The sequence below is a fragment of the Cryptosporangium arvum DSM 44712 genome (assembly GCF_000585375.1).
GTDB lineage: Bacteria > Actinomycetota > Actinomycetes > Mycobacteriales > Cryptosporangiaceae > Cryptosporangium > Cryptosporangium arvum.
Genome location: NZ_KK073874.1, coordinates 1,491,816 through 1,547,828 on the forward strand (window position 1 = coordinate 1,491,816; position 56,013 = coordinate 1,547,828).

The 56,013-nt window shown below is 71.1% G+C and carries 56 protein-coding genes and 2 tRNA genes (2 of these 58 running past the window's edge); 38 read left to right on the forward strand and 20 right to left on the reverse strand.

Annotated elements, in window-relative coordinates; translation table 11 throughout:
• The 3 genes in view from ettA to CRYAR_RS06860 are tightly spaced (at most 1 nt apart) and all read left to right on the forward strand, a layout consistent with a single transcriptional unit that may run on beyond the window.
• Window positions 1–1,006 carry the 3' portion of an energy-dependent translational throttle protein EttA gene (gene ettA, locus CRYAR_RS06850; RefSeq protein ID WP_035849165.1) on the forward strand. 665 nt of this gene lie to the left of the window's left edge, so 1,006 of the gene's 1,671 nt are visible here — the last part of the coding sequence; the start codon falls outside the window, past its left edge; it ends in the stop codon at window positions 1,004–1,006.
• A gap of 1 nt (window position 1,007) precedes the next feature.
• The gene (locus CRYAR_RS06855) at window positions 1,008–1,415 is read left to right on the forward strand and encodes an acyl-CoA thioesterase (protein ID WP_035849168.1); all 408 of its coding nucleotides are present in this window, start codon (window positions 1,008–1,010) and stop codon (window positions 1,413–1,415) included.
• Entirely contained in the window at window positions 1,412–1,999 is a 588-nt protein-coding gene (locus CRYAR_RS06860) for a DUF8185 domain-containing protein (protein ID WP_084700174.1), read from the forward strand. The genes CRYAR_RS06855 and CRYAR_RS06860 overlap by 4 nt, the downstream gene beginning before the upstream one ends.
• On the opposite strand, the gene CRYAR_RS06865 is transcribed toward CRYAR_RS06860, so the two are convergent.
• The 4 genes from CRYAR_RS06865 to CRYAR_RS06880 form a co-directional block, all read right to left on the reverse strand.
• A complete protein-coding gene (locus CRYAR_RS06865) occupies window positions 1,983–3,029 on the reverse strand; it encodes a hypothetical protein (protein WP_157017443.1) in 1,047 nt (348 codons plus the stop codon). The genes CRYAR_RS06860 and CRYAR_RS06865 overlap by 17 nt on opposite strands.
• 76 nt (window positions 3,030–3,105) lie before the next feature.
• Window positions 3,106–4,665, reverse strand: a complete 1,560-nt coding sequence (locus CRYAR_RS06870; RefSeq protein WP_245620409.1) for a glycoside hydrolase family 13 protein — start codon at window positions 4,663–4,665, stop codon at window positions 3,106–3,108.
• An 89-nt stretch (window positions 4,666–4,754) separates the two neighbouring features.
• A complete protein-coding gene (locus CRYAR_RS06875; protein ID WP_035849174.1) occupies window positions 4,755–5,171 on the reverse strand; it encodes a globin in 417 nt (138 codons plus the stop codon).
• A gap of 65 nt (window positions 5,172–5,236) precedes the next feature.
• Complete coding sequence (locus CRYAR_RS06880) at window positions 5,237–6,301, reverse strand: mechanosensitive ion channel family protein (RefSeq protein ID WP_211247305.1); 1,065 nt, start codon at window positions 6,299–6,301, stop codon at window positions 5,237–5,239.
• 171 nt (window positions 6,302–6,472) lie between these two features.
• Between CRYAR_RS06880 and CRYAR_RS06885 the strand changes: the two genes are divergently transcribed.
• The 4 genes from CRYAR_RS06885 (at window position 6,473) to CRYAR_RS06900 (ending at window position 10,013) form a co-directional block, all read left to right on the forward strand.
• Window positions 6,473–6,991: an HNH endonuclease gene (locus CRYAR_RS06885; protein WP_035849176.1), complete on the forward strand. Its 519-nt coding sequence runs from the start codon at window positions 6,473–6,475 to the stop codon at window positions 6,989–6,991.
• A 105-nt stretch (window positions 6,992–7,096) separates the two neighbouring features.
• Complete coding sequence (locus CRYAR_RS06890; protein WP_035849178.1) at window positions 7,097–9,109, forward strand: protein kinase domain-containing protein; 2,013 nt, start codon at window positions 7,097–7,099, stop codon at window positions 9,107–9,109.
• Between the two features lie 150 nt (window positions 9,110–9,259).
• The gene (ctaJ, locus tag CRYAR_RS06895; RefSeq protein WP_035849180.1) at window positions 9,260–9,571 is read left to right on the forward strand and encodes an aa3-type cytochrome oxidase subunit CtaJ; all 312 of its coding nucleotides are present in this window, start codon (window positions 9,260–9,262) and stop codon (window positions 9,569–9,571) included.
• Between the two features lie 49 nt (window positions 9,572–9,620).
• Complete coding sequence (locus CRYAR_RS06900) at window positions 9,621–10,013, forward strand: DUF5130 family protein (protein WP_035861091.1); 393 nt, start codon at window positions 9,621–9,623, stop codon at window positions 10,011–10,013.
• A gap of 224 nt (window positions 10,014–10,237) precedes the next feature.
• Here the strand turns inward: CRYAR_RS06900 and pepN are convergent, their stop codons facing one another.
• Complete coding sequence (pepN, locus tag CRYAR_RS06905) at window positions 10,238–12,781, reverse strand: aminopeptidase N (protein WP_035849182.1); 2,544 nt, start codon at window positions 12,779–12,781, stop codon at window positions 10,238–10,240.
• Window positions 12,782–13,005: 224 nt separating this feature from the next.
• Between pepN and CRYAR_RS06910 the strand changes: the two genes are divergently transcribed.
• Complete coding sequence (locus CRYAR_RS06910) at window positions 13,006–13,632, forward strand: mycothiol-dependent nitroreductase Rv2466c family protein (protein ID WP_035849184.1); 627 nt, start codon at window positions 13,006–13,008, stop codon at window positions 13,630–13,632.
• Here CRYAR_RS06910 and CRYAR_RS06915 read toward each other — a convergent pair.
• Complete coding sequence (locus tag CRYAR_RS06915; protein ID WP_051569855.1) at window positions 13,629–14,261, reverse strand: hypothetical protein; 633 nt, start codon at window positions 14,259–14,261, stop codon at window positions 13,629–13,631. The two genes, CRYAR_RS06910 and CRYAR_RS06915, sit on opposite strands and share 4 nt — an antisense overlap.
• Window positions 14,262–14,378: 117 nt before the next feature.
• On the opposite strand from CRYAR_RS06915, the gene CRYAR_RS06920 reads away from it, so the two are divergent.
• Genes CRYAR_RS06920 through CRYAR_RS06930 form a run of 3 tightly spaced genes read left to right on the forward strand, consistent with a single transcriptional unit; the run spans window position 14,379 to window position 16,979 of the window.
• Window positions 14,379–15,548 (forward strand): DUF1015 family protein, encoded by a 1,170-nt coding sequence (locus CRYAR_RS06920; RefSeq protein WP_035849187.1) that lies wholly within the window; start codon window positions 14,379–14,381, stop codon window positions 15,546–15,548.
• On the forward strand, window positions 15,545–16,498 hold the full coding sequence (locus tag CRYAR_RS06925) for an alpha/beta hydrolase (RefSeq protein ID WP_051569856.1): 954 nt from the start codon (window positions 15,545–15,547) through the stop codon (window positions 16,496–16,498). Before CRYAR_RS06920 ends, CRYAR_RS06925 begins: the two co-directional genes overlap by 4 nt.
• Window positions 16,499–16,511: 13 nt before the next feature.
• Window positions 16,512–16,979, forward strand: coding sequence for a ribose-5-phosphate isomerase (locus tag CRYAR_RS06930; RefSeq protein ID WP_035861100.1), 468 nt, complete (start codon window positions 16,512–16,514; stop codon window positions 16,977–16,979).
• Here CRYAR_RS06930 and CRYAR_RS06935 read toward each other — a convergent pair.
• Entirely contained in the window at window positions 16,976–17,200 is a 225-nt protein-coding gene (locus CRYAR_RS06935; RefSeq protein ID WP_051569857.1) for a hypothetical protein, read from the reverse strand. The genes CRYAR_RS06930 and CRYAR_RS06935 overlap by 4 nt on opposite strands.
• A gap of 78 nt (window positions 17,201–17,278) precedes the next feature.
• On the opposite strand from CRYAR_RS06935, the gene CRYAR_RS06940 reads away from it, so the two are divergent.
• Complete coding sequence (locus CRYAR_RS06940) at window positions 17,279–18,073, forward strand: Fpg/Nei family DNA glycosylase (RefSeq protein WP_035849189.1); 795 nt, start codon at window positions 17,279–17,281, stop codon at window positions 18,071–18,073.
• On the opposite strand, the gene CRYAR_RS06945 is transcribed toward CRYAR_RS06940, so the two are convergent.
• Window positions 18,059–18,457: an ATP-binding protein gene (locus CRYAR_RS06945; protein ID WP_084700178.1), complete on the reverse strand. Its 399-nt coding sequence runs from the start codon at window positions 18,455–18,457 to the stop codon at window positions 18,059–18,061. The two genes, CRYAR_RS06940 and CRYAR_RS06945, sit on opposite strands and share 15 nt — an antisense overlap.
• Window positions 18,458–18,724: 267 nt before the next feature.
• On the opposite strand from CRYAR_RS06945, the gene CRYAR_RS06950 reads away from it, so the two are divergent.
• From CRYAR_RS06950 to CRYAR_RS06965, 4 genes are all read left to right on the forward strand, one after another.
• On the forward strand, window positions 18,725–19,102 hold the full coding sequence (locus CRYAR_RS06950) for a hypothetical protein (RefSeq protein ID WP_035849192.1): 378 nt from the start codon (window positions 18,725–18,727) through the stop codon (window positions 19,100–19,102).
• Window positions 19,103–19,177: 75 nt separating this feature from the next.
• Complete coding sequence (locus CRYAR_RS06955) at window positions 19,178–19,462, forward strand: hypothetical protein (RefSeq protein WP_035849194.1); 285 nt, start codon at window positions 19,178–19,180, stop codon at window positions 19,460–19,462.
• Window positions 19,463–19,533: 71 nt separating this feature from the next.
• A complete protein-coding gene (locus tag CRYAR_RS06960) occupies window positions 19,534–20,670 on the forward strand; it encodes a cupin domain-containing protein (protein ID WP_211247308.1) in 1,137 nt (378 codons plus the stop codon).
• Complete coding sequence (locus CRYAR_RS06965; RefSeq protein ID WP_051569859.1) at window positions 20,670–21,500, forward strand: ferredoxin family protein; 831 nt, start codon at window positions 20,670–20,672, stop codon at window positions 21,498–21,500. Before CRYAR_RS06960 ends, CRYAR_RS06965 begins: the two co-directional genes overlap by 1 nt.
• On the opposite strand, the gene CRYAR_RS06970 is transcribed toward CRYAR_RS06965, so the two are convergent.
• Together CRYAR_RS06970 and CRYAR_RS06975 are read right to left on the reverse strand one after the other, a co-directional pair.
• Window positions 21,494–21,871 carry a YkvA family protein gene (locus CRYAR_RS06970; RefSeq protein WP_051569860.1) on the reverse strand — a complete coding sequence of 126 codons (378 nt, stop codon included), beginning with the start codon at window positions 21,869–21,871 and terminating at the stop codon, window positions 21,494–21,496. The two genes, CRYAR_RS06965 and CRYAR_RS06970, sit on opposite strands and share 7 nt — an antisense overlap.
• An 80-nt stretch (window positions 21,872–21,951) precedes the next feature.
• Entirely contained in the window at window positions 21,952–22,608 is a 657-nt protein-coding gene (locus tag CRYAR_RS06975; RefSeq protein ID WP_051569861.1) for a helix-turn-helix domain-containing protein, read from the reverse strand.
• Between the two features lie 88 nt (window positions 22,609–22,696).
• Between CRYAR_RS06975 and CRYAR_RS06980 the strand changes: the two genes are divergently transcribed.
• Window positions 22,697–23,443 (forward strand): NAD(P)H-binding protein, encoded by a 747-nt coding sequence (locus tag CRYAR_RS06980; RefSeq protein ID WP_035849196.1) that lies wholly within the window; start codon window positions 22,697–22,699, stop codon window positions 23,441–23,443.
• Window positions 23,440–23,652, forward strand: coding sequence for a DUF4440 domain-containing protein (locus CRYAR_RS06985; protein WP_035849199.1), 213 nt, complete (start codon window positions 23,440–23,442; stop codon window positions 23,650–23,652). Before CRYAR_RS06980 ends, CRYAR_RS06985 begins: the two co-directional genes overlap by 4 nt.
• Here CRYAR_RS06985 and CRYAR_RS06990 read toward each other — a convergent pair.
• From CRYAR_RS06990 to CRYAR_RS07000, 3 genes are all read right to left on the reverse strand, one after another.
• Window positions 23,642–25,318: an alkaline phosphatase family protein gene (locus CRYAR_RS06990; RefSeq protein ID WP_211247309.1), complete on the reverse strand. Its 1,677-nt coding sequence runs from the start codon at window positions 25,316–25,318 to the stop codon at window positions 23,642–23,644. The genes CRYAR_RS06985 and CRYAR_RS06990 overlap by 11 nt on opposite strands.
• Window positions 25,224–26,405 (reverse strand): hypothetical protein, encoded by a 1,182-nt coding sequence (locus tag CRYAR_RS06995; protein WP_035849202.1) that lies wholly within the window; start codon window positions 26,403–26,405, stop codon window positions 25,224–25,226. Before CRYAR_RS06995 ends, CRYAR_RS06990 begins: the two co-directional genes overlap by 95 nt.
• A gap of 497 nt (window positions 26,406–26,902) precedes the next feature.
• Window positions 26,903–26,973 (reverse strand) — tRNA-Gly (locus CRYAR_RS07000).
• A gap of 121 nt (window positions 26,974–27,094) precedes the next feature.
• On the opposite strand from CRYAR_RS07000, the gene CRYAR_RS07005 reads away from it, so the two are divergent.
• From CRYAR_RS07005 to CRYAR_RS07030, 5 genes are all read left to right on the forward strand, one after another.
• Window positions 27,095–27,168 (forward strand) — tRNA-Pro (locus tag CRYAR_RS07005).
• 136 nt (window positions 27,169–27,304) lie between these two features.
• Complete coding sequence (locus tag CRYAR_RS07010) at window positions 27,305–27,796, forward strand: nuclear transport factor 2 family protein (RefSeq protein ID WP_035849204.1); 492 nt, start codon at window positions 27,305–27,307, stop codon at window positions 27,794–27,796.
• Window positions 27,797–27,937: 141 nt separating this feature from the next.
• Window positions 27,938–30,637, forward strand: a complete 2,700-nt coding sequence (locus CRYAR_RS07015; RefSeq protein WP_035849207.1) for an ATP-binding protein — start codon at window positions 27,938–27,940, stop codon at window positions 30,635–30,637.
• A 49-nt stretch (window positions 30,638–30,686) separates the two neighbouring features.
• On the forward strand, window positions 30,687–31,655 hold the full coding sequence (locus CRYAR_RS42830) for a nuclear transport factor 2 family protein (RefSeq protein WP_051569862.1): 969 nt from the start codon (window positions 30,687–30,689) through the stop codon (window positions 31,653–31,655).
• 64 nt (window positions 31,656–31,719) lie between these two features.
• On the forward strand, window positions 31,720–32,403 hold the full coding sequence (locus CRYAR_RS07030) for a GNAT family N-acetyltransferase (protein ID WP_051569863.1): 684 nt from the start codon (window positions 31,720–31,722) through the stop codon (window positions 32,401–32,403).
• On the opposite strand, the gene CRYAR_RS48490 is transcribed toward CRYAR_RS07030, so the two are convergent.
• A complete protein-coding gene (locus CRYAR_RS48490; protein ID WP_211247310.1) occupies window positions 32,355–33,920 on the reverse strand; it encodes a M12 family metallopeptidase in 1,566 nt (521 codons plus the stop codon). The two genes, CRYAR_RS07030 and CRYAR_RS48490, sit on opposite strands and share 49 nt — an antisense overlap.
• Before the next feature lie 7 nt (window positions 33,921–33,927).
• Window positions 33,928–34,683: an SDR family NAD(P)-dependent oxidoreductase gene (locus CRYAR_RS07040; RefSeq protein WP_035849209.1), complete on the reverse strand. Its 756-nt coding sequence runs from the start codon at window positions 34,681–34,683 to the stop codon at window positions 33,928–33,930.
• A 118-nt stretch (window positions 34,684–34,801) separates the two neighbouring features.
• On the opposite strand from CRYAR_RS07040, the gene CRYAR_RS07045 reads away from it, so the two are divergent.
• The 5 genes from CRYAR_RS07045 to clpX all read left to right on the forward strand — a co-directional run bounded on the left by CRYAR_RS07045 (window position 34,802) and on the right by clpX (window position 40,659).
• Window positions 34,802–36,160 carry an MFS transporter gene (locus CRYAR_RS07045; protein WP_169745007.1) on the forward strand — a complete coding sequence of 453 codons (1,359 nt, stop codon included), beginning with the start codon at window positions 34,802–34,804 and terminating at the stop codon, window positions 36,158–36,160.
• A gap of 203 nt (window positions 36,161–36,363) precedes the next feature.
• Window positions 36,364–37,734 carry a trigger factor gene (tig, locus tag CRYAR_RS07050; RefSeq protein ID WP_035849211.1) on the forward strand — a complete coding sequence of 457 codons (1,371 nt, stop codon included), beginning with the start codon at window positions 36,364–36,366 and terminating at the stop codon, window positions 37,732–37,734.
• A 243-nt stretch (window positions 37,735–37,977) separates the two neighbouring features.
• Window positions 37,978–38,550 carry an ATP-dependent Clp protease proteolytic subunit gene (locus tag CRYAR_RS07055; protein ID WP_051569866.1) on the forward strand — a complete coding sequence of 191 codons (573 nt, stop codon included), beginning with the start codon at window positions 37,978–37,980 and terminating at the stop codon, window positions 38,548–38,550.
• Between the two features lie 45 nt (window positions 38,551–38,595).
• Window positions 38,596–39,261 carry an ATP-dependent Clp protease proteolytic subunit gene (locus CRYAR_RS07060; protein ID WP_035849216.1) on the forward strand — a complete coding sequence of 222 codons (666 nt, stop codon included), beginning with the start codon at window positions 38,596–38,598 and terminating at the stop codon, window positions 39,259–39,261.
• A gap of 114 nt (window positions 39,262–39,375) precedes the next feature.
• Entirely contained in the window at window positions 39,376–40,659 is a 1,284-nt protein-coding gene (clpX, locus tag CRYAR_RS07065) for an ATP-dependent Clp protease ATP-binding subunit ClpX (RefSeq protein ID WP_035849219.1), read from the forward strand.
• Window positions 40,660–40,716: 57 nt separating this feature from the next.
• Here clpX and CRYAR_RS07070 read toward each other — a convergent pair whose 3' ends face one another.
• On the reverse strand, window positions 40,717–41,442 hold the full coding sequence (locus CRYAR_RS07070; RefSeq protein WP_035849222.1) for a hypothetical protein: 726 nt from the start codon (window positions 41,440–41,442) through the stop codon (window positions 40,717–40,719).
• The gene (locus CRYAR_RS07075; RefSeq protein WP_035849225.1) at window positions 41,429–41,938 is read right to left on the reverse strand and encodes an RNA polymerase sigma factor; all 510 of its coding nucleotides are present in this window, start codon (window positions 41,936–41,938) and stop codon (window positions 41,429–41,431) included. The genes CRYAR_RS07070 and CRYAR_RS07075 overlap by 14 nt, the downstream gene beginning before the upstream one ends.
• Window positions 41,939–42,076: 138 nt before the next feature.
• Between CRYAR_RS07075 and CRYAR_RS07080 the strand changes: the two genes are divergently transcribed.
• Window positions 42,077–42,928, forward strand: a complete 852-nt coding sequence (locus tag CRYAR_RS07080; RefSeq protein ID WP_035849226.1) for a YndJ family protein — start codon at window positions 42,077–42,079, stop codon at window positions 42,926–42,928.
• On the opposite strand, the gene CRYAR_RS07085 is transcribed toward CRYAR_RS07080, so the two are convergent.
• Window positions 42,885–43,493: a helix-turn-helix domain-containing protein gene (locus CRYAR_RS07085; protein WP_211247311.1), complete on the reverse strand. Its 609-nt coding sequence runs from the start codon at window positions 43,491–43,493 to the stop codon at window positions 42,885–42,887. The genes CRYAR_RS07080 and CRYAR_RS07085 overlap by 44 nt on opposite strands.
• A 71-nt stretch (window positions 43,494–43,564) precedes the next feature.
• On the opposite strand from CRYAR_RS07085, the gene CRYAR_RS07090 reads away from it, so the two are divergent.
• Window positions 43,565–44,407 carry an EamA family transporter gene (locus tag CRYAR_RS07090; protein WP_035861130.1) on the forward strand — a complete coding sequence of 281 codons (843 nt, stop codon included), beginning with the start codon at window positions 43,565–43,567 and terminating at the stop codon, window positions 44,405–44,407.
• Window positions 44,408–44,417: 10 nt separating this feature from the next.
• Window positions 44,418–45,263: a carbon-nitrogen hydrolase family protein gene (locus CRYAR_RS07095; protein ID WP_051569868.1), complete on the forward strand. Its 846-nt coding sequence runs from the start codon at window positions 44,418–44,420 to the stop codon at window positions 45,261–45,263.
• On the opposite strand, the gene CRYAR_RS48495 is transcribed toward CRYAR_RS07095, so the two are convergent.
• Together CRYAR_RS48495 and CRYAR_RS07105 are read right to left on the reverse strand one after the other, a co-directional pair.
• Window positions 45,215–46,087 (reverse strand): GNAT family N-acetyltransferase, encoded by an 873-nt coding sequence (locus CRYAR_RS48495; protein WP_051569869.1) that lies wholly within the window; start codon window positions 46,085–46,087, stop codon window positions 45,215–45,217. The two genes, CRYAR_RS07095 and CRYAR_RS48495, sit on opposite strands and share 49 nt — an antisense overlap.
• A gap of 11 nt (window positions 46,088–46,098) precedes the next feature.
• Entirely contained in the window at window positions 46,099–46,323 is a 225-nt protein-coding gene (locus CRYAR_RS07105; RefSeq protein WP_035849228.1) for a hypothetical protein, read from the reverse strand.
• A 68-nt stretch (window positions 46,324–46,391) separates the two neighbouring features.
• On the opposite strand from CRYAR_RS07105, the gene CRYAR_RS07110 reads away from it, so the two are divergent.
• The 7 genes from CRYAR_RS07110 to CRYAR_RS07140 all read left to right on the forward strand — a co-directional run.
• Entirely contained in the window at window positions 46,392–49,022 is a 2,631-nt protein-coding gene (locus tag CRYAR_RS07110) for a valine--tRNA ligase (RefSeq protein WP_035849230.1), read from the forward strand.
• A complete protein-coding gene (locus tag CRYAR_RS07115; protein WP_035849232.1) occupies window positions 49,019–50,380 on the forward strand; it encodes a bifunctional folylpolyglutamate synthase/dihydrofolate synthase in 1,362 nt (453 codons plus the stop codon). Before CRYAR_RS07110 ends, CRYAR_RS07115 begins: the two co-directional genes overlap by 4 nt.
• On the forward strand, window positions 50,377–50,757 hold the full coding sequence (locus CRYAR_RS07120) for a DUF4233 domain-containing protein (RefSeq protein ID WP_035849234.1): 381 nt from the start codon (window positions 50,377–50,379) through the stop codon (window positions 50,755–50,757). The genes CRYAR_RS07115 and CRYAR_RS07120 overlap by 4 nt, the downstream gene beginning before the upstream one ends.
• Window positions 50,758–51,270: 513 nt before the next feature.
• Window positions 51,271–52,083 carry a hypothetical protein gene (locus tag CRYAR_RS07125; protein ID WP_157017447.1) on the forward strand — a complete coding sequence of 271 codons (813 nt, stop codon included), beginning with the start codon at window positions 51,271–51,273 and terminating at the stop codon, window positions 52,081–52,083.
• A gap of 5 nt (window positions 52,084–52,088) precedes the next feature.
• On the forward strand, window positions 52,089–54,470 hold the full coding sequence (locus CRYAR_RS07130) for a bifunctional polysaccharide deacetylase/glycosyltransferase family 2 protein (protein WP_211247313.1): 2,382 nt from the start codon (window positions 52,089–52,091) through the stop codon (window positions 54,468–54,470).
• Window positions 54,471–54,540: 70 nt separating this feature from the next.
• Entirely contained in the window at window positions 54,541–55,227 is a 687-nt protein-coding gene (locus CRYAR_RS07135; protein WP_035861156.1) for a winged helix-turn-helix domain-containing protein, read from the forward strand.
• A gap of 2 nt (window positions 55,228–55,229) precedes the next feature.
• Window positions 55,230–56,013 carry the 5' portion of a sensor histidine kinase gene (locus CRYAR_RS07140; RefSeq protein WP_084700186.1) on the forward strand. It continues 581 nt past the right edge of the window, so only the first 784 of its 1,365 coding nucleotides appear in the window; it begins with the start codon at window positions 55,230–55,232; the stop codon falls past the right edge of the window.

Here is a 56,013-nt window from a genome sequence, read left to right on the forward strand (position 1 = left end):
CAACGTCGCCGAGTGGATCCTCGAGATCGACCGCGGCCGCACCTACCCGTACGAGGGCAACTACTCCACTTACCTGGAGAAGAAGGCCGAGCGGATGAAGGTCGAGGGCCAGAAGGACGCCAAGCGCGCCAAGCGGCTCAAGGAAGAGCTCGAGTGGGTGCGGTCGAACGCGAAGGCGCGTCAGGCCAAGAGCAAGTCGCGTCTGGCCCGGTACGAGGAGATGGCGGCCGAGGCCGACCGGCACCGCAAGCTCGACTTCGAGGAGATCCAGATCCCGCCGGGCCCGCGCCTGGGCAACGTGGTGATCGAGACCGACAAGCTCACCAAGGGCTTCGGTGAGCGGGTGCTCATCGACAACCTGAGCTTCACGCTGCCGCGCAACGGCATCGTCGGCATCATCGGCCCGAACGGCGCCGGTAAGACGACGCTGTTCCGCACGCTGATGGGCGAGGAGAAGCCCGACAGCGGCGCGGTGAAGATCGGCGAGACCGTGCAGATCTCCTACGTCGACCAGGGCCGTGGCGGTATCGACCCGAAGAAGACGCTGTGGGAGGTCGTCTCCGACGGCCTGGACTACATCCAGGTGGGCAAGGTCGAGATGCCCTCGCGTGCGTACGTCAGCGCGTTCGGCTTCAAGGGCCCCGACCAGCAGAAGCCGGCCGGCGTGCTCTCCGGCGGTGAGCGCAACCGGCTCAACCTGGCGTTGACGCTCAAGCAGGGCGGCAACCTGCTGCTCCTGGACGAGCCGACGAACGACCTCGACGTCGAGACCCTGTCGTCGCTGGAGAACGCGCTGCTGGAGTTCCCGGGCTGCGCCGTGGTCATCACCCACGACCGGTGGTTCCTCGACCGCGTCGCCACGCACATCCTCGCGTACGAGGGTGACTCGCAGTGGTACTGGTTCGAGGGCAACTTCGAGTCGTACGAGAAGAACAAGGTCGACCGGCTCGGCGCCGAGGCGGCTCGTCCGCACCGCGTGACCTACCGGAAGCTGACCCGCGACTGACATGCCGCGGCACACGGAATGGTGTCAGGTCCGCTGGTCGGACATGGACGCGTTCGGGCACGTCAACAACGCCCGGTTCCTGACGCTGTTCGAAGAGGCCCGGACGGCGCTGATCCTCGACGGGGGAGAGGCGCTGTCCGGGATGCTCGACGGCTGCGTGGTCATCCGGCACGAGATCGACTACGTCCGGCCGGTGAGGTACGGGCGCGGTCCGATCCGGGTCGACTGCTGGGTCACCGAGGTGCGGGCCGCCAGCTACGGCGTCGGCTACGAGCTGTTCAACCACGCGGAGGAGTCGGCGGCGCGCGGCCTCACGAAGCTGGTGCCGGTTTCGCTGCCGGCCGGGCGTCCGCGTCGACTGCGTCCCGAGGAGCGTGAGTTCCTCGAGGCCTGGCGGGAGGAATCGTGACGGTTCCGGTGGTCGAGCGACGTGACCTGGGCGTTTTCCTGGGGCGGGTGGTCCGGCTCGACGCGGGTGCGCTGGTGCGGATCCGGCCGTCCGGCCCCGACCACCTGACGCTCTGGGCTTCGTTGCCGTTCGACGTCCTGGTCGCGCGCACGGTGCCGGGCATGTGGTTGGACGACGCCACGGTGCGTGCCACCGAGCTGCTGGAGTCCGAGTCGCCGCAGCGGCGGGACTCGGAGTGGCGGGGTTCGCTACCGCCCGAGCGGGGCTGGCAGGTGCTGGACACCGTGCCCTCCGCGGTGGTTCGTGATCTGATCACCGCCGGTCAGAAAGCCTTCCGCGCGGCCGGCACCCAGGCCGCGGGCGAGTCGCTGCTCGACCACGAGACCCTCCGGGTACGCGGCGACGCGCCGGGCGCACCGGAGGTCGCGGTGACGTTCCGCCTGCTGCTGGCGCTGGCCCGGATGGCGTTCCTGGGCGACCGGCCGGTGGAGGTGGCCACGTGCGGCCCCTGGGTCCGGCTGAGCGCCGACCACGGCACCGCCTACCACCGCACCGCCGCGTTCGGCGTCACGCTTCTGCGCTAGTGCACTTCAGCTCGACGTGGACCGGATCGCCGTCGCGCGGGAAGGTCAGGACACCGGCGTCGCTCAGCCGGGTCGGCAGCCGAAATTTGTTGATCTCGCAGGTCTGCGCGAATCCGACCGGATCGTAGTCGCGGTCGAGGCCGGTGGCGTCGAGTCGCAGCACGCCGGGTGTGACGACGTAGGTCTCGAGCGGCCCGTCCGTGCCGTTGGGATCGCGTGAGTCCCGCACGCTGATCGCGGGTCGGCGGACGATTCGCCACCGTTGCGTCGTCACGTCCTCCGGGTCGACCAAGCCTTTTTCCGTGTCGTATCTGCTGTCGTACCAGGGCGCCATCGTGCATTGCGCGGTGCGCAGCGCAACGCAGTCGTCCAGCACCGCGTCCACGGCGGCCTGCGCGGTTCGGTTACCGGCCGCCGTGACGGTGAATTCGGGGTCGTACGAGCCCTGGTCCGTCACGATCAGCCGGGGGTTCTTCGGCGCCAGAGCGGTGGAAGGGACATTGGCGTACGGCGTGTACACGCCGGGGAACATCCAGAACCGGGTGGCATCGGACCGGACCGTGGTCGGATCGTCGGGCCGCAGCGGCACTCGCACCGGGCCGATCTGCAGGAAAGAGAACAGCCGGGGCCAGAAGGGGACGCTGACCAGCGGATCGTCTATTCGCCAGCTCCAGCCGTCCTCGGCCAGGCGGAACTCACCGCGGTGGCCACCGCCCAGGCGGTAGGCCACGGAGTAGACGTCCTCGTTCTCGAAGTCGGGTATGCCGCCCTCGACCACCTTCGGGGTCTCGACCGCGTCGATCGTCCAACCGCGGGACAGCGCCTCCCGGCGGAGGAACGGGCCGGTCGGGACGTCCTCGGCGCGGGAGATGTCCAGGGCCTCGGCGGTCCGGCCGGCCGACAGCGCCTCGAGATAGTCGCGGACGACCTCATCGGGTTCGTCGCGGCCGATCCAGGCGACGAACCACACGAGCACGACCAGCGCCGATACGCCGGCGGCCAACACCCGCGCAGGCCGGTCCAATGTCACGAGGCCACACGGTAGCGTCGCCGGTCCACATCGGCCGGTGGGCGGCCCGCGCCGGGTGGGCGCGGGCCGCGGTCGCTCAGACCAGCCAGGCGGCGGCGTCGCCCGGGAGCTTCCCGTCGACCAGGGGGACGCTGGTGAGCAGCAGCTCGCGGTGCTCCGGCAGCTCCACCGGGTGGTTGGTGAAGTTCACCAGGCAGGTCAGGCCACCGTCGCGGCGGAACGCCAGGCACCCCTCGGGGGCGTCCAGCCACGTCATCTCGCCGGAGAACTCCTCGCGCGCCTTCCGGAGCGCGATCGCCTCCTTGTACAGCGTGTGGGTGGACCCTTCGACGCCGACCTGCGACTCCACGGCCAGCGGCGACCAGCCGGCGGGCTGGGGGAGCCAGGTGTCGACGGGCTCGGGCGAGAACCCGTACGGCGGCTCACCCGGCGTCCACGGCATCGGGATCCGGCACGCGTCGCGTCCCCGCACCGAGTGCCCGGAGCGCTCCCACGTCGGGTCCTGCAGGACCTCGTCGGGCAGCTCGACGTTCGGCAGGCCCACTTCGTCGCCGTAGTAGACGTAGACGACGCCGGGCAGCGCGAACGTCAGCATCGACGCGGCGCGGGCCCGCCGGTCGCCGACCAGACCCTCGCCGAAGCGCGAGACGTGCCGGACGATGTCGTGGTTCGACCACACCCAGCACGGCGGGGCCGGCGTGCCCGACACCGTGTCGCGCGAGTCGTCGATCGCCTTACGCAGCTCGTCGGCGCGCCAGCGGGCCTGCACGATCACGAAGTTGAACGCCAGGTGCAGCTCGTCGGCACGCAGGTAGAGCTTGAGCCGCTCGACGTCCTGGACCCAGATTTCGCCGACCGCCATCGAGTCGGGGTACTCGTCGAGCACCTTGCGGATGCGGCGGTGGATCTCGTGGACGCCGTCGTAGTCGAAGCGCGGGTGGCCGTCGCCGGCCAGCGTCTCCTTGACCGCCTCCATGTCGGGCAGGCCCGGCGGCTTGGCCAGGCCGTGCGCGACGTCGATCCGGAACCCGTCGGCGCCGCGGTCGAGCCAGAACCGGAGCGTCTTCTCCAGGTCGGCCATGACCTCCGGGTTGTCCCAGTTGAGGTCGGGCTGCTCGGGTGCGAACAGGTGCAGGTACCACTGCCCGGGCGTGCCGTCCGGCTCGGTGACGCGGTGCCAGGCCGGGCCGCCGAAGACCGACGTCCAGTTGTTCGGCGCCTCGCTGCCGTCAGGCCCGCGGCCGTCGCGGAAGATGTAGCGCTCCCGCTCCGGGCTGCCCGGAGCCGCCGTGAGCGCCTCCTGGAACCAGACGTGCTGGTCGGAGCTGTGGTTGGGGACCAGGTCGACGGTGACCTTGATCCCGAGCCGGTGGGCCTCGGCGACCATGTCGTCGAAGTCCGCGAGCGTGCCGAAGACCGGGTCGACGTCGCGCGGGTCGGCGACGTCGTAGCCGTGGTCGGCCATCGGGGAGCGATAGAACGGGTTCAACCAGAGCGCGTCGACGCCGAGGTCGGCGAGGTAGGGCAGGCGGGACTTCAGCCCCGCCAGGTCGCCTACTCCGTCGCCGTTCGAGTCGGCGAAACTACGCACGTAGACCTGGTAGAACACGGCATCGCGCCACCACGTGCCAGCCAAGATGTACCCCCGGGGTTCCGGAATCGTTTCAGAGCCCACATGCTGCCAGAGGCTCGAGCGGAACTAACCCTTACCCCGATTCGACCGGCTCAAATCTGCGCGGCGCGGCCCTGCTGGATGTCCTCGATGTGGTTGACCATGAAGTCCGCGGCCCGGACGAAGTACTCCCAGATCGTGGCGTCGTATTCGGCCGGCAGCGCGATCTCGTCCATCGCGTCACGCATCCGGTTCAGCCAGGCGTCACGCTCGGCGACACCGACGCGGAACGGTGCGTGACGCATCCGCAGACGCGGGTGCCCGCGCTGATCGGAGTAGGTGCGCGGGCCGCCCCAGTACTGCATGAGGAAGAGCCGGAATCGCTCCTCGGCCGGCCCGAGGTCTTCCTCCGGGTAGAGCGGACGGAGCACCTGGTCCTCGGCGACACCGCGATAGAACGCGGCCACCAGCCGATGGAACGTGTCGTCCCCACCGACCGCTTCGTAAAAATCCGGCGAGGGCTGCGTCATGACCCCATCCTACGAGCGCCGCCAGGCGCCTTGTTTCGTGCGTGAACCCTGGGCGGGACGCCCACTCAGGCGGGCGGTGCGGGGATGGGGGCGATGCCGGAGGTGATCTCGGCGGCGGCCAGGTCGGTACTGATCCGGGCGCGGAGTTCGCGGGCCACCCGCCACTGGGCCGCGGTCGTGGTGCGAACCGTCACGCGGAGCATGAGGCCGGTGGCGGTCATCTGGTCCACGCCGAGCACCTCCGGCGGCGCGAGCAGGTCGTCCTTGAACTCTTCTTCCTCGGTGAGCCGGGCCGCGGCCTCGGTGAGCACCTCGTGCGCCTTCTCCAGGTCGGTGCCGAACGGTATCGGGACGTCGATGACGACCTGCGCCCAGCCCTGGCTCTTGTTGCCCACCCGCAGGATCTCCCCGTTGCGGATGTACCAGACCACCCCGCGGACGTCGCGGACCGTCGTGATCCGCAGCCCCACGCCCTCCACGGTGCCGCTGGCCTCACCCAGATCGACGATGTCGCCGACGCCGTACTGGTCCTCGAGGATCATGAAGATGCCGGACAGGTAGTCACGTACCAGCGACTGGGCACCGAACCCCAGCGCCACACCGGCGATACCGGCGCTGGCCACCAGCGGCGCCAGGTTGATGTCGAACAGCCCGAGGATCGTCGAGCCCGCGACGACGAGGATGATCACCGACGTCACGCTGCGCAGCACCGAGCCGAGCGTGCTCGCCCGCTGGGCCCGCCGCTCGCTCATCAGGCCCGACGCCAGGAGCGCGGACTCGGCCTTCTCCCGGAACGGGCGCAGGATCCGCGGCTTCTTCTTCGGCTTGCCGTCCGGCGTCGTGGCTTCGGCGTCGCCGTTGCCGACCGAGGTGATCGCCCTGATCGTCCGGTAGATCGCCCAGCGGATCAGCATCGCCACGACGACGATCAGCACGACGGCCAGCGGCTTGGCGAGCAGCCATTCCGATGCGTTCGCCAGCCATCGGCTCTCGGTCGAGTCCCAGACCCACTTGCAGACCGAGCCCTCGTTCTCTTTGCCGAGCGCGCAGCTGGGGGCGACGTTGTCGTTCAGGAAGCTGGGCCACTCCTCGAACCACGAGGGGACGGCGGCGGGTAGACGCAGACTCACAGTGTTCTTGGTACAGCACCGGGCCCGGTGGCGTGCTCACCGCCCTGGGGACGGATCAGGACGAACCAGTCCGCGTGCGCGACTGTGACGAAGAAGGGATTCAGTACCTCCCGGATCATGCGTGCAGAACCGCGTCTGGTAAGCGATCATTGCGGCAGCGGAGGTGATCCGATGCCTGGTACAGCCGTATCGCTGGTACTCAATGCCACGTACGAACCATTGTGCGTGGTACCAGTACGGCGTGCTGCCGTATTGGTACTCACCGACAAGGCCGTCCCCGTGACCGAGGGGGACGGCCTTCTTCGTTCCACGACCACGATGGTGGTCGCACCGGCCGTCGTCCGGCTCACGCGTTTCGTGAAGGTGCCGTTCCGGGGGCAGGTGTCCCTGACCCGGCGGGCGATCTTCGCCCGCGACGGCGGGCGCTGCGCGTACTGCACCTCGTCGGCGACGACGATCGACCACGTGATGCCGCGCAGCCGGGGTGGCCGGCACGTGTGGGACAACGTGGTCGCCGCGTGCACCCGGTGCAACCACGTCAAGGCCGACCGGACGCTCACCGAGCTCGGCTGGCGCCTGCGTCGCCGCCCCGCCGCGCCCACCGGTGTGGCCTGGCGGGTGCTGGGCCATCGCACGCCCGATCCGCTCTGGTACACGTGGCTCGACATCCCGGAACAAGCCTCGGCGTGACTCAGGGGAAACCCTGGGGTTGTCGTCCTTCGGTCGCAGTGAGCCCGAGGACTGGGGTCGTGTAGGTACCGTAGGGGTTCCTGGCGACATCAGAGGACGGCGCAAATGACCAGTGTGGGAGCGGACACCGTCGACCTGGTCTGCGGGCCGGACGGACCGCTTCCCGAGGGGCGCCAGCGGTACCGGCTGACCGGCCGGCTGGGCTCCGGCGGGCAGGCGGACGTGTTCCGCGGCGTGCGGCTCTCGAGCGGCGTGCGCTCGGCTCCGGTGACCGTGAAGGTGTTCCGCGAGGACCACCGGCGGCCCGTGCTCGACCAGATGCGCTCCTGGGACAAGGGCGACGCGGTCCTCATGGACCTCAACACGCGCGACGTTCCGGGCATCTGCCTGCGTGTCGACGGGTTCTACGGCGCGCCGCCGGTCGCCGCGAACGCCACCTCCGTGCTCGGTTCCAGCACCGACCGGCGGATCCCGTTCCAGGTGCTCGACTACCTGCCCGGTCACACGCTGCTGCAGCACGTGGCCAAGCAGGCCGGGGGCGAGGCCGTTCCGCGCCTGAACGGCCCGGCCGTGCTCACCACGCTGGCGCGCACGATCGCGCTCCTGCACCGGCCGGCCGACCGCGGTGACACCTCGGTTCTCCACATGGACGTCAAGCCGGCGAACGTGCTGGTGCTGCCCACCGGTGAGATCCGGCTGATCGACTTCACCGCCGCGCGCTACCACGACCCGCAGCACATCACGACGATCGCGCACACGCCCGAGTCCGCGGGGCCGGAGGCGTTCACCGGCGTGGTCGGGCCCTCGTACGACGTGCACGGGTTCGGGTCGGTCGCGTATCACCTGGTCACCGGCTGGTTGCCGCGCGCCGACCGGGCGACGTCGCACTACGACGGTGCCCTGGTGGCCCCGGGCGCGCTGCGCCGTCACCCGCTGCTCGACGCCAACCCGGCGCTCGCCGCGCACCTGCTGGCGCCGCTCGACGACGACCCGGGCAAGCGTCCGCTCAGCTCGGAGCTGGTCAACTGGGTCACGACGCTGGCGCGGCTGGCGTCGGCGGTGCCCGCGGCGAGCACGCACGTCGACTGGATCGCCGGCGCGGCCACCGGGCCCACCCCGACGCGCGTCGAGCGCATCCCGCCCCAGGCGCCGTCCGCGCCCGCGGCCCGAGCGTCCGCGCCGATCCGTGGGGCCGCCAAGGTGGGCACCGCCGCCGTCGGCGGCGCTGCCGCCGCGGCACCCTACGCGGCCTCCGCTCCCGCTTCCGGCGGCCCGGCCTACGGCGCCGCCCCGGGTTCCGGCGGCCCGGCCTACGGCGCGTCGGGGTCGGGCGGGCCCGTGTACGGGGCGCCTGCTTCCGGTGGGCCCGCCTACGGTGCCCAGGCACCGCGGCCGCCCGCGCCGTCGGCCCCGTCGTCGGGCGGGCCGGCGTACGGCGCCGCGGCGCCGGGCCCGGGCGGGCGGGTGGCGCCCAACCCGACGGCGCCGCTGCCCGATCTGCCGGGGGCGAAGGGGGCGCAGTCGGCGCCGCCGAAGACCACCGCCATGCCCCGGTACTCGGACGCCGACGCGCCGCAGTCCGGCCCGCCCGCCGGGCCGAAGATCCGCAGCGGGGTGGCGAAGGTCGGCCCGCGCCAGCCGGGCGTCGACGACGTGGACAACTCACGGCGGCGTCGTGACGAGGGCCACGACCCGTACGGCGACCAGCACGGCGGCGGCCAGCCCCCGCAGCAGCAGCCCTCCGGCCCGCTGCGCCGCAGCGGCAAGAAGTACACGACGTTCGCGACGGTCGTCGCCGCGGCCGGCTGGCTGCTCTGGCTGGCCACGGTCGCGATCATCAGCGGCGCCGACACCGGCGAACCGATCACCGCGGCGATCCTCGTCGTCGTGGCGGCCTTCGCGGTCTGGTGGCTGGTGCGCCTCGGCGGTCACCTGATCCGCTCCACCCTCGAACGGGGCTCACGCCGCAGCACGTTCCTGCAGAACGCTGTGACCGGCACGTTCATCCTGCTGTGCGGGCTGTTCTTCGCCACCCGTGGCGTCAGCAACTTCTCCGACGTCGGTGCGATGGTCAGCGAGTGGTGGTCGAACCTGTGGGACAGCATCTGGCCGTTCTGACGGTCCACAGCCGACCGCCTACGGCGAGGTGAAACCCCGGCGTCACCGGGTACGACGGCGGACACCCTTCACATGCGGTGGGACCGCCCTCCGCTACCGTAAGCGGCGTCCACACGTCCGCTCGCTCGTGAGAGAGAGTGAGAGCTCCCGATGTCCGTGCTGGAGACCACACTCATCTTCGTCCTGATCCCCCTGGCGGTGGCGGGCGTCCTGGCGCTGCTGACGCTCGGCGTCGGTGGCGGCAATCGCACGCCGCGTTACCGCCCGGGTATGCCGTTCGAGTTCACGCCGGTGTGGTTCCTCTCGGCACCGCCGACCGGCCTGTCCGTCAACGGTCAGCAGCCGGCGCTGGAGCGGGCCGCGGCACCCGGCGTGCTGCAGTCCGGTGGTGTCATCGACCGTGCCGCTCCGGTGACGGTTGCCAACTCCGGTCCGAAGGGAGGGGCACGTGGCACCTGGTGACTCCCCGGAGATCCCGGCCTCGCAGCTCACGTCCAGCCAGCTCACGTCGATCGCGAACGGTGCGGCCGCGGCCGGGCCGTTCAGCTCGCGGCAGCTGTTCCGCATCGACGAGGCACTCACCGCCGCTGACCGGGAGACCGGGCTGACGTTCAGCGTGTACGTGGGTGGGCTCGAGGAGCCGCTGCGCGGCAGCGCCGAGACGATGCTCGACGCGTTGCCCGCGCCGGAGGACTCGGTGCTGCTCGCGGTCTCGCCCAACCAGCGTGCGCTGGAGATCGTCACCGGTCAGCGGGCCGCGAAGCGCATCCCCGACCGCGCCTGCGAGCTGGCCGGCATGTCCATGCGAGCGGCGTTCCAGGGCGGCGACCTGGCCGGCGGCATCGTCACCGGCCTCCGCATGCTCGCGGACCGGGCGGGGGCGGCCCGCTCAGAACGACGCTGACAGACGAGCGCGAGCCCTTGAGTATCAGTTATACGAGGCGGTCTCGCGCTCGACTGCCAGCGCCGCCCTGAGCGGGCTCCAGGTTCAAACATTTGGCGCGCCCCGCACACCCCCAGCAACCGGAGGGTGGGCGAGTCACCACTTACGGCGGAGCGGGGCGTCTCGCGCCGAACTGGTGAGCGCCGGTTGCGGAAGCAACCGGCGCTCACTCGGCAGGCGTAGGTCTAGGAACTGGCGGAAGCGTCGCAGGCGCGCGCCCGCAGAGCTCGGACCAGGCGATCCTTGCCCTCCACGACCAGGCGGCGCAGCGCCGGCGGGTGGTCGGCACCGGCCAGCCACGCGTCGGTGCGGGCCACCGTGTCCTCGCTCACGGCCCAGGCCGGGTAGAGCAGCACCGCGACGTTCTGGGCGACCTCGCTGGTGCGCCGGGCCCAGACGTCGGAGACCGCCGCGAAGAAACGCTCGACGTACGGCTCGAGCAGCGCGGCCTGGTCCGGGTGGCCGAAGCCGCGGATGACCGAGAGGCCGACCTGGTTGGGGATCGTGTCGTCCTCGGTGGCCAGGTGCCACGCGGCCGCCTTGGCCTCCGCGGTGGGCACCAGTGCCCGGGCGGTCGCGGCCTCCTTGCTGCCCTGGTCGGTGTTGTCACGCTCGAGCTCGGCGGTGATCTCCGCCTCGCCCGCGGCGCCCCTGGCGACCAGCGACTGCAGGAAGTCCCAGCGCAGCTCGGTGTCGACCTCGAGGCCCGGAACGATTTCCGAGCCGTCGAGCAGCGCCTTCAACACGGCGATGTTCTCGTCGGTACGCGCGGTGCCGGCGAACGTACGCGCCCACACCAACTGGACGTCGCTGCCGGGCTCGGCGGCCCGCAGCCGCTCCAGCGCGGCGTCCGCGACCAGTGCGTACCCGGTGGGGGCCCACTCCGGGTCGGCGTAGGAGGCGAGTGCCGCCCGCGCCTGCCGCAGCTGCGTCTCGACGACGCTTATCGTCGACTCGGCCGCGAGCCCGTTGAGCACCAGCCGCACGTAGTCGCGGGTGGGCAGCTCGGCGTCGCGGCACATGTCCCAGGCGGTGGCCCAGAGCAGCGAGCGGGGCAGCGACTCGGTGAACCCGCCGATGTGGTCGACGACGGTGCTCAGGGACCGCTCGTCGAGGCGGATCTTCGCGTACGTCAGGTCGTCGTCGTTGAGCAGCACCACCGCGGGCGGGGTCTCGCCGACCAGGTCGTCGATCTCGGTGCGCGCGCCGTGGATGTCGGTCTCGACGCGACGGCGGCGGATCAGCTTGCCGGTGGACTCCGACAGGTCGTAGAGGCCGATCGCGATGCGGTGCGCCCGGAGCGTGCCGTGCTCGGCCATGCCCTCCTGGGTGACCGCGAACGAGGCGTACGAACCGTCGGGGGCCAGCGTGAACGACGGGCGCAGCGTGTTGACGCCCGCGGTCTCCAGCCACTGCGCCGACCAGTTCGACAGGTCCCGGCCGCTGGCCTCGGTGAGCGCGGTGAGCAGGTCGGCGAGCGTCGTGTTGCCGAACGCGTGGGCCTTGAAGTACGACCGCAGGCCGGAGACGAACTCGTCTTCGCCGACGAAGGCCACCAGCTGCTTGAGGACGCTGGCGCCCTTGGCGTAGGTGATGCCGTCGAAGTTGACCTCGACCGCCTGCATGTCGGGGATGTCGGCGGCGATCGGGTGGGTGGAGGACAGCTGGTCCTGCCGGTAGCCCCAGCCCTTGCGGTCGGTGCAGAACGCCGCCCACGAGTCGGTGAAGCGGGTGCCGCCGGCCGCGGCCCAGTGGGCGGCCCACTCGGCGAACGACTCGTTCAGCCAGAGGTCGTCCCACCAGCGCATCGTGACGAGATCGCCGAACCACATGTGGGCCATCTCGTGCAGGATCGTGTTGGCGCGGTTCTCGCGGACGTAGTCGGTGACCTTGCCGCGGAAGATGTAGGACTCGGTGATCGTGACGCAGCCGGCGTTCTCCATCGCGCCCGCGTTGAACTCGGGGACGATCAGCTGGTCGTACTTCCCGAACGGGTAACGCACGCCGAAGTGCTCGTGGAAGAAGTCGAACCCCTGCTTCGTGATCTCGAAGATCTCGTCGGGGTCGAGGAACTCCTTGAGCGACTGCCGGCAGTACAGGCCCAGCGGGATGTCGTCGTGCAGGTCGGTGACCTTGTGGTACGGGCCGGCGACGAGCGCGGTGATGTAGGTGGACATCCGTGCGGTGGGCGGGAACTTCCGGACCGCGCCGGCCTTCTCGGGGGTCGTGTTCGACACGACCTCCCAGTGGTCGGGTGCCGTGACCTCGAGCGTGAACGTCGCCTTGAGGTCGGGCTGGTCGAAACAGGCGTAGACGCGCTTGGCGTCGCCGGTCTCGAACTGCGAGTACAGGTAGACCTCGTCGTCGACCGGGTCGACGAAGCGGTGCAGGCCTTCGCCGGTGTTCATGTAGAGGCAGTCCGCGTCGACGACGAGGACGTTGTCGGCCTCCAGGCCGGACAGCTCCAGACCCTTTTCGGGGTCGTAGCCGCTGACGTCGAGCGCCGTCCCGTTGAGCGTCGCCGCCCGGACGGTCTTCGCGATCAGGTCGATGAACGTGCTGGCGCCGGGTCGTCTGGCGCTGAACTTGACCTCGGTGACCGAACGGAACGTGTCGGTTCCGGGTTTACCGGTGCCATCGGTCAGGTCGAGCGTGATGTGGTACGACGCGACCTCGAGAAGATCTCCGCGTTCCCTGGCTTCGCCGAGGGTGAGATTGGTACCGGCCAACTGTCGGGTACTCCTTCGCCGCTCCGATTCGCAGAGGACGCGGTCCGCGTCCTCGAGCCGTGCCAATGAGTCTCCCACGCAGGCCGGGCGGTAAACGATGCGCCGGAGACCAGTGCTGCACCAGGTGTTTACGCAGCTCTCACGGGAAACGTACGCCGCAGGGCGGGAATACCCCGGTGTGGGTATGGGTCTCGTTCGGTGAGTTCTTTTCCCGAGGAGGATCGATGAGTGAGCAGAGGACCCCGGTCGATTTCTGGTTCGATCCGCTGTGCCCGTGGGCGTGGATGACGTCGCGCTGGGTGCTGGAGGCGGCGAAGGTCCGCCCGCTTGACGTCACGTTCCACGTGATGAGCCTGGCCGTGCTCAACGAGGGCCGGGATCTCGAGGAGCACTACACCGAGATGATGAAGAAGGCCTGGGGGCCGGTGCGTGTCGTCATCGCCGCCGAGCAGGCCCACGGCAACGAAGTCGTGCTGCCGCTCTACACCGCACTGGGCAACCGGATCCACCTGCAGAAGGTGGAACTGGACGACCCGTCGCTGCTGACCGACGCGCTGCGCGAGGTCGGGCTCCCGGAGTCGCTGGCCGAGGCGGCCACCTCGACCGAGTACGACGAGGCGCTGAAGAAGTCGCACCACGCCGGTATGGACCCGGTGGGCATGGACGTCGGCACGCCGGTGATCCACGTGCCCGGGCCGGACGGACCGGTGGCCTTCTTCGGGCCGGTCGTGACGCCGGCTCCCAAGGGCGAGGCGGCGGCCCGGCTCTGGGACGGCGCGGTGCTGGTGGCGTCGGTGCCGGGCTTCTACGAGCTCAAGCGCACCCGTACTTCGGGACCCATCTTCGATTAGAGGCCGAGGCGGCTCATCTCCAGCTTGGCCAGGGCCGCCACCGCCTCCGGGTGACCCGATCGCCACGCCTCGCCCGGGTCGACCTCGAGGCGGCGGGCCACCCGGATCACCTCGGACAGCGGCTGGTGCGCCAGCGCGCGCAACGCGAAGAACGACGCGTCGGCGCCGCCGCGCACCAGCCGCCGGGCCGCGGTGGCCTCCCGGCTCCAGCGCCAGCGCCGCAGCACCCACCAGAGCACGACGATCAGCGGAATCGCCGCCGCGATCAGCCCGGTGACGAGCGCGGCCTGCTCGATCGTGTCGTGCAGCGTCTTGCCCGCCTCGGCGACCTGCTGACCGGCACCGGCGGCGCGGTCGAACGGTTCCCGGAGGTCGTCGCCGACGCCGGGGATGCGCCCGACCTGTTTGCCAGCGTTCGAGAGTCCTCCGCTGAAGCCGTTGCCGGCCGACTGCAGGGTCTCGCCGGGTGCGGCGAGTTTCGAGATCTGGTCGTCGACCCATCCCTGCAGACGGACCGCCCACCACACCAGGCCGACCGCGATCAAGTCCCCGACGAGCTGGCGCATGGCCTGACCGGTGCGTGCGGAGTAGAGCACCGGGGCCGTGCGAGGGGCGACGGACTTACTCATGGGGGGGTTCCTTCCTCCGGGGCGGGCTTAACCCATAGCGCACGTCCCCAGGACGCGGCGCGCCCATACCTAGTGAGGAGATGCTCGGTGCACACGACACGCGGTAGCCTCGGGGCAATGAGTGCAATACACCCCATACCGGTTGGATGGGTGTCGACCGGAGGAACAGGCGCACAGAACTACGACGAGTTCGCTGACGACGCGGAGATCACGGCGCTGGTGGCCGGCAATCCCGACTCCATGCTCGGGGTGGAGATGCCGCACCGGACGCCGGAGGCCGTCGCCGACGGACTCGACTTCGCTGCCGCGCTGCCGACCGCGGTCGCGCGGCTGCGAGGCCTCGTCGACCGGGAGAAGTTCACGCCGTTCACCGAATCGATCGCCGTCTACCGGATCGGTGAGAGCTTCCTGGGGATGTTCTGCCTCGTCGACACCGCCGAGATCGGTGGTGGCCGGGTGATCCGCAACGAGGAAGTGTTCGCGGCGAAGGTGGCCGAGCGCACCGCGCTGATCCGCGCGCTGGGCGTGCTGACCAGCCCTGTGCTGCTGGTGCAGGCCTCGGACTCGCTGCGCTCGGCGTTGTCCGCGCTGACGCTGGGGGAGCCGGCGGTCTCGGACACCGACCGGCACGGGCAGACGCACTCGGTCTGGCTGGTCGGGCCGGGCGCCGACCAGGATCGCCTGCTCGCGGCGGCCGACGTGGGCGAGCTCGTCGTCGCCGACGGCAACCACCGCAGTCTCGCGGCCCAGGAGGCCGGCCTGTCCCGGTTCCTCGCCGTGGTGGCCCCGGCGTCGTCGGCGTCGATCCGGCCCTACCAGCGGCTCCTGCGGCGCCTGTCGATGCCGGTGGCCGGGGTGCTGGACGGCCTGCGGTCCGTCGGCTGCGGCGTCGACGCCGTGGACGCGCCCCCGGCCACGCCCCGGCGCGGAACCGTCGTGCTCTACGCCGAGGGCCGCACCTACGAGGTGAAGCTTCCCTCCGTCGCCGGCGGCACCGTCGACCGGATCGACCACACGGTCGTCGAGCAGTTGCTGGTCCGCCAGGTTCTGGGCCTCACCCCGGACGACCCGGCGATCTCCTACGTCGGCGGTGACTACCCGGCGAGCTGGCTGGCCGCCGAGGTCGACGCCGGGCGCGCGGCGCTCGCCGTCCTGCTCGCGCCGGTGACCGTCGAGGACTTCGTGGCGGTCAACCTCGAGCGGGCGACGATGCCGCGCAAGAGCACGTGGTTCACCCCGAAAGCCCGGACGGGGCTCGTCCTCGCGGATCTGGAGATGCCTACATGAATCTGCACCCGCAAGCCGTTGCGGACCTCGCCAGCGAAACCATCCCCGACGGGCCGGTGCCGGAGCCCACGCTCGCGGACATCGCCGCGGCGCGGGCGGCGGAGAACGACAACGCGCCGATGCTCGGCGGCCCGCCGGCGCCGGTGGCGATCGTCGTCGACCTGGAGGCCGACGGCGTCCCGATCCGGCTCTACAACCCGCGCGGCGGACGCGGAACGCCGGTGATGTTCTTCCTGCACGGCGGCGGCTGGGTCGGCGACAGCCTGGTCACCCACGACGCCGCGTGCCGCCGGCTGGCGAACCGGTCGCACTGCGCGGTCGTGGCGATCGACTACCGGCTCGCGCCCGAGTACCCGTGGCCGGCCCAGGTCGAGGACGCCGTGCACGCGCTCGCCTGGGTCCGCGACCACGCCGACGAGCTCGGCCTGGACATCAGCCGCACCGCGGTCGTCGGCGACTCGGCGGGGGCCACGCTGGCCGCGATCCTGGCCCGCCGTGCCCGCGACGCGCACGTCGCGTTCGACTTCCAGGCGCTGATCTACCCGCCGGTCGAGCCGTTCGCCGAGCCGCCGCTCGGCCCCGACCCGCGCGACGGCACCGAGCACGGGCTGAGCGTCGGGGAGATGAACTGGGCCTGGAAGACCTGGCTCGGAGGCGCCGACCCGGACAACGAGGACGTCGCCCCGGCGCGGATCAAGGACATGGCCGGTCTGCCGCCGACGCTCATCGTCACGGCCGAGTTCGACGTGCTGCGCGACGGCGCGGAGGCGTTCGGCGAGGCGCTCGCCGGAGCGGGGGTACCCGTGGTCACGACCCGCTACCTGGGCGTGCCCCACGGGTTCTTCCGGCGGCTCGCGGTGTACGACGCCTCGCGGGCCGCGGTCGACCAGGTGGCGGCCGCGGTGAAGGACGTGCTGGACCCGATCGCCTTCCCCGTCCAGGTTTCTTGAGAGGATGCGGGGCATGCGCGTCTACGTTGGCTCCGACCACGCCGGATTCGAGCTGAAGCAGCACCTGGTCGAGCACCTCACGAAGGCCGGGCACGACGTCGTCGACGTCGGCCCGCACCAGTACGACGCGGAGGACGACTACCCGCCGTTCTGCCTGGACGCGGCCCGGAAGGTCGTCGCCGACCCGGGCAGCCTCGGCGTCGTGATCGGCGGGTCCGGCAACGGTGAGCAGATCGCGGCGAACAAGGTGCCCGGGGTGCGTGCCGCCCTGGCCTGGAACATCGAGACCGCTCAGCTGACCCGCCAGCACAACGACGCGAACGTCGTCGGCATCGGGGCGCGGATGCACTCGGCCGAGGACGCCACCACGATCGTCGACGCGTTCCTCGCGACGGAGTTCAGCGGCGAGGCGCGCCACGCCCGCCGGATCGAGATCCTGGCCGAGTTCGAGCGCACGGGTGAGTACCCGCCACTGCCCTAGTTCGCCGGCTTGATGCCGGGCGGCAGGTTCTGGGTCGGGACGTACCGGCGGCGGACCAGGACGAGGTCCCGTTCGGCCTCGGCCAGGTCCTCGTCGGTCGGCTGGGACGCGTCCCGGGCGCGCAGGGCGGCGTGCGTGCTCAGCTGGGAGGGGCCGGCGCCGACGAGCCCGCGGAGCACCTTGTCGTCGGACGGCTGCTCGGGCCGGGGAGGCTCGGGCACCTCGACGTGCCGTTCGCGCTTGCGTCTTGCACGATGGCGATGGGTTTCGATGGGGAGCCCCCAGCAACGAGGAGAAGCGTGCCCGAAGGTCACACGATCCACCGGTTGGCCCGACGGCACAAGCGGCTGTTCGGCGGCGCGGTGGTGGGGGCCTCGAGCCCGCAGGGACGCTTCGAGGCCGGGGCCGCCGGCCTGGACGGGCTGACGCTGCGCGGCACGGACGCGCACGGCAAGCACCTGTTCCACGACTACGGTGACCGCTGGCTCCACGTCCACCTGGGCCTGTACGGAACGTTCACCGACGGCACGGGGGAGCCGCCCGCGGTCCGGGGGCAGATCCGGCTGCGGCTGACCGGGGGACGCAAGGGTCCGGTCTGGGCCGAGCTGCGTGGGCCGACGGCCTGCGAGGTGCTCGACGACGGAGCGCGGGACGCGTTACTGGCACGGCTCGGCCCCGACCCGCTCCGCCCGGACGCCGAGCCCGACCTGGCCTGGCGGCGCGTCAGCCGTAGCCGCACGTCGATCGGCGCGCTGTTGATGCGCCAGGACGTGCTCTCCGGCGTCGGCAACGTGTACCGCGCGGAGGCGCTGTTCCGTGGCGGGATCGACCCGTACCGGGCCGGTCGGGACGTCTCCCGGGCCGAGTGGGACGCGGTCTGGGACGACCTGGTCGTGATGATGACCGACGGGGTGCGGGCCGGACGCATCCGGACCCTCCGGCCGGAGCACAAGCTGCGTGAGCCGGCCGGTCGCGGCGCCGGCCGCTACGTCTACCACCGGGCCGCGCGGCCGTGCCGGCTCTGCGGAACGCCGGTGCGGACGGCCGTCGTCGAGGGGCGGAACCTATTCTGGTGCCCGCTATGTCAGAAGTGAGGTTCTGACCTCGAGCTCGAACCAGATCCGCTTCCCGGGGCGCGCCGGACCCTGGGGTTCGACGCCCCAGCGGTCGGACATCGCGTTCACCAGCGCGAGGCCGCGGCCGGACGTCGCGTCGGGGTCGAAACTGCCCATCCGCGGCGGCTCGAACGCGTCGTCGTGCACCTCGATGCGGACGCGGCCCCGGTCGCCGGTCGTGACGATCAGCACGCGCGCCCGGGAGCGCGCGTGCACGACGGCGTTCGTCACCAGCTCGGTGACCAACAGCTCGGCCGCATCCACCAGTTCGACGTCCGCCTGCGGGCCGAGCGTGTCGGCCACGAACCGCCGCGCCAGCCGGGGGCTGCGTGGTACGGGTTCGAGCTCGATCAGGGCGCGGATCGGGCACCTCCTCGGGTCGCGCTATCGAACTGTGACGGACGCGGCTTCTAGCCGGTTAGTTCTTATTTTGCTGCTTTGTCATACATCGTCGGGACTCGGGTAGCGCGCGGCTGTCCGGGACCGGACAAATTCGGACTCTTGAACGGTACGGAGAGAGATGTGACATATACGAAACCCGCTAGACGTTCTGACGTCGCCCGGCCGGGGTAGGCATGGGTGAGTACGAGTGGTGGGCCTTCGAGGCCTGCCAGAAAGAAGAGGAACCTGATGCGGGACCACGTCATCGTGAAGAACGAACGCCGGGCCCTCCTGGCTTACTCATCGAGCACCCAACCCGCCGACGGCCCGGAGTTCAGTCACTTCCTCCGGGGTGCGGCAGCGGCCCTCGACTGGGCGACGAACACCGTCGCGAACGCGCCGGTCGGTCCGGGCAGCGGCCCGGCGGACGCCGCGCTGATCGCGGCCGAGATCGAACTGTGTGACGTCCTGCTCGCCGGGTCGGTGTCAGCGTTGACGCCGGTACGCAAGGACCCGCACTACGTCAACGGCGTCGAGCACGCCCTGCGGTGGCTGCTGGAGCTCGAGGCCGAGCCGCCGGTGCCGCTGATCGAGGACGACGCGCCGGTCGCCGTGCCGGCAGCTTGATCGACGAAACGAGTTTGCCGCCCGCCGACCTGGGAACATGCCACGACGTTCAAGCTTCCACAGGAAGGAACGTCAATGGCGATCAACGACGACGACATCGTCACCTCGGGCTCAGGCCGCGCCGAAGGCACGGCTGACGGTGGCGCGAACCCGGGCGGTCACGACGGCGGCGCCGACGGTGGCGCCGACGGTGGTGCCGAGGGTCCGGCCGACGGTGGCGCGAACCCGGGTGGCCACGACGGTGGCGCGGACGGCGGTGCCGACGGTGGTGCCGAGGGTCCGGCCGACGGTGGCGCGAACCCGGGTGGCCACGACGGTGGCGCGGACGGCGGTGCCGACGGCGGCGCGTCGCGGCTGTGACTGATTCTTCGCTGCGGACGACCGGCCTTCCGGCCGGTCGTCCGGCGTTGGAGCGCTGTATCTCGGTTCCGGTGGCGGATTTCCCCTGGGGACGTCGGCCGCTGCTGAGCACCGGCCTCGGCTTCGGTGACCTGTTCGGCCTGGACGACGTCGACGAACTGCTCACCCGCCGCGGGCTGCGGACGCCGTTCATCCGGCTGGCCAAGGGCGGCGAGGTCATCGACCCCCGTCGGTACACCAGCTCCGGCGGTGCCGGCGCCGAGATCGCCGACCAGGTCGACGACGAGCGCGTCACCCGGCTCTTCCTCGACGGCGCCACGATCGTTCTGCAGGCGCTGCACCGCACCTGGCCACCGCTCGTCGACTTCGGACAGCAACTCGCCGCGGACCTCGGCCATCCGGTGCAGATCAACGCGTACGTCACGCCGCCGCAGAACCAGGGCTTCTCGGCCCACTACGACGTCCACGACGTGTTCGTGCTGCAGGTGGCGGGCGAGAAGCAGTGGCGGATCCACGCACCGGTGCTCACCGACCCGCTGCGTAACCAGCCGTGGAACTCGCGGGCCGCTTCGGTCGCCGCGCGGGCGTCAGAGGAACCGGTGATCGACACCGTCCTGCGCCCCGGCGACGCGCTCTACCTGCCGCGGGGCTGGCTGCACTCGGCGACCTCGCTGGGGGAGACGTCGGTCCACCTCACGGTCGGCGTGCACCCGGTGACCCGCCATTCGCTGGTGGAGGTGCTCGCCGGGTTGGCCGCCGAGGACCCGTCCCTGCGCGAGTCCCTGCCGCTGGGCTTCGACCCGACCGACCCGAGCCTGCTCGCCGGCGCGGTGGACGCGCTGTCGTCCTGGCTGCGGACAGTCGACGCCGACGCGGTCGCCGACCGTCTGCGTGAGCGGGTGTGGCCGCAGGGGCGGTCGGAGCCGGTGTCACCGCTGGCGCAGGAGCGAATCGTCTCGTCGCTGACCGCGGATACGCCGGTGCGGCTGCGGGGCTTCCTGCCCCACACCGTGGACGTCCGCGCGGACGGCGTCGTGCTGCGCCTGCCGGACCGGACGCTCACGCTCCCGGCGGTCACCGCCGCCGCGATGAAGACGGTTCTGTCGGGCACGGTGGTGCGCGCCGCGGAACTGCCCGATCTCGATGCCGACGACGGCCTGGTGCTGATACGGCGCCTGCTGCGTGAGGCGCTGGTGGTACCGGCTTGATGCCGCGCTGCGCGGTCACCGCCCGGGAACGTGGCGACCAGCTGTTCGCCACGGCCGCGCCCGGGGAGCGCTGGCTGCTGGTGGAGCATCCCGGGCCGTGGCCCCGCCGGGCCTTCGAGGCGTCGCCGGAGCTGACGCGCGTGGCCGAGCGGGCCGTCGCGTCCGGGTTCCGGGCGGTGCTGATCCGGCGGCCGGGGCGCTCGCCGGCCCGCGAGGTCCGGTCCTACGCCGTAGTGGACGCGCGGCCGGGGCGGGAGGGCATCTCGTGGGGGACGTTCACCGCCGAGGCGGAGTTGCTCGACGTGCCGCTCGCGCTGGATCCGTCCTTCTCGGACGAGCCGGTGCACCTGGTGTGCGCGCACGGCCGGCACGACACGTGTTGTGCGGTGGAGGGCCGGCCGGTGGCGGCCGCGCTGGCCGACGCGTACCCCGGCCGTACCTGGGAGTGTTCACACGTCGGTGGCGACCGGTTCTCGGCGAACCTCGTGCTGCTGCCGCACGGCCTGTACTACGGGAGGCTCGATCCCGGCGCGGCCCTGGAGGTGGCCGCCGCGTACCGCGCCGGCCGGGTGGTGCCCTCGCTGTTGCGCGGCCGCTCGGTGTTCGCCCCGGCCGTGCAGGCCGCCCAGCACTACGCGCGCCTGGAGAGCGGCAACGACGGCGTCGACGCGTTCGGCCCGCTGGGGATCGAGGCACTCGACGCTTCGACGACCCGTGTGCGGCTCGAGGGTGCGACGGTCACCGTGCGTATGGGCTGGTCGGAGCCGGCGGTGCTGACGTGCGCCGCCGGCGGGCCCGAGGTGGCGCGGGTGTTCAGCCGCGTTCAGTAGGCGTGGCCGTTGATCGTGGGCGGCGCGACCATCCGCTCCCACTCGAGGAAGTTGTCGGTCTCGGCGAAGAGCGCGCCGGCCAGGTACACCGCGACCGCGACGTCGTCGGCGAGGCCGAAGATCGTCATGAACAGCTCCGGCATCGCGTCGACCGGGGAGACGACGTAGGCGACGCCGACGCCGAGCAGGGCCAGCTTCAGCCGGGACAGCCCGGGGTACTGGCCGGACGCCGAGGCGCGGATCATGCGCGGGACCGCGCCGATCCGGGCGCCGATCGACGGCGAGCCCGGACGGGACGCTTCGCGGGCCACCTTGGCCGCGGCGGCGAGCCGGGTCTTGCGTCGCAGGGGACCACTTCCGGTGCGAGCCATGAGAACACCTCCAGTGTCTGTCTCCTTGATACCCGCCGAGAGCAACGCGACGCGTCCGATGCGTGTTCCGGCGGCGGACGTCAGGACGCCTTGGTGGTGGCGCAGGTCCTGGGGGCCGGACGCCGGCCGGCGGCGAAGGCGGCCGGGGAGACGCCCATGAGTTGACGGAACTCGCGTCCGAGGTGGGACTGGTCGTAGTAGCCGGCCTGCGCGGCGAGCTGAGCGAACGGCGCCGACCCGATCTCGTCCAGAACCCGTCGGACCCGCTGGATGCGGGCGTAGTGCTTCGGTGACACGCCGACGGCGGCGGCGAACCGGTTGCGCAGGTGCCGCTCGCTCACGCCCAGATCGTCGGCGACCGCGGCGATCGGTGTGCCACCGGCGAGCCGGGCCGCCGCCGCGTCGACCCAGCGGGTTTCCCGGTCCGCGGCCGGCGCGGCGGCCGCCAGATACGGTTCGAGCACGGCGCCCGGCCGGGAGGGTGCCGCCAGCCAGCGCTCGGCCAGCTGCCCGGCGTCCGCCGACGGCAGCGGGACCACCTGATCGGTGAACTCGGTCACCGGCATCCCGAACGCGGCCCGCGCCTGCCCCGCGGTCAGGCGGAACCGCGGCGCGACGGGGTTCCCGTTCGGCTCGTAGTAGAGCGCGCGGGTACGCGGCCCGAGGACGACGAGCTCCGGGCGGCCCGTGCAGCAGACCGAGAGCACGATCTCGGTCGTCGTGGTGGGCGCGTGCATCACGTCTTCGAGCGTAGGGGCTGAGCGGGCGCGCACCAGTTCCGAAACGTCCTATCCAGCGCCTCCGGGGGCGGCCCAGGGTGGCGCCATGATTCTGGTGACTGGTGCCACGGGCACGATCGGTTCCGCTCTCGTCGAGGTTCTCACCGCCGCCGGAGAGCCGTTCCGGACGATGAGCCGACGACCGTCCGCGGGTGTCCGCGGCGACTACGCGGACGCCGACTCGCTGCGCGCCGCGGTGAAGGACGTCGACGCGGTGTTCCTGCTGACCCCACCGGGGCCGTCGGCGCCGGCGCAGGACCTGGCGCTGCTGGAGGCCGCGGCCGGGGTGCGCCGGATCGTGAAGCTCTCCGCGTTCGGCGTCGACGAAGGGCTCGCACCCTGGCACGAGCCCGGCGAGGAGGCCGTGCGGTCCGGCGACCGGGAGTGGACGATCCTGCGGCCGTCGATGTTCGCGTCGAACGTGCGGTGGTGGCAACCGTCGATCCGCGCCGGTGAGCCGATCCGGAACTTCACCGGCGAGGGGAAGCTGGGCGTGGTCGACCCGCGTGACGTCGCGGCGGTGGCGGCGGTGGCGCTGACCGGCGGAACGTCCGGCGTGCACACGTTGACCGGGCCGGAGCTGCTGAGCACGCCGGAGCAGGTGGCGATCCTCGCTTCGGTGCTGGGCCGGCCGCTCTCGACCGTGGAGGCCGCCGGCTCGGAGCCGGGCTACGCGTACGTGCGCTCGGGCCGGGGTGCGGTCGTCACCGACGACGTGCCGCGCCTCCTCGGCCGCCCGGCCCGGACGTTCCGCGAGTGGGTCGTCGACCACGCGGACACACTGGGGGCGTGACCGAACTCCGGGATGCGGTGGGACGCCGGTCCGCGGCGCTGGCAGCGGGTGACGCGTCCGCGCTCGAGGCGTTGCTGCACCCGGCGTTCCGCTGGACGTCGCACCGCGGTGAGGTGTTCGACCGGGCGGGTGCCCGTCACCCAGACCTGGGTCCGCGTGCCGGCGAGTGGTTGTGTCTCGCCGGCCACGCGGGGCCGCTCACTGGTTGAACGCGGTCAGGAACTTGTCGCGGAACGCGTCCATCTTCCAGACCGGGGCGTCCGTGGCCGGCTTGATGCCGTTGGTCCAGCCCCAGCTCTCGATCCGGTCGAGCACCTTCGGGTCCTTCGCGACGATCGTGATCGGCACGTCCCAGCTCGCGTTCTGCCCCACGATCAGCGGCACCGGCTGGTGGTCGCCGAGGAACACCAGCACCTGGTCGTCACCGAGGTACTTCTCGGCGTAGCCGGTGAGCGTCCGCAGCGAGTACTCGATCGTCTGGCGGTACTGGGTGCGCACCTGGTCGGGGTTCTTGGTCGAGCGCGGGCGTCCGCCGTAGGTGGCCTGGCCGTTGCCCACCTCGTCCCAGTCGGCCAGCTTCGGCAGGTAGGACCACGGAGCGTGGCTGGAGGTCGTCTCGATCTCGGCCACGACCGGGGTGTCGCCGGCCTTGGAGAGCTCGGCGCGCTGCAGCTTCGAGAGCAGGTACTGGTCGGGGATCGCCGACCACTGCGGCTTCGGCCCCTGGAAGCCCAGGTTGCGGGAGTCGTAGATCTTGTCGTAGCCGAAGAACTCGCCCTCCGGCCAGTAGCCGGTGAGGCCCGGCATCACGCCGACCGAGCGCCAGTCCGACTGCTTGAACGCCCGGGTGAGCGTCAGCCGGTCGCTCTTGGTGAGCGAGCGGTAGCGGGCCTCGTTGTTGATCCAGAGGCCGGAGTAGAACGTGGAGTGCGCGAGCCAGCTGCCGCCGCCGATCGTGGGCGAGGTGAGCCAGCCGCTGCGCGCGGTGAGCCCGGCCGTCTTGAGCTTCGCCGATCCTTCGTCGAGCACGGCGTCGACCTGCGACGCGTACTTCGGGTCCTCGACCGCGCTGCGTCCGTAGCTCTCGATGAACGTGAAGACGACGTCTTTGCCCTTCAGACCCGCGAGCAGCTGGTTCTGGTTCTTGAACCGGTCGACCGCGAGCTCTTTCTGGAACTGCTTGTGGTCGGCGAGCGCGTGCGGGACCTTCCGGAACATGTTGTAGCCGAACAGCGAGGTCGTGTAGCTGGTCTGCGGGAGGCCGGGGACCGTGTTCCCGAAGGCCGCACAGACGAACCAGATCACGGTGAGCGCGGCGACCGCTTTGGTGGCGTGCGGCTGGGCGTCGACGAGGGTCTGGGAGAGCCGGCGCACCGCCAGCACCATCAGCGCCAGCACGCCGACGAGGAGCACGAGCGCGGCGACCATCGCGCCGATCGCCGCTGCCTTGCCGTACGACCCCTCGACGAAGTCGTAGGCGTTGCCGAGGAAGCTCCAGTCGAAGATGACGTTGAACGGGCGGGACAGCACCGCGAAGAAGCCCAGGTCGAGGACTTTGATGACGGTGAGCACGCCGAGCGCGACGCCGGCGACCGTGGCCACGATCCGGCGCAGCCGACCGGGGAGAACCAGCAGCACGGCGGCGCCGACGACGGCCTCCACCGGGATCCGTACGAACGCTTTCGGCGTCAGCAGGTACTCGCGGTTCGGGAGCAGCAGTGCGGCGTAGACCAGCACCAGCGCCAGCGCGGTGAACGTCCAGCGCAGGGCCGTGCGGATTCTACTTTTCCGCGGCTTCCCGGACGGCGCGATCGGGGTCGGGTCGCTGCTGTCCGTCGTGGTCGACGGCTCCGGCTTCCCTGTCAGAAGCGCCATCCTTCGGCCCTCTCCGGTCGTTGTGGCTGTCGTTTTCCACCAGGCTCACGGCCGGTTCCGGCAGAAAGTTCACGTCGTCCTCCGGCCGCTCTGTCGCCTTGACGACGACGCCGGACAGCAGACGGTGACCGGTGACCAACAGTGCCACGAGCATCAACGTGGCCAGCAGGCGGCGGTCGATCATCGGACCCACCGGGGCCTTGCTGAACATGAACGGCAGGTAGGAGAAGAACGACGACGCCTGGACGATCAGCGGCACGTACCAGAGCCGGGGCAGGTAGAACGCGAGGATCAGGGTCAGCACGTCGGCGAGGAAGAAGTAGCGCTCGTGCATCGCCGGGAGCAGCCACGGGATCGCGATCGCGAAGAACGCCCCCGCGGTCAGCCAGCGCGTGCGATCGAGCGTGGCCCGCGTCGCGATGAGCACGTAGCAGACGCCGAGCGAGAGCGCGGCCGCGAACAGGTAACCGAGGTTGCGCAGGACGCCCAGCGCCACGTTGACGTGCAGGTACTGGTAGACGGTCGGGCCGCCGCGCCGCAGGGCGGACGGGTCGTCGAGCTGGTTGGAGTAGATCGTGAGCAGCTCGATCGCGTCGCGACCGGCGAGCAGCGCCGGGATGTCCCAGGCCAGGTAGACCAGCGGGAACACCAGCACGGCCCGCCACCGCACGCGCCCGGCCAGCACCGCGAGCAGGAACACCGGGAAGACGAACACGGCCTGCGGCTTGAACGCCCAGGCGGTGGCGACCATCGCGACCGCGGCCCAGTCGTTGTTCTTGAGCACGTAGTACAGCGCGGCGACGCAGAACGCGCCCCAGATCGAGTCGCACTGCCCGTACATCGAGGCGTTGAGCACCACGGTCGGCATGAACGCGGCCACCAGCGCCGCGGTGGCCGGGATCCGCCACCCCGTCCACTTCAACGCGACGGTCCGGTAGACGTAGTACGCGAGCACCACGTCAAAGGCGGCGAAGATCAACTTGATCTTCATCAGCGCCGGACCGGGGAACCAGCTGGCCACCTCGAGCAGGTAAAGGAACGGCGCGTTGTAGTTGCCGACCGGCGCTTTGAGGCCCTCCCGTTGCAACTGGTCGTACCACTCACCAAAAACATCAAGGTCAGTAGTCCAGTAACTACGGCAGGCGTACCGAATGACCACCGCAAGCCCGACAAGCCCGCCTAAGAGCACCCATTCCGCCGCCGGCACACTCCGAGCCCGCCGAATCAACGACACCGAGTCTTCCCTTCCCTCAACACTCGACGCTCCTGAAACCCAGGGGTGTCCCGAGTGTCTCCTGAACCCAGGGGTGTCCCGAGTGTCTCCTGAACCCAGGGGTGTCCCGAGTGTCTCCTGAACCCAGGGGTGTCCCGAGTGTCTCCTGAACCCAGGGGTGTCCCGAGTGACTCCTGAAACCCCACGGGTGTCCCGAGTAAGGCGGCCTGCCGCCGCACGAAGGGGAAAGACGGACCGGCAGGTGCGGGGGTGAGCATGCCGCACCGTGGGGTCCGGGGCTCGGCCCCGGGGCGGAATGCGAGCGGGGGACGCGGTCTGCGCCTTCCGCAGACACACGCCCCCCAACCGCGAGCGGGTGACGAGAATCGAACTCGCGTAGCCAGTTTGGAAGACTGGGGCTCTACCATTGAGCTACACCCGCAGTGGCCACCGGAGCGGCCTGGACCATAGTAACGGCATTGGTCGGGCGGCTCGCCACCGACTTACCCCGGGCCAACGAGCCGTGGCGCCCCGCAACCGCCTACACTGGCGGCGCAGTGCCGCGGGGTGTGGCGCAGTTTGGTAGCGCACTCGCTTTGGGAGCGAGGGGCCGTGGGTTCAAATCCCGCCACCCCGACCGAGTTCGGCCGGTGCTTCAGTCGCCGGGAGCGGGTGCCGTCGTTTTGTTGGGCGGCGGCACCGTCCGCCGCCGTCGTGGGCGTCGTCAACGTTTTGTCGGCGTCGCGTCGGCGCCGGGTTGGTCGACTGGGGTCATGACAGAAACTACGACGTCCTTCCCGTCGGTCACGCTCGCCGACCGCGCCGCGATCCTCGACACGCTGCACCGCTACACCGCCGGCCTCGACCTCGGCGACGCCGATCTGCTGGCTTCGTCGTTGACCGAGGACGCCACCGTCGACCTCGGGCCGGCCATGCGCCGGATCGGCTACGACTTCCCGCCGCTCCGGCCGCGGGAGAGCGTCGTCAGTGCGTTGATCGGCGCGGTCGGGCCGTTGGACACCAGCCATGCGATCAGCAACGTGCGCAGCACCGTCGACGGGGACGTAGCGACCGTTCACGCGTACGCGCAGGCGCAGCACTTCGAGCCGGGCCGGGGTTCCGATCCGGCCGCGACGCGCCACGCGCTGATGATGAACCGATACACCGCGACGATGGTCCGGGACGGTGAGCGGTGGCGCATCCAGCACCTCGACATCGCCAACGCGTGGTTCGACGGTGACCCCACGGTGCTGCTCGGCGAGTAGCACCCGGTCACGCCGGGACGGCGGCGTGAAGCACACTCCCCAGCGGGAGCCCGGTGCGCCGGGACCGTCGACGCGGTCCGGCCGGGAGTGGCCGTCGAGGGCGTGACGGGCTACGCACGGTGACCGTCTAGCGTTCCGGCCATGTGGGCGCCGGCGCAGCTCTCCGATCCGCTGGTGGGACGGCGGGTGGAGAAGGAGCGGCTCGAGGCGTTGATCGCCGCTGCGCGGGACGGGCGCGGCGAGGCGCTGGTGGTGAGCGGTGAGGCGGGTATCGGGAAGAGCGCACTGCTCGACCACGCGGTCGAGGTGGCGGCCGGGTTCGAGGTCGTGCGGGCGTCGGGGTCGGAGCTCGAGCGGGAGATGGCGTTCGCCGCGCTCCACCAGTTGTGCGTGCCGCTGCTGCGTCGGCTGCCGGAGTTGTCGGAGCGGCACCGGACGGCGGTGCGGGTGGCGTTCGGGCTGGCCGACGGGGTGCCGGACCTGTTCCACCTGGGGCTGGCCGTCCTCGAGTTGATGGCGGCCGGCGACCGCCCGCTGTTGTGCCTCGTCGACGACGCCCACTGGCTGGATCCGGCCTCGTCGAGGGTGTTGGCGTTCCTCGGCCGCCGGGTCGCCGCCGACCGGATCGCCTTGCTCTTCGCCGCCCGCCCAGCCGCAGGCCCGGACGCCCCGGGCAGCCTGACCGGCCTCCCCGCTCTGACCGTCAGCCCTTTGAACGACCAGGAATCCGCCCAGCTCCTCGCCCAGAAATTTCCCCTGCCGCTGGACGAGAGAGTCCGCGACAACCTCCTGTCCGAGGCCCGCGGCAATCCGCTGGCGCTCCTCGAACTCCCGCGAGCCGGCGGCTTCCTCCCCCCGACCAGCTCCCCACTTCCCACCCGCATCCAGGACACCTTCCGAGCGCGTCTGACGAACCTGAACCCCGACGCACGCAGCCTGCTCGTCCTGGCGAGCGCCGACCCGACCGGCGATCCCACGCTCCTCTGGCCGGCCGCGCGGCACCTGGGCCTGGACGTCGCGCTCGCGGGGGCCGAGGCGACCGCCACCGGCCTGGCCGAGTTCGACGCCCGGATCCGGTTCTGTCACCCGCTGGCACGGTCGGCCGTCTACCGCGCGGCCGACCCGGCCGAACTCCGCACGGCGCACGCGGCGCTGGCCGAGGTCACCGACCCGCGGCGGGCTCCGGACCGGCGGGCCTGGCACCGCGCCCAGGCCAGCAGCGGCCCGGACGACGAGGTGGCGGCCGAGTTGGAACGATGCGCGTCCCGGGCGCAGGCACGCGGGGGTGTCGCCGCGGCGGCCGCCTTCCTGCGGCGTTCGGTGACGCTCACCCTCGACCCGGCCCGGCGCAGCGAACGAACCCTCACCGCGGCGGCGGCCCTCCTGGACGCCGGCGACGCCGATGCCGCCCACGCGTTGCTGGCCACCGTCGACAGCACCTCGCTCGATGGATTCCAACAGGCTCGCGCCGACGTGCTGCGGGGACGCGTCGCGTTCACCCGGCCGGGCGAGCGCGCGGGACCGATGCTGGTCGTGAGCGCCGCGCGACGACTCGCGCCGTTGGACCCGGAGAGCTCGCGGGACTGCTTCGTGGACGCTCTCGAGATGGCGTTGGCCGTCGGCCGCGCCCGTGGCGTCATCGACGAGGTGCTGGCCGCGGCCCGGTCGTCGGCGCCGGCCGCGGCGTCACCCGACCTGCTCGACGTGGTGATGTCGTTGGCCGCGGAGGGTCCCCGGGGTGCGGTGCCGGTGCTCGATACCGTGCGGGCGGTGCACGGCGAGACGTGGTGGGCCCGCCGACCCGCGCTGGCCACGATGATCACCGCCGAAGTCTGGGATTTCGCCACGCACACCGCGATCGCGGCCTGGCTGGAGACGACCGGCCGCGACACGGGTTCGCCGACCATGCTCCGGCTCGGCCTCGGCCAGCGGGCCAGCGACGCCGTGCTGGTCGGCGACGTCGGCCAGGCGATCGCCGCGATCGCCGAGGAGGAGGCGATCGCCGACGCGATCGGCGACCAGCCACTGGTCTACCCCCGGCTGCACCTGGCGGCGCTGCGCGGGCGCCGAGCGGACGCCCTGCGGCTGTTCCGGGCCGCCACCGACGCGGATTCCGGGGGCGACGGCGGACGGGTCACCAACCTGCACTGGGCGACGGCGCTGCTCCACAACGGGTTGGGCAACTACCCGGCGGCGCTCGAGGCCGCCCGCGCCTCGATCGAGGACCGGAACCTGTTCCACGTCGGTGGGGTGCTGGTGGAGCTGGTCGAAGCCGCGACCCGCTGCGACGAACCGGCCGTGGCCGCCGGGGCGCTGGACACGCTGACCGACCACGCTATGGCCGGCGGCACGCCCACCGCGCTGGGGGTGGCCGCCTACGCGCGCGGGCTGGTGACCGGCGTGGAGGACGACTACCGGGAGGCGCTCGCCCGGCTCGCCGAGAGCCCGCTCGTGCCGTACCGGGGCCGCGCCCACCTGCTGTACGGCGAGTGGTTGCGGCGCGCCGGGCGCCGTCGGGACAGCAGCGAGCAGCTGCGCACGGCCCACCGCTTGCTGGCCGCGTCCGGGGCCGAGGGGTTCGCGCGCCGTGCCGCCGACGAGTTGCGCGCGGCGGGGGAGAAGGTCAGTCGCCGCCCCGGCCGCTCGATCGACGAGCTCACGTCGCAGGAGGTCGCCGTGGCCCGGCTGGTCGCGGCCGGCGCCACGTCGCAGGAGGTCGCGGTCCAGCTGTTCATCAGCAAACGGACCGTCGACGCCCACCTGCGCGGCATCTTCCGCAAGCTCGGCCTCACCTCGCGTCGACAGCTCCGGGACCACCGGTTCGGCCGTCCGACGAATTAGGCATTCGTTACCGAGGCGCGTCCGTACCCCGCTGGACAGGCTCGGAGCCATGGAAATCACCAAATACCTCGCGGCCGCGGCGACCGGCGTGGCGATCGTGGCGGCGCTGCCGACCGCGGCGTCGGCCCACCGGTCGTACGAGCGGTGCGGCGGAACGACCGTCGACCGCAGCGCGCCGGTGATCGCCCGCGCCAGCGTGTTCGTGCGGGCGTCGGAGGACCTGACCTGGCGGATGCACACCGCGATCGACGAGTGGGAGACCTGGATCCCGGAGATCGTCCCGGCGCGCCAGAGCACCCCGGGACCGCTGCGGCCAGGGTCGGTGTTCGACTGGTCGCCGCAGAACATGACCGTGACGTCCACCGTCACGAAGGTCGAACCACGGCGGTGCACGGCCTGGGCCGCGCCGGTCAACGGCATCGACGGCGTGCACCTGTTCACGTTCGAGAAGGTCCGCGGCGGCGTGGTCGTCACGACCGAGGAGTCCTGGGCCGGAAAGCCGGTCCAGGCCGACGTTCCCGGTTTCCAGAAACTGCTCCAGACGGGGCTGGACGACTGGGTGGGCCGGTTCAAGGAGGTCGCCGAACGCGGCGGCCCGGCCCGCAACGAGGTCCGCCGTACCCCGCGGATCGTCGGGGACTGGCTCCGGTACTGGAACGCGGGCGACGGGAAGCGGCTCGGCTCGCTGTTCACGCCGGACGGCCGCTACACCGATCACTCGGCCGGCGTGACGTTCACCGGCCCGGCCGGCGTGGCCCAGTGGGTCGCCACGACCGTCGGCGGCGTCGACGACGTGCACGGTGACCTGCGCCAGGTGCACCGCTACGGCGACCGGATCGTTCTCGGCTGGACGTTCAGCGGTCACGTGAAGGGTGCTCCGTCGGCGTTCCGTCTGCCCGCGGTCACCGTGCTGCAGCTGCGCGGGAACCGGGTCGTGAGCAACGACGACTACTACAGCCACGCCGATCTGCTGGCCCGGTCCGGCCTACCGGCCGACTGGAAACCCCCGGCGAACTGACGCTCGACGCCGGAGGCTCCGCCGCCCGTCTCCCGGCGGTGCCCCGGCCCGCGATACTGACCGGGTGATCACCGAGCACTGGCCGCTCTACGACCTGCGCATCACGACGCCGCGGCTCGAACTCCGGCTGCCCACCCCGGACGACCTCGCCGCTCTCGCGACCCTCGCCGCCGGCCCGATCCACGACCCGGCCCGGATGCCGTTCGCCTCCGAGTGGACCGACGCGCCCCCGGCCGAGCGCAGCCGCTCCGTCCTGCAGCACCACTGGAGGTCGCTGGCCGAGTGGACGCCGCGGAAGTGGACCCTGCAGCTGGTCACCGTCGCCGACGACACGGTCATCGGCACCCAGGCGATCGGCGGTGACAACTTCGCGGTCGTGCGCGAGGTCCACACGGGATCCTGGCTCGGGCAGCACCACCAGGGGCGGGGCTTCGGCGTCGAGATGCGCGCGGCCGTGCTCCACCTGGCCTTCCACGGCCTCGGAGCCCGGGAAGCGGTCACCGGCGCCGTCACCGACAACCCGGCCTCGCTCGGCGTCTCGCGGCGGCTGGGGTACGTGCCGAACGGGGTCGTCAACCGGTCGATGCGCGGGAAGCCGGCCGTCGAGCAGCGGTTCCGGCTCGAGCGCGCGAACTGGCGCTCGCCGATCGAACCGATCACGCTCACCGGCGTCGAGCCCTGCCTGGCGTTGTTCGGAATTCAGGCCTCGAACGTCGCGACCGACGACCACCCGGCGCCCGGCGTGTAGAGCCGGCACGACGCGTCGAGTACCGAGTACGTCAGCACCCGGCCGTCGCCCAACGCCCAGGCGACGTCCCCGGTGGCTCCGTCCAGCGAGGTCCACGTGGACCCGTCGAACGACCACACGCCGTCCGGGCTCGTGACGTACCGGCCACCCACCAGCGACCCGGCCGGACCGGCCGCCCCCACCGGCCGCCACGTCAGCGCACCGTCCACGAGCGACCCGAGCAGCGTCGAATCCCCGGTGGAGACGAGCAACCCGCCCGACGTCACCCCCAGCGCCCGGCCGACCGTTTCGCCGACGACCGACCACTCGAACTCCCCGGCCGCGCCCAGCTTCGCGCACCACCACTCGCCCCCGTCGGCGACCAGCAGCTCGGCCACCCCGTCGGCGTCGACGTCGCCGACGAGCAGCGTCGAGAGGTCGGCGGTGAAGCCTTCGGTGTTCCCGGCGTAGCTCCACTCCGACGGCCCCAGCCACCACGAGTGGTCGGTGGGGTAGTAGGTCAGGACCTCGTCGGCGCCGCCGGGGCGGAACCGGCCCACCCAGGACTGCGACCCGAGCACTCGCGCGGTGGCCGACGACCAGCTCAACTGCCCCTCGACCAGCCGCCCGATCCGCCCGCCGGCCGCGTCGAGCACCTCGTCGAGACCGTCGCCGTCGAAGTCGCCGACCGGCCCGGGCCCGCCGTGGCCGACCTCCGTCCAGGTCAGCGCACCGGTCGCGAGCGAGCCGAGGTGGTACGTGCCGCGGCTGCGCAAGTGGTACAGGACGCCGAAGGACCCCACCCAGGTGTTCGCGTCCGACGGTTCCAAGGACGAGTACAGCTCCCGGATCGCCGCCCGGTCCCCGGCCGACAACCCTTCGCGCTGGCCGATCTGCGCCCCGTCGCGAAGCGGCACGATCGTCGGCTCACCGTTCACCGAGAACGAGACCGCCGGGTAATGCATGATCGACCCGTAGTCGTACGGCCCGACGTCGTCGCCGTCGGTGATGTGCTGGTCGAAGTTGTGCTTCTGGCCCGGGTCGATGTTGTCCCAGACGATGCGGACGAACTCGTCGCGGTCCTCCCGGCTCTGCTCGTGCCAGAGCCCGGCCGCGTGCCCGAGCTCGTGCGTCGCCTGGCCGAAGAAGCACCCGGTGCCGAGGTCGAGGGTCTGCATGCCGCCCTGCCGCCCGACCGACGACGTGCACCCGCCCCCGGGGACGAACCTGACGTAGTCGTCCTCGCCGTCGCGGGGGACGACCGCCAGCCGGGTACGCGTGTTCCAGTGCTCGACCGCCTCCTCCACCGCCGAGCGCTGGGCTTCCGGTAACGCCGGGTCGATCTCGTACGGGATCACCCCGTCGGGCCAGCGGAAGCTCTCGCCCGGAATGGCCACCGCGGACCGCGCGGACACCTCCGACACCGGGCCGAGCACGATGTCGCCCTCGAAGATCGCGCGCCCGTCCTCGACGCTGAACACGACCCGGCGGACGCCGAACGTTTCCCCGTACACATATCCAACGCCGGTCTCCGACATGGACACATCAATACACGGTGTACCCACCGTCGACGACGACTTCGTTCCCGGTGTGGAAAACCAGCGCGGGATCGGCGAGGAACGCGGCGACGTCGTGGAAATCCGCGTCGTCGCCCCACCGCCGCACCGGCGTGCGGGACGTGGTCGCGGCCAGGAACCGCTCGTCGGCCCGGAGCGGCTCGGTCATCGGCGTCCTGGTCCAGCCCGGCAGCAGCATGTTGCAGCGCACGCGGTGGCGGGCCAGCTCCACCGCGAGCGTGCGCCCGAGGCCGAGCAACCCGGTCTTGCTCGTCGCGTACGCCGCCAGCCCCGCGCCGCCGTACCGGCTGACCGTCGACGACACGATCACCAGCGACCCGCCCGAGCCCTGCGCCACGAACCGCCGCGCCGCCTCGCGCGTGGACAGGAACGCCCCGTCGAGGTTCGTCCGTAGGACACGGTGCCAGCGGTCCAGCGACATCTCGGTGATCGGAGCACCGTCGGTCACCCCGGCGTTCGCGACCAGGCACCCGAGTGGTCCGAGCTCGGCGACGGTCCGCTCCATGGCGTCGGACACGGCGTTCTCGTCGGTGACGTCGCACCCGACCGCCAACGCGCGCACGCCGAGCGCCCGGAGCTCGCCCACCACCGACGCCGAGCGCGCGGTGTCGCGGGCCCAGAGCGCGACGTCGGCGCCGGCCCGGGCCATGCCGATCGCCATCGCGCGGCCGATCCCGCTGTTGCCGCCGGTCACGACGGCGGTGATGCCCGACAGGTCGGTCACGGCGCCTCCCTTGAATCGTCGTTAACTTCCGCAGCCTCCCATGTGTATCGGGGAAGCTGACGAAATCGGTCCGGAAACGCCGTAAAGTGGCGTGACCCCGGCGATGGGAGTCCGCACCATGGCGACGACGTCCCGAGCCGGTACGGCCACCACTCCGCTCGGGCGGGAACCCTGGCCGCCGCGCGCCCGGCTGATCGTGTTCCTGCTGGCCCTCTACGTCATGCTCGCGTTCGGCGACAAGGCGATCCTCGGCCTCGTCGGCCCGCGGATGATGGCCGACCTGGGGCTCACCAACGCCGAGTTCGGTCTCGTCGGCAGCAGCTTCTCGCTGCTGTTCTGCGTCACCGCGATCGGCATCGGCCTGCTGGGCAACCGGGTCTCGCCGCGCTGGCTGCTCGCCGGTCTGGCGATCGTCTGGGCGGTCGCCCAGCTGCCCGTGCTGCTCCCGGTCGTCGGGTTCGCCGGTCTCGTCGGCACCCGCATCCTGCTCGGCGCGGGGGAGGGCCCGGCCGTGCCGCTCGCGTCGCACACCGCGTTCACCTGGGTGCCGATCCGCAGCCGCGCGCTCGCCGCGACCCTGCTCGCGGTCGGCGGTGGCGCCGGCGTCGTGGTCGGCGCCCCGCTGCTGATGCTCGCCATCCAGGCCTACGGCTGGCGGGCTCCCTTCGGGATCCTCGGCGTGCTCGGGCTGATCTGGGCGGTCGGCTGGCTCGCGGTCGGCGGAACCGGTCCCCATCACTACGCCGCCCCCGGCACCACCGCCGGCGATGCGCCGAGCGGCTCACGCGTGCCCCCCGGAACGGCCGCCGGCGCCGCGGGCGAGTCGCCCGAGCGGGTGCCCTATCGCCGCGTCTTCGCCCTCAGTACCTGGTGGGGCGCGGTGCTGGCCGGCTTCACCGTCTTCTGGACCCTGGGCCTCGCGCTCACCTGGCTGCCCACCTACCTGGAGGAGCAGGCCGGCTACGACCCCTCGACGGTGAGCCTGCTCGTCGGCCTCCCGAGCATCTTCTCGATCGTCTCGATCCTGGTCGCCGGCATGGTCGCCGACCGCCTGCTGCGTCGCGGGGGCTCGCGCCGCGTCGCCTACGGGGTGGTGCCCGCGGTCGCGATGATCGCGGGCGGGATCGCGCTGGTCGCGATGAGCCGTCTCGGCGCGGGCTGGCCGCTGCTCGCCGCGATGACCATCGCGTTCTCCACCGGCCCGGCGCTCACGCCGCTCACCAACGCCGCGATCGCCGACGTCTGCCCGCCGGCCCAGCGCTCGGGCGTCCTGGCCACCGCACACGCGTTCGCCACCACCGGCAACGTGGCCGCCCCGTTCGCCAGCGGCCTCGTCGTCGATCTGGCACCGACCGAGAGCGTCGGCTTCACCGCCGCGCTCGACCTGGCCGGCGTCCTCCTGCTCGCCGGAGCCGCGCTGGCCGCGACGACGATCCGCCCGGACGCGCACGCCGCTCGCCTGGCCGAACCGGGGTAGGACGCTGGGGTGCGGTCGCTGATCGGCGGTCGCATAGACTGCGTAGAGTCAATCCTGCGGTCTATCCGCGTGCGCGTCTTCTGGTGGTGCCCCGTGTCGATCGTCGGCGATTTCTCGCTGCCTCGGTCCTGGGCGGGCCCTACCCTCTGAAACCCACAGAGATTGAACACCTAATTACACCTGCAGCGTTGAGGAGCACACACGTGAAGAGCACCGTCGAGACCTTGAGCCCGACGAGGGTGCGGCTCGCCGTGGAGGTGCCCTTCGAGGAGCTGAAGCCCAACCTCGACGAGGCCTACCGCTCGATCGCCAGCCAGGTCTCGATCCCCGGCTTCCGTAAGGGCAAGGTCCCGCCGCGCTTGATCGACCAGCGGATCGGTCGCGCGGCCGTGCTCGAGGAGACGCTGAACAACGCGATCCCGACGCACTACTCGTCCGCCGTACGCGAGCACGACATCAAGGTGATCGGGCGCCCCGACGTCGAGGTCACCGAGCTGCAGGACGGCGAGAAGGTCTCGTTCACCGCCGAGGTCGACGTCCGTCCCGAGCTCGCGCTCCCCGACTACTCGACGCTCGAGGTCACCGTCGACGAGGCGATCGTCTCCGACGAGGACATCGACAACCAGGTCGACAGCCTGCGCCAGCGGTTCTCCACCCTGAAGGGTGTCGAGCGCGCGGTCCGGACGGGCGACTTCGTCCAGCTCGACCTGGTCGCCACCATCAACGGCGAGGAGATCGAGGGCGGTAGCGCCGAGAACGTCTCCTACGAGGTCGGCAGCGGTCAGCTGCTCGAGGGCACCGACGCGGCCATCGAGGGCCACGAGGCCGGCGAGGAGGTCACCTTCACCACGACACTGGCCGGTGGCGAGCACGCCGGTCAGGACGCGGACGTCAAGGTCACGATCCGCACGGTGAAGGAGAAGGAACTCCCGGAGCTGGACGACGAGTTCGCCCAGACCGCGTCGGAGTTCGACACGCTCGACGAGCTCAAGGACGACGTCCGCAACCGGCTCGGCCGGGTGAAGAAGCTCGAGCAGGCCGTCGCGGCCCGCGACAAGACGCTCGAGGCGCTCCTCGAGGCCGTCGAGGTCCCGATGCCGGAGAAGGTGCTCGCCGACGAGATCGAGTACCGCCGCCACCAGCTCGGCCACGCGTTGGAGAACGCCGGCGTGACGCTCGAGCAGTACCTGGAGAACGAGGGCCAGACGCAGGAGGAGTTCGACGAGCAGCTGGACAAGGACTGCGCTCAGGCGGTCCGCTCCCAGCTCGTGCTGGACGCCGTCGCGGACGCCGAGGAGGTCGGCATCGACGACGGTGAGCTCACCAGCGAGGTCGTCCGGCGCGCCCAGCAGTCGGGCGTCAACCCGCAGCAGTTCGCCGACCAGCTCGTGCAGAACGGCGAGCTGCCGATCGTCGTCGCCGACCTGCGCCGGGGCAAGGCGCTCGGGGTCGTCACCGACCAGGCGAAGATCGTCGACTCGGCCGGCAACCCGGTCGACCTGAAGGCACTGCAGGACGAGATCAACCCGGCCCAGGCGGACTCCGAAGCCGAGTCGGCTCCGGCTCAGGTCTGATCCACCGGGCCGTGGTCGTGCGCTCACAGCGAACAGCCCCCCGAGGCCCCGTCAGGTGCCTCGGGGCCGCGTTAGTGTCAGGCGTACGGCCAGCCGCGTAGTTCTGATCAGCCCAGCACACAGCAGGCCCCACAGCTCGAAGAGCTTCAGCCCAGCATCACGTTCAAGGCGAAGGCAGGCATCGTGACCCACTTCGACACACCGGCAGCACCCGCGGTCGGCCGCGCGCCGAGCTCGGGCGGCATGGGCTTCGATGACTCGGTGTTCAACCGGCTCCTCAAGGAGCGGATCATCTTCCTCGGTCAGCAGTTCGACGACGAGATGGCCAACCGGATCTGCGCCCAGCTGCTGTTGCTCTCCGCGGAAGACCCGGTCCGCGACATCGCGCTCTACGTCAACTCCCCGGGCGGCAGCGTCTCGTCCGGCATGGCGATCTACGACACCATGCAGTTCATCCCGAACGACGTGGCCACCTACGGCCTCGGCCTCGCCGCGTCGATGGGGCAGTTCATCCTGTGCGCCGGCGCCCGCGGCAAGCGGTACGCGCTCCCGCACACCCGCGTGATGATGCACCAGCCTTCCGGCGGCATCGGTGGTTCGGCCAGCGACATCGCCATCCAGGCCGAGCAGATGCTCTACACCAAGAAGCTGATGCAGGAGCGGATCGCCTTCCACACCGGTCAGTCCGTCGAGCAGATCGAGGCCGACTCGGACCGCGACCGCTGGTTCACCGCCGACGAGGCCAAGGAGTACGGCCTGATCGACGCGGTGCTGCCCACCACGTCCGACGTGGCGGCGACCACCGGCGCTCACTGAGCGCGCAGCCACCGATCCGCCATTTTCTCGTCCGGAGGACCTGAAATGAGTGACCTAAGCTTCCCGGGCTCCGGGTTGTACAACCGCGAAACTGCTCCGCAGGGCCGCTACGTCCTGCCGTCGTTCGTCGAGCGCACGTCGTACGGGATCAAGGAGATGAACCCGTACAACAAGCTGTTCGAGGAGCGCATCATCTTCCTCGGTGTGCAGATCGACGACGCCAGCGCGAACGACGTGATGGCGCAGCTTCTCTGCCTCGAGTCGATGGACCCCGACCGGGACATCTGGATCTACATCAACTCGCCGGGCGGCTCGTTCACCGCGCTGACCGCGATCTACGACACGATGCGGTTCGTCCGCTGCGACATCCAGACGGTGTGCATGGGCCAGGCGGCCTCCGCCGCGGCCGTGCTGCTCGCCGCCGGGACGCCCGGTAAGCGCCTCGCGCTGCCGAACGCCCGGGTGCTGATCCACCAGCCGTACAGCGAGGGTGGCGGCCAGGGCTCGGACATCGAGATCCAGGCCCGTGAGATTTTGCGCATGCGTACGCAGCTGGAACAAATGCTTTCCTCGCACTCCGGTCAGCCGATCGAGAAGGTCCGCAAGGACATCGAGCGGGACAAGATTCTGACTGCGGACGAGGCCAAGGAGTACGGCCTCATCGACCAGGTGCTGGAAAGCCGCAAGAAGGTTCCGGTCGCGGCGGGTTGAGAGTCGAAGTAAGGCAACGCGCCCTCGCGACCAGGGGTCAGCGAGGGCGCGGAGCATGTACCGTCGAGGAGTCAGTCGGCCGGCGGTCCGGCGAGGACAGGGAGATGGTCGTTCGTGGCACGGATCGGTGACGGCGGAGACCTGCTGAAGTGTTCTTTCTGCGGGAAGTCGCAGAAGCAGGTCAAGAAGCTCATCGCGGGCCCAGGGGTGTACATCTGTGATGAGTGCATCGACCTGTGCAACGAAATCATCGAGGAGGAGCTCTCCGAGTCCTCCGAGTTGAAGTGGGACGAGCTCCCCAAGCCGATCGAGATCTGCGAGTTCCTCGACCAGTACGTGGTCGGGCAGGATTCGGCGAAGAAAGCTCTCGCGGTAGCGGTGTACAACCACTACAAGCGTATTCAGGCCGACAACACCAACCACCGCAACGGTGGCCCGGAGCCGGTCGAGCTGGCGAAGTCGAACATTCTGCTGATCGGCCCCACCGGCTGCGGCAAGACGCACCTGGCGCAGACGCTGGCCAAGCTGCTCAACGTCCCGTTCGCGATCGCGGACGCCACCGCGCTGACCGAGGCCGGCTACGTCGGCGAGGACGTCGAGAACATCCTGCTGAAGCTGATCCAGGCCGCCGACTACGACGTCAAGCGCGCCGAGACCGGAATCATCTACATCGACGAGGTCGACAAGATCGCTCGCAAGAGCGAGAACCCGTCGATCACGCGTGACGTCTCCGGCGAGGGTGTCCAGCAGGCGCTGCTGAAGATCCTGGAGGGCACCACCGCGAGTGTTCCGCCGCAGGGCGGCCGGAAGCACCCGCACCAGGAGTTCATCCAGATCGACACCACGAACGTGCTGTTCATCGTGGGTGGGGCCTTCGCCGGGCTGGAGAAGATCATCGAGAACCGGGTCGGCAAGAACGGCCTCGGGTTCGCGGCGAACATCATCTCCGCGTCCGAGCGCACCACCGACGACGTGTTCGCCGAGGTCATGCCGGAAGACCTGCTGAAGTTCGGGATGATCCCGGAGTTCGTCGGCCGTCTGCCGGTCATCACCACGGTGCGCAACCTCGACCGGCGTGCGTTGATGCAGATCCTCACCGAGCCGCGCAACGCGCTGGTGAAGCAGTACCAGCGGCTGTTCGAGCTCGACGGCGTGGAGCTGGACTTCACCCGGGACGCGCTCGAATCGATCGCGGACCAGGCGATCCTGCGTGGCACCGGGGCCCGTGGCCTCCGGGCGATCATGGAGGAGGTGCTGATGTCGGTGATGTACGAGATCCCGTCGCGTCCCGACGTCGCCCGCGTCGTGATCAGCCGCGAGGTCGTGCTCGAGAAGGTCCTGCCGACGATCGTCCCCCGGGACGTTCCGAAGCGCGAACGCCGCGAGAAGTCAGCCTGACCTGTTCGCGCGAAACCCCCGCCCGGATCCGGGCGGGGGTTTCGGCGTTCCTGGGGTTCAGTTCGTGTGCCAGTTCGCGACCCGGGTGCCGTCCACGGTGAAAATCTGCAGGCGCCCGTCGGACTGCTCGACCCGTGGGGGCCCTTCGCTGCGGGTCAGTTCGGCGATCGTCTTGGACAGTGCGGGCAGGCCCCGAACGGACTCGTAGGTCGCCACGAAGTAGAACTGGGCTGCTGGGTCGTCGGTGCCGGGATAGAAGACGCTGCAGCGGAACGTGAGGACTGCTTCCTTCACGCCGTCGTCGGTGAGTTCCGCGTATCTGGGGCCTGACTCCCCGAGGCCGTCGAACACCTGGTAGCCGATCGATCCGAGGTCGGGCACGTCCGCGTGGGCAAGGCCGGCGGTGAACGACAGTTCCGGTGCGCCGCCGCAGTCCTCGTTGCCCGGCACGTCCAGCGTCGCGTTGCGCCAGTCGACCGCGCTGAGCGGGTTCTGCTGACCGTCGTCGTCGGTGGGCGCGGGCGCCGAGGTCGTCGTGGCCGGGCTGACGGGCCGGAGAGCATCCGGTTGCTCGGTGCCGCGGAGCGCGTAGCCGACTACGAGCGTCATCACGAGGACGAGGGCGCCGACGGCGGCGAGCCGGTTGCGCCGACGCCGGCGGCCGAGACGGGCGGTGACCGATTCGCCGGGGCCCGCGAACGCCTCTGAAGGGTCGTCGCGCAGGCGCCCGAACAGCTCGGTAGCGGGATCGTGAACGGATCCGGGAACGTCAGAGTCGGCCATCGTCGTACGCCCCTTCCATTCGTTCGTCGGCGATGTGGGCCGCGAGTGCCGCGCGGCCGCGGTGCAGCCAGGACTTCACCGTGCCTTCGGCCACCGATTCTTCGGCGGCGATCTGGGCGATCGACAGATCCGCCAGGTAGTGCAGCACCACCGCCCTGCGCTGCCGTTCGGGGAGCGTGGCCAGCGCGGCGACGAGCGTCACGTGCTCGGGGCCCGGCGGTGGCGCGTGCACCTCGCGTTGGCCGTGCACGAACCTCAACGCGGTGCGGGCCCGACGCCAGCGGCTGATCGCCAGGCGCCACGCCACCTGCCGCACCCAGGCGGCCGGGCTCTCGTAGGCCGAGACCGCCGCCCAGCGCGTCCACGCCCGGACGAACGCCTCCTGCACCGCGTCCTGCGCCTCGGCGGCGTCACCGGTGTAGGCGTAGAGCTGTTTGCAGAGCACCGGGAAGTTGTCGGCGTAGAAGCGGCCGAAATCCCGTCCGGTCCCGGTCACGGCCCTCCTTCCTGGCCGACGTGGTGCCGGCTCCCGTGTCACACGCGTGGACGGGGTCGCCGGTTGCAGACAAAGTATTGAGCACTCGCTCAAGGCCGGAGTACGATTTGAGCAGTCGCTCAAACGAGGAGGTCAGCCATGCGGTGGGCGGTGGTTCCGGCGATAGCGCTCGGCATGCTGGTGATCGTGCCGGTCGGGCTCGGGCTGCTCGAGGCGCCGGGTCTGCGGACGGTCCGGCGGTGGTGGCCACCGGTGGCGATCGTCGGGGCGCTGTCGCTCGCGATGCCGGTGAGCCTGCCTGCGGTGGGGCTCGCCTGCGTCTACGCGGCCGGGACGTTCGTGCTGGCCGGGACGGCGGCGGCCCGGCTCCGGCGCGACCGGTCCCTGGCCCCGGTGGACGTCGCGGCGCTCACCGCCCTGGTCACGCCGGCGGTGGCCGGGGCGTCGCTGGTGGTCGAGCGGGTGGGCGGCACGCTGCTCGGCTTCGGCCCGAAGATCCTGCTGCTCACCGTCGCCCACTTCCACTACGCCGGCTTCGCCGCCGCCCTGGTGGCCGGGCTGGTGGCCCAGGCCACCCGCGCCGGGTCCGCCACCCGCGCGGCCGCGGTCGCGGCGTTGACGGTGCCGGCGGGGACGCTGCTGGTGTTGATCGGGTTCTTCGCGGGGGAGCTGGTGGAGCTGGCCGGAGCGGCCGTGCTCACCGCCGGGATGTGGGTGGTCGCCGCGCTCTCCTGGCGCCTGCGGGCCTCGGTGTCCGACCGGTCGGCGCGGGTGCTGCTCGGCGTCTCGTCGGTGGTGCTCGTGCTAACGATGCTGCTCGCGCTCGACTGGGCGCTGGGCGAGGCGTTCGGCGTCCCGAAGCTCAGCCTCACCTGGATGGCCGCGACCCACGGTGTCCTGAACGCGGTGGGGTTCGGTCTCTGCGCGGTGCTGGCCTTCAGCCGGCTCAGCGCCGGGTCCGACGATCGAACTCGCCGGGTGGCATCGTGACGACCATGTGGACGCGGGCCGCCGTATCGCCGTCGTTGCGGTACCGGTGCGGCACGTCCCCGGGGTAGACCGCGGTCCGGCCGGTCGCGACCCGCAACTCCAGGTCGCCGACGACGAGCGTCATCGTGCCCGCCACCACGTGCGCGATCTCGCGTGTGCCCACCGAGTGGTCCTCGGAGACGTGCTCCTCGCCCGGCTCCAGCACCCACTCCCAGAACTCGACGAACTCCGGGTCGTCGACGCCCGCGAACAGCGTCGCCCTCCCCCCGGACGGCCCTTCCCACAGCACGCTGTAGTCGTCGGGGCCGGTGATCTGCACCTCCGGCGGACGGGCCTCCTCCACCAACCGCGCCACGGTGACGCCGAACGCGTCGGCGATGCGCACGAGCGTGCCGATGCTCGGGTTCGTCCGCCCGGCCTCGATCTGCACGAGCATGCCCTTGCTGACGCCGGAGCGCCCGGCCAGTTCGTCGAGTGACCAGCGGCGACCGGTGCGCAGGCTCCGGACCCGCTCACCCACCAGGAGTGCGATCGCGGGGCGCGCGTCGTCCCGAGCAGTGGTCAATATATTGGCCTCTTCGGTCAGTTCAGTGATACAAACGGTGCTATGAACCACGCTACCGGTTGGAGTCGGCGGTGATCCCGGTGCTGCTCGCCGCCGGCTCCGCCCTGGTCTACGGCGTCGGGGACTACTGCGGGGGAACCGCCGGGAAGCGCGCCCCCGCCGTCGCGGTGACGGTGGTGGCCAAGGTGTCGGCGTTCCCGCTGCTGCTCGTGCTCACGCTGCTCCTCGGGGCCGACGCCGCGCCGGGCGCCGCCGACCTCGGGTGGGCCGCGCTGGCCGGTCTCGCCGGCGTGGGTGCGGTCGTCCTGTTCTACCGGGCGATGTCGGCCGGAGCGATGGCGGTCGTGGCGCCGGTCACCGCGGCGGCGTCGGCGGTGCTGCCGGTGATCGTCGGCATCCTGGTGGACGGGTCACCCGGCACCGTGCCGCTGATCGGCGTCGGGTGCGCGGTCGTCGCGATCGCGCTGGTGAGCGCGGGCGGGGGGCGCCCCGCACACGTGACGCCCCCGCTGGTGGGGCTGGCCGTGGTGGCCGGCATCGGGTTCGGGTTGTTCTTCGTGCTGCTGGACCGGGTCCACTCGGGCGTCGGGCAGTGGCCGCTCGTCGTCGCGCAGGTGGCCGCGATCCTCGCGCTCGTCGTCCTGAGCTCCGCGCGCCGGGAACGGATGTCGGTGCCCCGCGCGGCGCTGCCGTTCGCGCTGGCCGCCGGGGCGTTCGACACGGTCGCGAACGTGCTCTACGTGCTGGCCAACAACAGTGGGCAGCTCGCGCTGGTGGCGCCGCTGGCGTCGCTCTACCCGGCCAGCACCGTCGTGCTCGCGCTCGTGCTCGACCGGGAGAAGGTCCGCGGCTGGCAGCTGCTCGGCCTCGGCCTGGCCGGAACCGCGCTGGCCCTTCTCGCCGCCACCGGTTAAGACTTGAACCATGCGTGTTGCGGTGTGTCAGTTGAACTCACGGGACGATCGGGCGGCGAACCTCGCGGAGGCTCGGCGTCTGCTGGAGCAGGCCGCGGCGGCCGGGGCCGACTTCGCCGTACTGCCGGAGTTCGTCGACTACCTGGGGCGCCGTCGCGGCGAACCGGAGCCGGAGACCGTCGACGGCGAGTTCGCGCAGTTCTTCTCCCGCGCCGCCCGCGAGCTCGAGCTCACCGTGCTCGCCGGGTCGTTCCGCGAGCGCGCCGAGGACGGCGAGCGGGCCTACAACACCAGCCTGGTGTTCGACCGGTCCGGCCGGCGCGTCGCGGCCTACCGCAAGATCCACCTCTACGACGTCGAGATCCCCGGCCGGGTCTCGTACCACGAGTCGAAGACGATCGCGCCGGGGGAGGAGCTCGTCGTCGCCGACGTCGAGGGCACCCCTGTGGGGCTCTCGATCTGCTACGACCTGCGCTTCCCCGAGCTCTACCGCGCGCTGGCCGTGGCCGGGGCCCGGGTGCTCGTCGTCCCGGCGGCGTTCATGGCCCACACCGGCCGTGACCACTGGGAGGTGCTGCTGCGGGCCCGGGCGATCGAGAACCAGTGTTACGTCGTCGCCGCCGGCCAGATCGGCGACCACGAGCCCGGCCGTACCTGCTTCGGCCGCAGCATGGTGATCGATCCGTGGGGCACGGTCGTCGCCCAGGCACCGGACGTCGTCGGCGTCGTCACCGCGGATCTGGATCTGGGGCGCCTGGAGGACGTGCGGGCCGAGCTGCCCAGCCTGGCCAACCGGCGGCTGCCGGATCAGGACGGCGTGAAGGTCCAGGTCTCGCCCTCGGCCACCGCGCGGTAGCCGATCCGCTCGTAGACGCCGTTGCTCGTCGGGTTGGCCGCGTCGGTGAACAGCAGAACGGCGGCGGCCCCGATGTCGAGCAGGTGCTGGCTGAGTTCCGCGGTCGCGGCCGCCGCGTACCCGCGCCGCCGGTGCTCCGGCGGGGTGTAGACGGCGTTGATGCGGTAGGCGGCCGCGGCCGGTGGAGCGAAGCAGACCATCGCGACCGGTTCGCCACGCACCTCCCAGAGCCAGGCGCGCCCGCCGCTCAGGAAGTAGTCGACCCGGCGGGCCGCGTCCCGCTCGGTGAACGGCTCCGGTTCGTCGCCGGGAGTGTCGGCCTCGAAGCCCAGCACGGCCTTGATCAGCCAGGGCCGGTAGGTCCAGTCGGCGCGGATCAGCCGTCCGGGAACGTCGTCCGGCGCTCGTAACGTCTCGAGGACCAGCAGCCTCGTGCTCATGCCGCGGCGGGCCGAGGCCGTCGTGCGTGCCGTCCACGCGCGGGCCACCGCCGAGGGGCCGGGCGCCATCCCGGTGACCCCCGGCACCGTCTCACCGGCCTCGAGCAGGGCGTCGACGAGCGCGGACGCGGCCTCGTCGTCCAACTCGGGCACGAGCAGCAGGTGCGGTGGCGTCCAAGCCGCGATCCAGGCCGGCGGGGTGCCCGGCGCCGCGCGGATCAGCGCCCACAGGGCGTCGGGCTCGGTGGGGAGCACGCCGTCGGCCCGCTGGCTGACGACCGTGCACAGGTGGTTGTGGCGGACCGGGTCCCGGGCCAGCCAGGAGGCGACCGCCGGCGTGAACGCGGACAGTCCGATCGCCCCGCGGAGCAGTTCACAGCGCACGCCCGATGATGTTAGGGCTGTACCACGGCATTTCCCGGCGAATGGTCAGCCGGACCGGAGCAACCTTCGGCCGCGACGCCGATCAGGAACACCGCGACGATGCCGCCGCCCACCGTGAGCATCGCCCGACGCATCGGCGCCGAGCCGGGGCCACGCATCCGGACCGCGCCGACGACCACCGCGATCAACACGAGAAGGCCGATCAGCGGGCCCCACATCGGGGCGATCAGGTCCACGGGACCCAGACTGCCACGCCCGCATCCGGGTGGCGAACGCGCTCGCCGCGCGAACTAGGATTCACTCCGTGACCACACACCCCGACACCCAGGCACCGCCGACGCCGTCGACCGAACTGTCGACCAAGTACACGCCGGCGGACGTAGAGGGGCCGCTCTACGAGCGGTGGGTCGCGGCCGGCTACTTCACTCCCGACGCGACGAGCGACAAGCCGCCGTTCTCGGTCGTGATCCCGCCCCCCAACGTGACCGGTGTCCTGCACATCGGCCACGCGCTCGACCACACCCTGATCGACACGCTGACCCGGCGTCGCCGGATGCAGGGGTACGAGGTGCTGTGGCTGCCCGGCATGGACCACGCGGGCATCGCCACCCAGAACGTCGTCGAGCGTGAGCTGGCCAAGAACGAGGGCAAGAGCCGCCACGACCTGGGCCGCGACGAGTTCGTGAAGCGCGTGTGGCAGTGGAAGGAAGAGTCCGGAGGCAAGATCGCCGGTCAGATGCGTCGCCTCGGTGACGGCGTCGACTGGACGCGCGACCGGTTCACGATGGACGAGGGGCTCTCGAAGTCCGTCCAGACGATCTTCAAGAAGCTCTACGACGACGGCCTGATCTACCGTGCCGAGCGCATCATCAACTGGTGCGCGCGCTGCCACACCGCGCTCTCCGACATCGAGGTGGAGCACTCCGACGACGAGGGCGAGCTCGTCAGCATCCGCTACGGCGACGGCGAGAACGCGATCGTGGTGGCCACCACCCGGGCCGAGACGATGCTCGGTGACACCGCGGTGGCCGTGCACCCCGACGACGAGCGCTACCAGCACCTGATCGGCACCGAGGTGCAGCTGCCGCTCACCAACCGGCGCATCCCGATCGTGGCCGACGAGCACGTCGACCCGAGCTTCGGCACCGGCGCGGTGAAGGTGACCCCGGCGCACGACCCGAACGACTTCGAGATCGGTCAGCGCCACGGCCTGCCGAACCTCACGATCATGGACGAGAAGGCCGTGATCACCGCGCACGGCCCGTTCGAAGGGCTCGACCGGTTCGAGGCGCGCCCGGCCGTGGTGGCCGCGCTGCGCGAAGAGGGCCGGATCGTCGCGGAGAAGCGCCCGTACGTGCACGCGGTGGGCCACTGTTCGCGCTGCGACACGGTGGTGGAGCCGCGCTTGTCGCTGCAGTGGTTCGTGAAGGTGGAGACGCTGGCCGCGGCGGCCGGCGACGCCGTGCGCGACGGCCGGGTGTCGATCCACCCGCCGGAGCTGTCGAAGCGGTACTTCGACTGGGTCGACAACATGCACGACTGGTGCATCTCCCGCCAGCTGTGGTGGGGCCACCGCATCCCGGTCTGGTACGGCCCCGACGGTGAGATGGTGTGCGTCGGCCCGGACGAGCAGCCGCCCGGTCCGGAGTGGACCCAGGACACCGACGTGCTCGACACCTGGTTCTCGTCGGGCCTCTGGCCGTTCTCGACGCTCGGCTGGCCGGACGAGACCCCCGACCTGGCGAAGTTCTATCCCACCAGCGTGCTGGTCACCGGGTACGACATCCTGTTCTTCTGGGTGGCCCGGATGATGCTGCTCGGCCTGTACGCGATGGACGGCGAGCAGCCGTTCGACGTGGTGGCGCTGCACGGCCTGGTGCGCGACAAGTACGGCAAGAAGATGTCGAAGTCGCGCGGCAACACCGTCGACCCGCTGGACTGGATGGACGCCTACGGCTCCGACGCGCTGCGCTTCATGCTGGCGCGGGGCGCCAACCCGGGCTCCGACCAGGCGTCCAGCGAGGAGTGGGTGGCCGGTGCCCGCAACTTCTGCAACAAGCTCTGGAACGCGACCCGGTTCGCGCTGCTGAACGGGGCCGACGCCGGCGCCGAGCTGCCGAGCGAGCTCTCCCCGGCCGACCGGTGGATCCTCTCCCGGCTGCACACCGTGCTCGCCGAGGTCGACGACCTCTACGAGCGGTTCGAGTTCGCCAAGCTCACCGACCTGCTCTACCACTTCGCGTGGGACGAGGTCTGTGACTGGTACGTGGAGCTGGCCAAGCCGGAACTGGCCGCGGGCGGCGTGCGGGCCGACACCACCCGGGCGGTGCTCGGGCACGTGCTCGACCGGCTGCTGCGCGTGCTGCACCCGGTGACGCCGTTCGTCACCGAGGCGCTCTGGACGGCGCTGACCGGCCGCGAGTCGGTGGTGATCGCCGAGTGGCCGCAGGCCGAGCCCGGGCGCCGCGACCCCGCCGCGGAGGCCGAGATCGAGGCGCTGCAGCGGGTCGTCACCGAGGTCCGGCGCTTCCGCTCCGACCAGGGCCTCAGGCCGACGCAGCGGGTGCCGGCCCGGCTCGACGGGCTGGACGCGCTCGGCGTGGCCGCACACGAGACGCTCATCCGGTCGCTGTCGCGGCTCGACCCGGCCGGTGACGACTTCACCGCCACCGGCACCGTGCAGGTGGGTGCCGAGCTCACGGTCAGCTTCGACACGTCGGGGACGATCGACGTCGCCGCCGAACGGCGCCGGCTCGAGAAGGACCTGGCCGCGGCCGAGAAGGAACGCGCGCAGAACTCCGGCAAGCTCGGCAACGAGGCGTTCCTGGCCAAGGCGCCGGACGCGGTGGTGGCGAAGGTCCGCGAGCGGCTCACCGCAGCCGAGGCCGACCTGGCCCGCCTCGAGACCCAACTCGCCGCACTGCCCTCGGCATGAGCGACAACAACCGGGCCGCGGAGGACGCCGCCGAACTCGCTCGGGCCGAGGCCGGGCTCAACGCGCGCGGTCCCGGGCGGATGGTGCCCGACCGGGACCGCATCGTCGCGCTGCTCGACCTGCTCGGAAACCCGCAGCGGGCTTACCCGTCGATCCACCTGACCGGCACCAACGGCAAGACGTCGACCGCGCGCATGGTCGACAGCCTGCTCAAGTCCTTCGGGCTGCGGGCGGGGCGCTACACCAGCCCTCACCTGGAGTCGGTCACGGAGCGGATCTCGCTGGACGGCACGCCGATCCCGGCCGGCAAGTTCGCCGCGGCCTACGACGAGGTCGCGCCGATGGCCGACCTGCTCGATGCCAAGAACGCAGACCCGGTGACGTACTTCGAGTTCACCACCGCGATGGCCTTCGCCGCGTTCGCCGACGCGCCGGTGGACGTCGCGGTCGTCGAGGTGGGCCTGGGCGGCCAGTGGGACGCGACGAACGTCCTGGACGCCGGCGTCGCGGTTATCACGCCGATCAGCCTCGACCACGCTGCCCTGCTCGGCGGCACGGTCGCGAGCATCGCCACCGAGAAGGCCGGCATCATCCACGGCGACGCGAGCGTGATCACCGCGGTGCAGCCGGCCGAAGCGATCGAGCCGCTGCTCGCCCGGGCCGCGTCGGAGGGTGCCTCGGTCGCCCGCGAGGGCGTCGAGTTCGGCGTGCTCGAGCGGACGATCGCGGTCGGTGGCCAGCAGCTGCGGCTCAAGGGCCTGGCGGGGGAGTACGGCGAGATCTTCCTGCCGCTCCACGGCGCCCATCAGGCGCAGAACGCGGTGCTGGCGCTCGCGGCCGTCGAGGCGTTCCTCGGCGCCGCGCCGGGCCGCGCGCTGGCCGCGGACGCCGTCCGGGAGGGGTTCGCGAACGTGCGGTCACCCGGGCGTCTGGAGCGGCTGCGTACCTCGCCGACCGTGCTCGTGGACGCGGCGCACAACCCGGCTGGGATGACCGCGACGGTGCAGGCGATGGCCGAGGCGTTCGCGTTCCGCAAGCTCGTGGCCGTCGTCGCGGTGCTCGACGACAAGGACTACCGGGGCATGCTCGAACTGCTCGAACCGGTGGCGGACGCGATCGTGGTGACCGAGAACTCGTCACCGCGGCGCCTGAGCGTCGACGAGCTGGCGGCCGCGGCCGTGGAGGTGTTCGGCGCCGACCGGGTCGACGTGGCCTCCCGGCTCGACGACGCGATCGAGTCCGCGGTCACGATCGCCGAGGAGGACGACGACGGCGACGCGCCGCTGGCCGGGGCGGGCGTGCTGGTCACCGGCTCGGTGGTCACGGCGGCCGACGCCCGGAAGCTGCTGGCGCGGTGAGTGAACCGGAGGAGACCCCCGAGTCGCCACGGTCGGGCCTGAAGAACCCCGGGGCGGCCGTGCGCGGTGTCGGTGCGGCGACGTTGCTGCTGGAGTTCCTCGTGCTGCTGCTGGCGATCCAGCCGCTGCGGACGCTGCTGCCGGACGCCTCCGGTGCGGCCGCGGTGCTGGCGCTCGTCCTCGGGCTGCTCTGTCTGGCCGCGGCCGGCCTGCTCCGCCGGGGCTGGGCGTGGAATGCGGTGATCGGTCTGCAGGTTGTGATCGTCGCGACCGGCATCGTTCACTGGATGCTCGGCGTCGTCGGGGGCATATTTCTCTTGGTGTGGATCTATGTCCTCAACGTCCGGAAAAGCGTCTTGGGTGACCGTCCACAGTAGTTACCTTGAGTGCATGAGTCATTAACTGAAAGTAATTGAATCAGTCGGTCGCGGGGAGCAACTTCCTCGCTGTTCACAGCGTCTATTGGGTGTGTCCTACACCGGCCCGCAATCGGGCGCAGTATGCCGTCTCTGTAGCGGTTGCAATCCGTACCGTGACGATTGACCGTTCCGCAGAGTGAATGCAGAGCAACGCTCCGGTGTCCGATCGGCGCTCCTGGCTGTAGCGCTGACCTGGCAGAATAAGCTGCGCGAAAGCGCGACGTCCTCGCTACGCCCCGTAATTTCAGTCGTCATCCGTACGAACCGAATGGCCAGGGCGGCCGTCTGATTTTTAAGGCTCGCTCCGTCGAACAGTTGAGGTTCTATGTCGGATTGGTGACTTCACAGGAATGGCACTGTCCGTGATGACCGATTGAACCCTCACTGTCCGCCCAACTTAGAGCGCCTTGGGTCGGAAGTCCAACTTGTCGGTTTCGTTGACGTCTTTGAGATATCGCTTAAGGTGCACTCGTGGAATCAGGGTTGAATTCCGATACCGAGCAGGTCGAGGTCTTACCTGAAGACATCGTTGCTGCTCCGGTGTTCGTGGATACGACGGGTAAGCGGCATCGACGCTTCCGTACCGTCGGCTTCCTCGCGGGAGGCGTCGCGATCGCCTACGCCGCCATGCTGGGCCTGAGCTTCGCCGGCGGCCCCATCGCCCCGAACGCGCTGCTGCCGATCCCGGGCGTCCCCACCGCTGCTCCGTTGGCCGTCCCGGACAAGGAGCCGAAGGGCGACGACATGTCCGCGGTCAGCCGGGACGAGGAGATCTCGCGCGGCGGCGACGACAGCAACCGTGGTCGCCGCGACGGTCAGATCGACTCGACGTCCACCACCACGCCGAAGCTGACGCCGTCGGGCCCGGCCAAGGCACCGGTGAAGGCGACGCCGACCAAGCCGTCCGCGACGCCGATCAAGCCGTCGCCCACGCCGACGAAGCCGTCGCCGACCCCGACGAAGCCGTCGCCGACGCCGACCAAGGCGCCGCCGACGACGAAGCCGGCCGACCCGCCGCCGACGACGAAGCCCGCGGACCCGCCGCCGACGACGAAGCCGGCCGACCCGCCGCCGGTGACCACCAAGCCGGCCGACCCGCCGCCGGTCACCACGAAGCCGGCCGACCCGGCGCCGGGCACCGGCGCGGGTGGTGGCGGTGGCAGCACCGCGCCGAAGCCTCCGGCTGACCCGCCGGCCGATCCTCCGGCGAGCAACAACCCTCCGGCGCCCGTCACCAAGGCGCCGACCGCCAGCGCAAGCCCGAGTTCCACCACGGAGAGCTGACCGAGATGCAGCCTGGGCAATACGGCCGCGTCCCGCAGCCGACCCAGTACCCGCAGTACCCCGCGCAGCGTTACCCGCAGTCGGCGCCTCCGGCGCCGGCTGCTCCGCAGCGTCCGGGTACGCAGTTCCCGCAGCAGCGGCCGCCCGCCAACCCGCCGACGTTCGGTGACGGTGGCGGACCGGTCAACCCCCCGCCGGGCGGAGGCGGCGGTGGGGGTGGCGGCGGCGGAGGCGACGGCAGTGGCGGCGAGGCCCGCAAGGTCCCACCGCGCCCGCGCTTCCTGTTCGTCGCGTTCCTGCTGCTCGTGCTGGTCGCGGTCCTGATGGTGCAGGCGTACGTGCAGGCTCAGGTCGCCACGCCGAAGAACGTCCACAACGCGGGCGCTTCGGACGAGGTGCCCGACAAGGTCCTCTCGGGTGGGCCGATCATCGACACCACCCACAAGGACAAGCCGTACTCGTACTCGCTGCCCGACAAGAAGATCGCGCTGACGTTCGACGACGGGCCCGACCCGAAGTGGACGCCGAAGGTCCTCGACCTGCTCGCCAAGTACAACGTCCACGCGACGTTCTTCCTGGTGGGCTCGGCGGTCACCGAGCACCCAGACCTCGTCGAGCGGATGGTCCGCGAAGGACACGAGGTCGGCATCCACAGCTTCACCCACCCCGAGATGTCGGAGATGGGTGCCTGGGAGCGCAAGCTCCAGTACTCGCAGACGCAGATGGCGATCGTCGGCGCGGCCGGCGTCACCACGTCGCTGCTCCGCTTCCCGTACTCCTCGCAGCCCGACGCGATCGACAACGTCTACTGGCCGATCGTCAAGGAAGCCGGTGAGCTCGGCTACCTCAACGTCGTCAACGACACCGACAGCGAGGACTGGAAGAAGGAGGGCGTCGAGAAGATCATCACCAACTCCTACCCGAAGAAGGGGCAGGGGGCGGTCTCGCTCTTCCACGACGCCGGTGGCAATCGCAAGATGACGCTCGAGGCGATCGCGGAGATGCTCCCGCGGTTCAAGAACGAGGGCTACCAGTTCGTCACCGTCGGTGAGGGACTGAAGATGTCCCCCGACTGGAACAACGCGGACGGCGGCGCCAACTTCCAGGCCATGCAGCCGGCCAGCTCCGGTGAGATCTGGCGCGGGCGCGCGATGATCTGGGTCGTCCAGGCCTCGGGTTGGTTCGTCACCGGCCTGGTGGGCCTGCTGACCGTCGTCGGTGTGCTGACGCTCGCTCGCCTGGTGTTGATGCTCGTGCTGGCCACGGTCCACGCCCGGAAGCGGCGGGCGAAGAACTTCCGCTGGGGGCCGGAGTTCCTGGAGCCGGTGTCGGTGGTGGTGCCGGCCTACAACGAGAAGGAAGGCATCGCGGCCGCGGTCAGATCGCTGGCGACCAGTAACTATCCAATGGTCGAAGTGATCGTGGTCGACGACGGGTCGTCGGACAACACCGCGGAGATCGCCGAGAGCCTCGGCTTCGCGAACGTGCGTGTGGTCCGGGTACCCAACGGCGGTAAACCGGCGGCGCTCAACATCGGCACCGCCTGGGCCCGCGCGGACGTCATCGTCATGGTCGACGGCGACACGATCTTCGAGCCCGACTCGGTCTACGAGCTCGTGCAGCCGTTCGCCGACCCCCGGGTCGGTGGCGTCGCCGGCAACGTGAAGGTCGGCAACCGCCAGAGCATCGTCGCGCGCTGGCAGCACATCGAGTACGTGATCGGCTTCAACCTCGACCGGCGGATGTACGACATGCTCCAGTGCATGCCGACGATCCCCGGTGCGATCGGCGCGTTCCGCCGCGAGGCGCTCACCGACGTCGGCGGCGTCTCGCACGAGACCCTGGCCGAGGACACCGACCTCACGATCGCGATGGGCCGTGCCGGCTGGAAGGTCGTGTACGAGGAGAAGGCCCGCGCCTGGACCGAGGCGCCGTCGACGATCCAGCAGCTGTGGAAGCAGCGTTACCGCTGGAGCTACGGCACGATGCAGGCGATGTGGAAGCACCGCAAGGCGGTGTTCGAGAGTGGCCCGTCGGGCCGGTTCGGCCGGTTCGGTCTGGTCTTCCTCGGCATCTTCCAGGTCGGTCTGCCGCTGTTCGCGCCGCTCATCGACGTCTTCGCGCTCTACGGCCTGGTCGCCTACGACGCGGCGCTGTCCGCGGGGGCCTGGGTCGGCATGCTCGCACTGCAGTTCTTCCTGGCGGTGTTCGCGTTCAAGCTGGACAAGGAGAAGCTCGGCCCGCTGTGGTCGCTGCCCGCCCAGCAGTTCGTGTACCGGCAGCTGATGTACGCGGTGATGATCCAATCCGTGGTCACCGCGTTGACCGGTGCCCGCCTGCGGTGGCACAAGCTGCACCGCACGGGGCTCCAAGCTCCTGGTAGCTGATGCATTCGAAGGGCCCGGCGAATCCGCCGGGCCCTTCGTCGTACCCGCGTGGGAGAGTGTCGGCGTGAAGGTGCTCGTGGTCGAGGACGATGCCGATCTGGGGTACGCGGTCGCCGCGGCCCTGCGCGGCGCCGGGCTGGCCGTCGACCTGGTCGGAGACATCCCGGCCGCGGACGAGGCCGTGCTGATCAGCCCGTATGCCTGCGTGGTGTTCGACCGGATGCTGCCCTCGGGGGACAGCGTCGACTACGTGGCCGCGCGTAGACGGGGTGGCTGGGACACCCCGGTGCTCTTCCTGACCGCTCGCGACAGCGTGGCCGACCGGGTGGCCGGCTTCGAGCACGGCGGCGACGACTACCTGGTGAAGCCGTTCGCGGTGGCCGAACTCGTCGCGCGGGTGCTCAGCCTGGGCCGTCGTTCGCTCACCACCGGCCCGCCGGCCGCACCGGTGCTCCGCGTCGTCGACCTGGAGATCGACGTCCCGCGCCGCCAGGTCCGCCGCGCGGGCGTCCTGCTGACGCTCACCGCGAAGGAGTTCGCGGTGCTCGAGCTGCTGGCCAACCACGCCGGTGAGGTGGTCAGCCGCACCACGCTCATCGAGCACTGCTGGGACGCGATGGCCGAACCGATGTCGAATGTCGTGGACGTGCTCGTACGCCAGCTGCGGCGCAAGCTGGGCGGTCCGCAGCTCATCCACACCGTCCGGGGCGCGGGCTATCTGCTCGGCCAGGATCCCGCCGCACCGGCCTACGGCTGATCGTGGTCACTACGCCGCCGCTCGCGCCCAACGCCGCCGGGAAGTCGCCCGGGCGGCGCTCCGGGCGGCTCCGGAAGCGGAAACTCACCGGGAAGGGCACGGGCACCGTCGGTGTGCGGCGGTCGCTGCGGCTGCTGCGGTGGCGGCTGACCGTCCTCTACACGGTGGTGGCCGGCTGCGGGCTGATCGCCCTGGCGACGCTGGCCGTCAACACCGACAACCACCTGCGCGAGACCCGGCTCGACAACTCGATGGAGACCCGCGCGCGTACCGCGGTCGCGCTCGTCTACTTCACCGACTCGGGCATCCAGCTGCAGGACATCCGGCAGGACGAGGTCGCGACCGGGTCGCCGCAGCTCGTCGTGCTGCTCGGGTACCCGCCCCAGCGCTCGGTGTTCGCGAGCAGCGACCCGGCGCTCACGGTCACCGCGTCCCACCTGAACGGGGTGGCGGCGCAGGCCATCGATCTCGGTGGAATCGTCCGCACCGACGGTGAGGACGATCGTGGGCACCCCACCCGGCTGCTCGCCGCGCCGCTCTACGACAACGAAGGCACCGCGGCCGGCGCGGTGGTCGTCATCGGCGACCCGACCGACGGGGACGAGGAACACGAGAAGCTCGTCGCCGCGCTCATCCTCGGCTGCGTGACGCTCGTGACGCTGGCCGCGCTCGCCGGCCACGCGTTGTCCGGGCGGTCGATGCGGCCGGCCGTCGACGCGCTGGAGCGGCAGGAAGCGTTCCTCGCCGACGCGGCCCACGACCTGCGCACCCCGGTGGCGACGCTCC

Coding starts and splice junctions, on each gene's coding strand:
- CRYAR_RS06855 (WP_035849168.1), top strand. CDS start 1,008: ATGCCGCGGCACACGGAATGGTGTCAGGTCCGCTGGTCGGACATGGAC.
- CRYAR_RS06875 (WP_035849174.1), bottom strand. CDS start 5,171: ATGACGCAGCCCTCGCCGGATTTTTACGAAGCGGTCGGTGGGGACGAC.
- CRYAR_RS06885 (WP_035849176.1), top strand. CDS start 6,473: ATGCCTGGTACAGCCGTATCGCTGGTACTCAATGCCACGTACGAACCA.
- CRYAR_RS06890 (WP_035849178.1), top strand. CDS start 7,097: ATGACCAGTGTGGGAGCGGACACCGTCGACCTGGTCTGCGGGCCGGAC.
- ctaJ (WP_035849180.1), top strand. CDS start 9,260: ATGTCCGTGCTGGAGACCACACTCATCTTCGTCCTGATCCCCCTGGCG.
- CRYAR_RS06910 (WP_035849184.1), top strand. CDS start 13,006: ATGAGTGAGCAGAGGACCCCGGTCGATTTCTGGTTCGATCCGCTGTGC.
- CRYAR_RS06915 (WP_051569855.1), bottom strand. CDS start 14,261: ATGAGTAAGTCCGTCGCCCCTCGCACGGCCCCGGTGCTCTACTCCGCA.
- CRYAR_RS06920 (WP_035849187.1), top strand. CDS start 14,379: ATGAGTGCAATACACCCCATACCGGTTGGATGGGTGTCGACCGGAGGA.
- CRYAR_RS06925 (WP_051569856.1), top strand. CDS start 15,545: ATGAATCTGCACCCGCAAGCCGTTGCGGACCTCGCCAGCGAAACCATC.
- CRYAR_RS06930 (WP_035861100.1), top strand. CDS start 16,512: ATGCGCGTCTACGTTGGCTCCGACCACGCCGGATTCGAGCTGAAGCAG.
- CRYAR_RS06950 (WP_035849192.1), top strand. CDS start 18,725: ATGCGGGACCACGTCATCGTGAAGAACGAACGCCGGGCCCTCCTGGCT.
- CRYAR_RS06955 (WP_035849194.1), top strand. CDS start 19,178: ATGGCGATCAACGACGACGACATCGTCACCTCGGGCTCAGGCCGCGCC.
- CRYAR_RS06965 (WP_051569859.1), top strand. CDS start 20,670: ATGCCGCGCTGCGCGGTCACCGCCCGGGAACGTGGCGACCAGCTGTTC.
- CRYAR_RS06970 (WP_051569860.1), bottom strand. CDS start 21,871: ATGGCTCGCACCGGAAGTGGTCCCCTGCGACGCAAGACCCGGCTCGCC.
- CRYAR_RS06975 (WP_051569861.1), bottom strand. CDS start 22,608: ATGCACGCGCCCACCACGACGACCGAGATCGTGCTCTCGGTCTGCTGC.
- CRYAR_RS06980 (WP_035849196.1), top strand. CDS start 22,697: ATGATTCTGGTGACTGGTGCCACGGGCACGATCGGTTCCGCTCTCGTC.
- CRYAR_RS06990 (WP_211247309.1), bottom strand. CDS start 25,318: ATGGCGCTTCTGACAGGGAAGCCGGAGCCGTCGACCACGACGGACAGC.
- CRYAR_RS07010 (WP_035849204.1), top strand. CDS start 27,305: ATGACAGAAACTACGACGTCCTTCCCGTCGGTCACGCTCGCCGACCGC.
- CRYAR_RS07015 (WP_035849207.1), top strand. CDS start 27,938: ATGTGGGCGCCGGCGCAGCTCTCCGATCCGCTGGTGGGACGGCGGGTG.
- CRYAR_RS42830 (WP_051569862.1), top strand. CDS start 30,687: ATGGAAATCACCAAATACCTCGCGGCCGCGGCGACCGGCGTGGCGATC.
- CRYAR_RS48490 (WP_211247310.1), bottom strand. CDS start 33,920: ATGTCGGAGACCGGCGTTGGATATGTGTACGGGGAAACGTTCGGCGTC.
- CRYAR_RS07045 (WP_169745007.1), top strand. CDS start 34,802: ATGGCGACGACGTCCCGAGCCGGTACGGCCACCACTCCGCTCGGGCGG.
- CRYAR_RS07055 (WP_051569866.1), top strand. CDS start 37,978: ATGGGCTTCGATGACTCGGTGTTCAACCGGCTCCTCAAGGAGCGGATC.
- CRYAR_RS07060 (WP_035849216.1), top strand. CDS start 38,596: ATGAGTGACCTAAGCTTCCCGGGCTCCGGGTTGTACAACCGCGAAACT.
- CRYAR_RS07070 (WP_035849222.1), bottom strand. CDS start 41,442: ATGGCCGACTCTGACGTTCCCGGATCCGTTCACGATCCCGCTACCGAG.
- CRYAR_RS07080 (WP_035849226.1), top strand. CDS start 42,077: ATGCGGTGGGCGGTGGTTCCGGCGATAGCGCTCGGCATGCTGGTGATC.
- CRYAR_RS07095 (WP_051569868.1), top strand. CDS start 44,418: ATGCGTGTTGCGGTGTGTCAGTTGAACTCACGGGACGATCGGGCGGCG.
- CRYAR_RS07115 (WP_035849232.1), top strand. CDS start 49,019: ATGAGCGACAACAACCGGGCCGCGGAGGACGCCGCCGAACTCGCTCGG.
- CRYAR_RS07130 (WP_211247313.1), top strand. CDS start 52,089: ATGCAGCCTGGGCAATACGGCCGCGTCCCGCAGCCGACCCAGTACCCG.